This window comes from Vogesella sp. EB, from assembly GCF_001037925.1.
In the GTDB taxonomy this organism is placed as follows: domain Bacteria; phylum Pseudomonadota; class Gammaproteobacteria; order Burkholderiales; family Chromobacteriaceae; genus Vogesella; species Vogesella indigofera.
The window spans coordinates 1-44434 of record NZ_LFDT01000026.1; the positions used below are offsets into that span (position 1 = coordinate 1).

The 44434-nt window shown below is 64.4% G+C and carries 43 protein-coding genes and 2 tRNA genes; 30 read left to right on the plus strand and 15 right to left on the minus strand.

Going from position 1 to position 44434, the window contains the following annotated elements; all coding sequences use genetic code 11:
- Together ACG97_RS13305 and ACG97_RS13310 are read left to right on the plus strand one after the other, a co-directional pair.
- Positions 1-1584, plus strand: a 1584-nt coding sequence (locus ACG97_RS13305) for a VCBS domain-containing protein (RefSeq protein ID WP_047967860.1), incomplete at its 5' end; no start/stop codon positions are given.
- Between the two features lie 310 nt (positions 1585-1894).
- On the plus strand, positions 1895-3157 hold the full coding sequence (locus ACG97_RS13310; RefSeq protein ID WP_047967899.1) for an MFS transporter: 1263 nt from the start codon (positions 1895-1897) through the stop codon (positions 3155-3157).
- A gap of 12 nt (positions 3158-3169) precedes the next feature.
- Here the strand turns inward: ACG97_RS13310 and ACG97_RS13315 are convergent, their stop codons facing one another.
- The 3 genes from ACG97_RS13315 to ACG97_RS13325 form a co-directional block, all read right to left on the minus strand.
- A complete protein-coding gene (locus tag ACG97_RS13315) occupies positions 3170-3871 on the minus strand; it encodes an ABC transporter substrate-binding protein (protein WP_162199013.1) in 702 nt (233 codons plus the stop codon).
- Between the two features lie 185 nt (positions 3872-4056).
- Entirely contained in the window at positions 4057-4827 is a 771-nt protein-coding gene (locus ACG97_RS13320; RefSeq protein WP_047967862.1) for a sulfite exporter TauE/SafE family protein, read from the minus strand.
- A gap of 128 nt (positions 4828-4955) precedes the next feature.
- Positions 4956-5711 (minus strand): sulfite exporter TauE/SafE family protein, encoded by a 756-nt coding sequence (locus ACG97_RS13325; RefSeq protein WP_047967863.1) that lies wholly within the window; start codon positions 5709-5711, stop codon positions 4956-4958.
- 102 nt (positions 5712-5813) lie between these two features.
- Between ACG97_RS13325 and ACG97_RS13330 the strand changes: the two genes are divergently transcribed.
- Complete coding sequence (locus ACG97_RS13330; protein ID WP_238377337.1) at positions 5814-6725, plus strand: LysR family transcriptional regulator; 912 nt, start codon at positions 5814-5816, stop codon at positions 6723-6725.
- Between the two features lie 230 nt (positions 6726-6955).
- Here the strand turns inward: ACG97_RS13330 and ACG97_RS17790 are convergent, their stop codons facing one another.
- On the minus strand, positions 6956-7417 hold the full coding sequence (locus ACG97_RS17790) for a hypothetical protein (RefSeq protein WP_162199012.1): 462 nt from the start codon (positions 7415-7417) through the stop codon (positions 6956-6958).
- Positions 7418-7432: 15 nt separating this feature from the next.
- Here ACG97_RS17790 and ACG97_RS13335 point away from each other — a divergent pair, with 15 nt between their 5' ends.
- The 7 genes from ACG97_RS13335 to ACG97_RS13365 all read left to right on the plus strand — a co-directional run bounded on the left by ACG97_RS13335 (position 7433) and on the right by ACG97_RS13365 (position 15286).
- Positions 7433-8452, plus strand: coding sequence for a hypothetical protein (locus ACG97_RS13335; RefSeq protein WP_238377338.1), 1020 nt, complete (start codon positions 7433-7435; stop codon positions 8450-8452).
- 189 nt (positions 8453-8641) lie between these two features.
- The gene (gene glyA, locus ACG97_RS13340; RefSeq protein WP_047967866.1) at positions 8642-9889 is read left to right on the plus strand and encodes a serine hydroxymethyltransferase; all 1248 of its coding nucleotides are present in this window, start codon (positions 8642-8644) and stop codon (positions 9887-9889) included.
- A gap of 213 nt (positions 9890-10102) precedes the next feature.
- Positions 10103-10558 carry a transcriptional regulator NrdR gene (gene nrdR / locus ACG97_RS13345; protein WP_047967867.1) on the plus strand — a complete coding sequence of 152 codons (456 nt, stop codon included), beginning with the start codon at positions 10103-10105 and terminating at the stop codon, positions 10556-10558.
- A 36-nt stretch (positions 10559-10594) separates the two neighbouring features.
- Complete coding sequence (ribD, locus tag ACG97_RS13350; RefSeq protein ID WP_047967868.1) at positions 10595-11707, plus strand: bifunctional diaminohydroxyphosphoribosylaminopyrimidine deaminase/5-amino-6-(5-phosphoribosylamino)uracil reductase RibD; 1113 nt, start codon at positions 10595-10597, stop codon at positions 11705-11707.
- A gap of 181 nt (positions 11708-11888) precedes the next feature.
- The gene (locus ACG97_RS13355; protein ID WP_047967869.1) at positions 11889-12944 is read left to right on the plus strand and encodes a malate/lactate/ureidoglycolate dehydrogenase; all 1056 of its coding nucleotides are present in this window, start codon (positions 11889-11891) and stop codon (positions 12942-12944) included.
- Between the two features lie 109 nt (positions 12945-13053).
- Positions 13054-13704, plus strand: a complete 651-nt coding sequence (locus ACG97_RS13360) for a hypothetical protein (RefSeq protein ID WP_047967870.1) — start codon at positions 13054-13056, stop codon at positions 13702-13704.
- A 97-nt stretch (positions 13705-13801) separates the two neighbouring features.
- Positions 13802-15286: a carboxypeptidase M32 gene (locus tag ACG97_RS13365; protein ID WP_047967871.1), complete on the plus strand. Its 1485-nt coding sequence runs from the start codon at positions 13802-13804 to the stop codon at positions 15284-15286.
- Positions 15287-15374: 88 nt separating this feature from the next.
- Here ACG97_RS13365 and ACG97_RS16985 read toward each other — a convergent pair whose 3' ends face one another.
- Both ACG97_RS16985 and ACG97_RS13375 read right to left on the minus strand, forming a co-directional pair.
- Positions 15375-15944, minus strand: coding sequence for a cold shock domain-containing protein (locus ACG97_RS16985; RefSeq protein WP_053068179.1), 570 nt, complete (start codon positions 15942-15944; stop codon positions 15375-15377).
- Between the two features lie 72 nt (positions 15945-16016).
- Positions 16017-17447, minus strand: a complete 1431-nt coding sequence (locus ACG97_RS13375) for a PLP-dependent aminotransferase family protein (protein WP_047967872.1) — start codon at positions 17445-17447, stop codon at positions 16017-16019.
- 317 nt (positions 17448-17764) lie between these two features.
- On the opposite strand from ACG97_RS13375, the gene ACG97_RS13380 reads away from it, so the two are divergent.
- The 3 genes from ACG97_RS13380 to ACG97_RS13390 all read left to right on the plus strand — a co-directional run bounded on the left by ACG97_RS13380 (position 17765) and on the right by ACG97_RS13390 (position 19937).
- Positions 17765-18373 (plus strand): LysE family translocator, encoded by a 609-nt coding sequence (locus ACG97_RS13380; RefSeq protein WP_047967873.1) that lies wholly within the window; start codon positions 17765-17767, stop codon positions 18371-18373.
- A gap of 1 nt (position 18374) precedes the next feature.
- On the plus strand, positions 18375-19088 hold the full coding sequence (locus ACG97_RS13385) for an aspartate/glutamate racemase family protein (RefSeq protein WP_047967874.1): 714 nt from the start codon (positions 18375-18377) through the stop codon (positions 19086-19088).
- Between the two features lie 90 nt (positions 19089-19178).
- Positions 19179-19937, plus strand: a complete 759-nt coding sequence (locus tag ACG97_RS13390) for an ABC transporter substrate-binding protein (protein ID WP_047967875.1) — start codon at positions 19179-19181, stop codon at positions 19935-19937.
- A 134-nt stretch (positions 19938-20071) separates the two neighbouring features.
- Here the strand turns inward: ACG97_RS13390 and ACG97_RS13395 are convergent, their stop codons facing one another.
- The 7 genes from ACG97_RS13395 to tgt form a co-directional block, all read right to left on the minus strand.
- The gene (locus tag ACG97_RS13395) at positions 20072-21235 is read right to left on the minus strand and encodes a benzoate/H(+) symporter BenE family transporter (RefSeq protein WP_047967876.1); all 1164 of its coding nucleotides are present in this window, start codon (positions 21233-21235) and stop codon (positions 20072-20074) included.
- A gap of 22 nt (positions 21236-21257) precedes the next feature.
- Entirely contained in the window at positions 21258-23219 is a 1962-nt protein-coding gene (gene mutL, locus ACG97_RS13400; RefSeq protein WP_047967877.1) for a DNA mismatch repair endonuclease MutL, read from the minus strand.
- 108 nt (positions 23220-23327) lie between these two features.
- The gene (locus ACG97_RS13405; protein WP_202902783.1) at positions 23328-23966 is read right to left on the minus strand and encodes a DedA family protein; all 639 of its coding nucleotides are present in this window, start codon (positions 23964-23966) and stop codon (positions 23328-23330) included.
- Between the two features lie 88 nt (positions 23967-24054).
- Complete coding sequence (gene secF, locus ACG97_RS13410; protein ID WP_047967879.1) at positions 24055-24990, minus strand: protein translocase subunit SecF; 936 nt, start codon at positions 24988-24990, stop codon at positions 24055-24057.
- A 12-nt stretch (positions 24991-25002) separates the two neighbouring features.
- Positions 25003-26850 carry a protein translocase subunit SecD gene (gene secD, locus ACG97_RS13415; RefSeq protein WP_047967880.1) on the minus strand — a complete coding sequence of 616 codons (1848 nt, stop codon included), beginning with the start codon at positions 26848-26850 and terminating at the stop codon, positions 25003-25005.
- Positions 26851-26895: 45 nt separating this feature from the next.
- Positions 26896-27198 (minus strand): preprotein translocase subunit YajC, encoded by a 303-nt coding sequence (gene yajC / locus ACG97_RS13420; RefSeq protein WP_047967881.1) that lies wholly within the window; start codon positions 27196-27198, stop codon positions 26896-26898.
- A 163-nt stretch (positions 27199-27361) separates the two neighbouring features.
- Positions 27362-28477, minus strand: coding sequence for a tRNA guanosine(34) transglycosylase Tgt (gene tgt / locus ACG97_RS13425; RefSeq protein ID WP_047967882.1), 1116 nt, complete (start codon positions 28475-28477; stop codon positions 27362-27364).
- 135 nt (positions 28478-28612) lie between these two features.
- On the opposite strand from tgt, the gene ACG97_RS13430 reads away from it, so the two are divergent.
- From ACG97_RS13430 to ACG97_RS13490, 13 genes are all read left to right on the plus strand, one after another.
- Positions 28613-28689: transfer RNA gene (locus ACG97_RS13430), tRNA-Val, on the plus strand.
- 181 nt (positions 28690-28870) lie between these two features.
- On the plus strand, positions 28871-30772 hold the full coding sequence (gene thrS, locus ACG97_RS13435) for a threonine--tRNA ligase (RefSeq protein ID WP_047967883.1): 1902 nt from the start codon (positions 28871-28873) through the stop codon (positions 30770-30772).
- A gap of 35 nt (positions 30773-30807) precedes the next feature.
- A complete protein-coding gene (gene infC / locus ACG97_RS13440; RefSeq protein WP_082133798.1) occupies positions 30808-31332 on the plus strand; it encodes a translation initiation factor IF-3 in 525 nt (174 codons plus the stop codon).
- Positions 31333-31485: 153 nt separating this feature from the next.
- Positions 31486-31683 (plus strand): 50S ribosomal protein L35, encoded by a 198-nt coding sequence (gene rpmI, locus ACG97_RS13445; RefSeq protein WP_047967884.1) that lies wholly within the window; start codon positions 31486-31488, stop codon positions 31681-31683.
- A gap of 11 nt (positions 31684-31694) precedes the next feature.
- A complete protein-coding gene (gene rplT / locus ACG97_RS13450) occupies positions 31695-32051 on the plus strand; it encodes a 50S ribosomal protein L20 (protein WP_047967885.1) in 357 nt (118 codons plus the stop codon).
- A 116-nt stretch (positions 32052-32167) separates the two neighbouring features.
- On the plus strand, positions 32168-33154 hold the full coding sequence (gene pheS, locus ACG97_RS13455; protein WP_047967886.1) for a phenylalanine--tRNA ligase subunit alpha: 987 nt from the start codon (positions 32168-32170) through the stop codon (positions 33152-33154).
- Between the two features lie 18 nt (positions 33155-33172).
- A complete protein-coding gene (gene pheT / locus ACG97_RS13460; protein WP_047967887.1) occupies positions 33173-35533 on the plus strand; it encodes a phenylalanine--tRNA ligase subunit beta in 2361 nt (786 codons plus the stop codon).
- A gap of 65 nt (positions 35534-35598) precedes the next feature.
- Positions 35599-35901: an integration host factor subunit alpha gene (locus ACG97_RS13465; RefSeq protein ID WP_047967888.1), complete on the plus strand. Its 303-nt coding sequence runs from the start codon at positions 35599-35601 to the stop codon at positions 35899-35901.
- Positions 35882-36229: a MerR family transcriptional regulator gene (locus ACG97_RS13470; RefSeq protein ID WP_047967889.1), complete on the plus strand. Its 348-nt coding sequence runs from the start codon at positions 35882-35884 to the stop codon at positions 36227-36229. The genes ACG97_RS13465 and ACG97_RS13470 overlap by 20 nt, the downstream gene beginning before the upstream one ends.
- A gap of 28 nt (positions 36230-36257) precedes the next feature.
- Positions 36258-36334, plus strand: a tRNA-Pro gene (locus ACG97_RS13475).
- Between the two features lie 92 nt (positions 36335-36426).
- Entirely contained in the window at positions 36427-36831 is a 405-nt protein-coding gene (locus tag ACG97_RS13480; protein ID WP_047967890.1) for a DUF1289 domain-containing protein, read from the plus strand.
- Positions 36832-36917: 86 nt separating this feature from the next.
- The gene (locus ACG97_RS13485) at positions 36918-37511 is read left to right on the plus strand and encodes a methyltransferase domain-containing protein (protein WP_238377339.1); all 594 of its coding nucleotides are present in this window, start codon (positions 36918-36920) and stop codon (positions 37509-37511) included.
- Positions 37512-37608: 97 nt separating this feature from the next.
- A complete protein-coding gene (locus tag ACG97_RS13490; RefSeq protein WP_047967892.1) occupies positions 37609-39408 on the plus strand; it encodes a methyl-accepting chemotaxis protein in 1800 nt (599 codons plus the stop codon).
- A gap of 69 nt (positions 39409-39477) precedes the next feature.
- Here the strand turns inward: ACG97_RS13490 and ACG97_RS13495 are convergent, their stop codons facing one another.
- The gene (locus ACG97_RS13495) at positions 39478-39810 is read right to left on the minus strand and encodes a DUF2325 domain-containing protein (RefSeq protein ID WP_047967893.1); all 333 of its coding nucleotides are present in this window, start codon (positions 39808-39810) and stop codon (positions 39478-39480) included.
- Between the two features lie 108 nt (positions 39811-39918).
- Positions 39919-41577: an AarF/UbiB family protein gene (locus ACG97_RS13500; protein ID WP_342766780.1), complete on the minus strand. Its 1659-nt coding sequence runs from the start codon at positions 41575-41577 to the stop codon at positions 39919-39921.
- Between the two features lie 84 nt (positions 41578-41661).
- On the opposite strand from ACG97_RS13500, the gene ACG97_RS13505 reads away from it, so the two are divergent.
- The 4 genes from ACG97_RS13505 to ACG97_RS13520 form a co-directional block, all read left to right on the plus strand.
- Entirely contained in the window at positions 41662-42444 is a 783-nt protein-coding gene (locus ACG97_RS13505; protein WP_047967895.1) for a C40 family peptidase, read from the plus strand.
- A 95-nt stretch (positions 42445-42539) separates the two neighbouring features.
- On the plus strand, positions 42540-42752 hold the full coding sequence (locus ACG97_RS13510) for a hypothetical protein (RefSeq protein WP_047967896.1): 213 nt from the start codon (positions 42540-42542) through the stop codon (positions 42750-42752).
- A gap of 26 nt (positions 42753-42778) precedes the next feature.
- Positions 42779-44026 carry a lipoprotein-releasing ABC transporter permease subunit gene (locus ACG97_RS13515; protein ID WP_047967897.1) on the plus strand — a complete coding sequence of 416 codons (1248 nt, stop codon included), beginning with the start codon at positions 42779-42781 and terminating at the stop codon, positions 44024-44026.
- On the plus strand, positions 44019-44434 hold a 416-nt coding region (locus tag ACG97_RS13520; RefSeq protein WP_047967898.1), incomplete at its 3' end, for an ABC transporter ATP-binding protein. The genes ACG97_RS13515 and ACG97_RS13520, both read left to right, overlap by 8 nt.

Below are 44434 nucleotides of genomic sequence, written 5' to 3' on the forward strand. Positions count from 1 at the left end.
ATCACCGGCACCAATGACGGGCCGCTGGCGGTGGCCGACAGCGTCGCCGGCACCGAAAACCAGCTGCTCAACATCGATGTGCTGGCCAACGACACCGACGTCGACGACGGTCACGCGCTGAGTCTGGTCAGCGCCAGCGCACCGGCCGGCATGGGCACAGCCAGCGTGGTGGACGGCAAGGTGGTGTTCAACCCAGGTAGCGACTTCGACCATCTGGCCAAGGATGCGGTGGTGCACGTCACCCTCAGCTACACCATGACCGACCAGTTCGGTGCCGAGTCGAGCAGCACGGTGGACGTCACCGTCACCGGGACCAACGATCTGGCAAGCATCACGGGGACGGCCAGTGGTGGCGTGCAAGAGGCTACCGCTTCCTCTGCCGGCGTGCCGACGACCGGCGGTGTGCTGCTGCTCAGCGATGTCGATGACGGCGAAGCGGTGTTCCAGCAACCTGCCAGTCTGGACGGGGTGTATGGCAGCTTCTCGCTGGATACCGGCAGTGGGGTATGGAGCTATCAGCTGGACAACAACAGGGCGGTCACCCAGGCGCTGAATAGCGGCACCACGGTCTACGATACGTTGCTGGTGAAGTCGTACGATGGCACGGCACAGCAGACCATCACGGTCTCGATCCAGGGCGCCACCGATAACTCGGCACCGCAATTCCTCAGCAGCGGCGTGCTGGTCAGCATGTTTGAGCATTTGCTGAATGCGGCAACGAGTCCGACCGGTTTTGCTTCCGCCCTGCTGGGCAGTGTCCTGGCCAGTGATGCCGATGGCAACGCCCTGACCTACAGCCTGCTGTCGGATGCCTCCGGCGGGGCGTTCCAGATTTCGGCGGGCGGGGCGGTGTCGGTCAAGGATCTGTCGCTGCTCGATTTCGAGTCGGCGGCGCTGATTCCGGGGGGCGGTGGTGCCTGGGGCTATGCGCTGGAGGTGGCGGTCAGCGACGGGATTGCCGCACCGGTGACCACTACCCTGTATGTCGAGGTCAAGAATGTGACGACCGGGCTGACTGGCGGCAATCAGACTGACTATCTGGATGGTGGCAGTGGGGGCGAGACCCTGATCGGAGGCGGGCAGGCGGATGTGGTCTTCGGCGATGGCGGTGATGACTCGCTGACCGGCGATACAGGCACCGGTGCCGAGAAAGCCGACCAACTGTTTGGCGGTGCCGGCAACGACCAGCTGTTCGGCAATGGCGACAGCGACATGCTGCGCGGTGGCAGCGGCAACGATGGACTGACCGGCGGGACGGGCAGCGACACCTTCGTCTGGTTGCTGGCCGACATTTCCGGCGGACCTTACACCGACACCGTTAAGGATTGGGGGGCCGGCGGTACTGCGGACAAGCTGGACCTGCGCGACCTGCTGCAGGGCGAGCATGCCAATGCGCTGTCACTGGATGCGTATCTGGATTTCAGTTACGCCGGCGGCAATACCACCATCGCGGTGCACTCCGCCGGAGCCGGCACGGCGGTGACGCAGTCGATTGTGCTGGAGAGCATCCAGCTGGCCGGCATCGATGATCAGGCCATCATCAGCAATCTGCTGAGCAGCAACAAGCTGGTGGTCGATGTCTGAGTAAGGGGAGAGTTGTTGTCATGGTCCTCTGCGCGAGAGGGGGCTTTGCCGCCGGGCACTGACCGGCACGAGGGGAGAACAAGGTTGGCCGCAGTGTTGCGGCCAACCTTGTTCATTTTGTGTCCCGGCGAAACGCCGCGACCGGCGGGCTGGCCGGGTGGCGGCGGCGGTCAGCGCCACAAGCCGGCACGCGCGCCGCACGCAACAAAGCGGTTTGGATATGGCCGCGCTGGCGATATGCTATGCGTTTGGCCTGATGCCGGCGGTGAGCTGCCGCGGCGAGATGGCGCTTTCCTGGAAAAAAACAAGCATGGCTCTTCCCGTGACGCCCTCCGGCGTGGCGCATCCGCGCCTGATCTTGCTGGCCATCTGCCTGGTGGCGTTGATGAGTACCGCCGGGGTGGCGATGCCGTACCCGATTCTGGCGCCGATCTTCGTCGATGCCGCCGCCGACGGTTTCAACCACTTTGCCGGCCTGCCGCCCAAGCTGCTGCTGGGCATGGCGCTGGCCGCCAACCCGCTGGGCATCCTGATCGGCAGTACTTTCATCGGCGCGCTGTCCGATCGCCTCGGCCGGCGGCGCGTGCTGCTCAGCACGCTGTCGCTGACCCTGCTCGGCTACCTGCTGACGGCGTGGGCGCTGGATTTGCGCTGGTATCCGCTGTTCGTGTTCGCGCGTTTTCTGACCGGTCTGACCGAGGGCAATGTCGCGGTGGCGCGCGCCATCGTCGCCGACCTGCATCCGCAGCTGGATCGCACTCGCAGCTTCGCCATCCTCAACGCGGTGCTGTACATGGGCTGGCTGGTGGGGCCGATGATCGGCGGCTTCACCCTGCCGCTGGGCGAGCCGGTGCCGTTCCTGATCGGTGCGCTGACGCTGCTGCCGTGTCTGGCGATCCTGCTGTGGGTGCTGCCGGAAACCGGTCGCGCCGCCGGGCTGCAGGGGGTGTCGCTGTGGCAGACGGTGCGGCAGCAGCAGGCGTTCCGGCTGTTGCAGCAGGATGCGCTGCTGGCCGGGCTGTTCTGGATGCAGCTGCTGTTCGCGCTGGGGGTGAACGCCTTTTACGAGTTCTATCCGCTGTGGCTGGTGGAGTTTGCCGGCCTCGGCAGCAGCGGCATTGCCTGGGTCACCGCCGGGCTGTGCCTGATGATGTCGCTGGCCAGTACCGTGTCCGGCAAGCGTGGCCTGCACCATGATCCGCTGCGCCAGGCGCGCCAGTCGGCGGTGATCTTCGCGCTGGGGTTGTTGCTGCTGTCGCTGTTGCCGGACGGCCCCGGCGTGGTGCTGGTGGTGTTGCTGGGGCTGCCGCTGGCGATCTACAACGCGGTGCTGCCCAGCTGGTGCGCGGAGCGCTTCGAGCACCACGGCCAGGGCAGCGTGATGGGGCTGCTGTCGACCATCTTCTGCATCAGCAATGTGCTGATCGCGGTGATTGGCGGCCTGCTGACGCTGCTGGACACGCGGCTGACGCTGGCGCTGGGCTCGGTGATGTGCGTGCTGGCGGTGGTGCGCCTGAACCGGCTGATCCGCCAGGCGGCGCGCATGCCGCAGCTGGCCGGCGCCGGGGGGTGAGCGTGCGGATGTTTACGGCGCGCGCGCCTTGTCCGGCAAGTCGGCAATGTGGGGGTTGAGTTGCAGCAGCAGCGCCCGTGAACGCGGGCTGTCGGGCAGCGCGATATAGGTCAGGTTGCTGGCGAGGATGCCGGCCTCTTCCAGCTCGCCCTGATTGAGCGCGGCGATGCTTTCGCGGATGCCGATCAGGTAGTCCAGCCGTCCCAGCCGCAGCTTGTCGACATTCTGCGCGTCGCGCGCCGCCTCGTCGGCCAGCAGCCGCTTCTCGTCGAGGGCACGGCTGAAGGCGTCGCTGTAGAACCAGCCGGACAGCACGCCGACGCGCTTGCCGTACAGCGAGGCGATGCCGCTGTACGCTGCCATGGCGTGGCCCTTGCGCGCATACACCACCAGCTCCTCGCGGTAGATCGGTTTGGAGAACAGGTATTTGCGTTGCCGCTCCTCGTTGCGGTAGATGCCGGCCACGCCGTGGCTGCCCTGTTCCAGATAGGCCAGCGCCCGCTTCCACGGTATCGCCTCGATGCGCAGGGTCAGTCCGGCGCGCTCGCCCAGCTGGCGCAGCGTCTGCGCGTACAGCCCCTGCGCCACGCCTTGACCGTCGACATACATGAACGGCGGGTTGTGGGCGTCGATGGCAAAGCGCAGCACCTCGCGCGCCTGGCTCAGGCTGCACAGCAACAGCAATACGGCGGTGGCAAGACGGGAGGCGGACATCGCGGAATCCTTGGCTGATGGCGACGGGGGCGGCCGCGAAAGTGATCGCCGGCATCCTTTGATGATAAGAAGATAACGGCGATATCCCAAGCCGGCAATGCGCACCGCCCGCACCAACGGCATTGCGGCCAACCTTGAACCCAAGGTTGGCCGCAATGTCATGAAGCGGGAGCGGGGTGAAGCGCTTACAGCACCAGCTTGGCGCCGATCAGCGCCATCATCAGCGCCAGTGCCGGACGCAGCCAGCGCTCGGCGACGCGGCGGGTCAGGTGGCTGCCGAGCCAGATGCCGGGCAGCGAGCCGATCAGCAGCTGCGCCAGCAGGCCGTAGTCCATATTGCCCATGCTGGCGTGGCCCAGGCCGGCGACCAGGGTCAGCGGCACCGCGTGGGCGATCTCGGTGCCGACCAGGCGTGCGGTTGGCAGCAGCGGGTACAGCGCGAAAATCGCCAGCGTGCCCAGCGCGCCGGCACCGATGGAGCTGAGGGTGACGATCACGCCCAGCACCACGCCGGTAAACACGGTGGCCTTGGTCGGGATGTAGCCTTCCGGCCGTGCCGGCATGAAGCGGGCAATCTGGCGCAGGATCCACGGCTTGAACAGGATCGCCAGCGCGGTGAGGATCAGCGCAAAGCCGAGCATCACCTTGATCAGGCTGTTGGCGGCCTGGGTGTCCAGCTGCAGGTAGTGCAGCACGATCACGGTCAGCAGCGACGCCGGCACGCTGCCGATCGCCAGCAGCTTGGTGATGTGCCAGTCGATGTGCTTGTGCTTGTGGTGCACCCACACGCCGCCCATCTTGGTGATACAGGCGTACAGCAGGTCGGTGCCGACCGCGGTGGCCGGATTGATGCCGAACCACAGCAGGATCGGTGTCATCAGCGAGCCGCCGCCGACGCCGGTCAGGCCGACGATGAAGCCTACTGCCAAGCCTGCAATGATGTAACCCGGATCCATGCCGTCTGCTTTCTGCCAAATCGTGATCAGGCAGCCATGCTAACCGAAGGGTTTATAACCGCTTAGATGTTTTAAGAGATTAGTTATTCGGTAAATGAATAAGCTGTGCACGGCAGGCGGACGGCGGCTCACCGCCCGCTGCTGCACCACAGCAACAATGCGGTCAGCAGCAGCAGCGCGGCGAAACACTGCTTCAGCCGCGCCTCCGGCAAGCGGTGCGCCAGCGCCACGCCCCAGGAGATGGTCGACAGACCGCCAACGGCGAGGGCGATGCCGGTGGCCCACTGCACCTGGCCGGCGCCGGCATAGGTCAGCAGCGCCACCAGCGCGCTGGGCACCACCAGCGCCAGCGCCATGCCTTGCGCCACCGCCTGCGGCAGGCCGAAACCGCGCACCAGCAACGGCGCGGCGATGATGCCGGAGCCGACACTGAACAAGCCGCCGCAGGCACCGCCGAGCACGCCGACCGCCGGCAGGTAGCGTTGCGGCCAACCTTGCGCCGCCTGCGGCCGGGCGCGGCGGCCCTGGCGCCAGAAGTAGTACGCCAGCCACAGCAGGAAGGCGGCGAACACCTGCTGCAGCCGCTGCTGGTCAAGCGCCACCGCCAGCCGCGCCGCCGGATAGGTCGCCAGCATGGCACCGGCGCCCATCGCCAGCGCGGTGCGCAGCGGGAACGGATGGCGCTGGCGGTAACGCCAGAATGCCAGCAGTACATTGGGCACGATCATCACCAGCGCAGTGCCCTGCGCCAGCGCCTGTGGCTGGTGATAGGCCAGCACCAGCAGCGGGATGGCAATGATGCCGCCGCCGATGCCGAAAAGGCCGCCGACGGCGCCGAGCAGCGCGCCCAGCAGCAGGGTGGCAAACAGCAAAAGCAGGTCCATGGTTGGCTCCGTCACGCGATGACGCTAGTTTAGCGCTGCCATTCATGTTTATAATTCATATTGAATCAATACATTCTTTACCTGAAAGCAACAATGGACGCGATGGCCGATTTGACCCTGGTCGCCAGCATTGCCCGCTGCGGCAGCCTGACCGCGACCGCGCAGGAGCAGGGCGTCACCACCCCGGCGATCAGCCGCCGGCTGGCGGCGCTGGAGCAGCGGCTGGGCGTGGCGCTGTTTGCCCGCACCACGCGCACGCTGCTGCTGACGCCGGAGGGCGAGCGCTACCTGCAGGCGGCGCGGCGCATCCTGGACGACATCGGCGAGCTGGAGCGCTCGCTGCGCGGCAGCCACGCCGAGCCGCAGGGGCTGTTGCGCGTCAACGCCACCTTCGGCTTTGGCCGCCGCCACATCGCGCCGGCGATCGCGCTGTTCGCCGCCCGTCATCCGCAGCTGTCAGTGCAGCTGAGCCTGACCGAGCGCATGCCGGCGCCGGGGGAGGGCAGTTTCGATGTCAGTATCCGCTTCGGCCCGCCGCCGGATGCGCGGCTGTGCGCGCAGCGCATCGTGCACAACCGCCGCATCCTGTGTGCGGCGCCGGCCTATCTGCAGCAGGCCGCGCCGATCCGCCAGCCGCAGGACCTCAGCCGGCAGCAGTGCCTGTTCGTGCGCGAGAACGATGCCGTCTACGGTCAGTGGCAGCTGCAGTGCGACGGCCAGCAGCAACGGGTGCGGGTCAGCGGTCGGCTGAGCGCCAACGACGGCGAGAGCGTGGTCGGCTGGGGGCTGGCCGGCCACGGCGTGATGCTGCGCTCGGAGTGGGATGTCGGCGCGGCGCTGGGCGACGGCCGCCTGCAGCGGGTGCTGCCGCAGTGGCAGGGCACGCCGGCGGACATCTACGCGCTGTACCCGCCGGCGCTGACGCTGTCGGCGCGGGTGCGGCTGTTTGTCGATTTCCTGTGCCAGCATTTTGCGGAGGCGGCGACCGGCGCCGTTACGCGCGACAGCAAATAAATCGGCATTCGCCTGAACTTTTCAGCGCCGGGCGTGACCAAGCCGTAGCAAGCGTCGTCCTGACGTTTTCTCCTCTGATTGTTTCGCATTGACTTGACCGCGCCGCGCAAGCTGGCGCGGCTTTTTTTTGTTCAGTTTTCAGTGAAACCGAACTTTGGATGTTCGTTTTTGATTGCAGCAAGGTGACAAACCGAACGCTGATGGCGGCGCGGGGTCACGTCACGGTCATGTCATTGGCGTTGGCGGTGTGCGTGCGACAGTGATGGCGGCAGACGGGCTGCGAGCGGAACAAGTGTTTGATTTTGCTGGGGGAGGAAAACGGGCAAAAAAATTGCGCGGGGTTTTACGCCCGCGCCAAGTCTACAAAGGAGAAATAGAGGAGAAACTATCAAGAAGCAATTGCTGCATCCCAACGAGTACGGATTATCCGGATCGTGTTTACCGCTGTCAATGTATACAATCTGCAATAACGCAAAAAATATAACATTTTGTCGCGCTTTGAACACATCGCGTGTTGGAAAGTGAAAATCTAGCGCTTGCTTGCTGCGCTTGATGCGGCGCATCACGCCAAGCTGTGCCACAATATCGTCTTTGCCAGATTTGTCCGGTTGCCAGTGATGAGCGATATTTCCCTGCAGTTGCCTGATCCGCGTCAGTACCCCGAATCTTCCCCTTCCAATATGTTGATCCACTACACGCAATCGATCGTGAATGCGCGTAGCGAGGACGACCGTGCCATGTGGCGTGCCTCGCTGCGTGCCGCGCTGGTCGAGATGCTGGAACGCGAAGAACTGTTATCGCTGTCCGTTGCGCTGGCGATGGTGACCTCGCAGCAGATCTACCGCGAGCTGTGGGACGCGCTGCGCGATGCCGCCGAGCGTCCGGACAGCGGCCGCCACGCGGTGATCTTCGCCGTGCCGCTGGTGCTGGTGATCGGCAGCAAGGGCAAGGCCACGCTGCCGGAGCGCATTGCCGACGTCGATACCCTCAATGCCTTGTTCCGCCAGCACGGCCTGTTCGCCGACGGCGCCGAGGTGTTCCTGTCCGGCAAGCTGCTGCACCCGGACAATGTGGTCGGCATCCATTCCGCCCAGATCTACCGTTACACCCGCCAGCTGGTGGACGCCGCACGCGGCCTGCCGCTGGAGTTGCCGGCGGCGCCGATCGTGGCCAAGGACGAGGGCGTGTTCCTGCGCTACCTGCTCGGCGTGGCCATCCGTGAAGACGGTGCCGAGGCACCGGTGAAACTGGGCGGCAATGTCGGTGCCTGGGGCGTGCCAGTGATGAAGTTCATCGGCGAGCAACTGAAGACCGAGGGCGTGACGCTGTTCCCGATCCCGCGTCCGCCGATGCCGCTGATGCAGGCCATCGTTGCGGCCAACTTTGCGCGACTGGAGGTGGCGTTGCAGGTATTTGCCAGCACCCAGATCCGCCAGCTGCGCGACCTGGGCCAGGAACCGGTGGCCATCATGTCGGCGCACGACAACGGCGAGCTGCACATCACCGTGTCGGCCTCCGGCAACGAGAAGGACTGGGGCGGCTTCGTGTGGCCGCTGGCGGCGCAGGACGACGTGGCGCAGATCGAGACCAACTTCCGCCTGCTGATGGCGGAGTGCCAGGTCGGCGACGTGCGCGTGGTGGACGGGGTGCAGCCGGAAAGCCGCGACGGCATTCCGCTGTTCTTCACCGCCGACGACTGGCCGCCGCAGCCGGTGACGCTGCAGTAAGTCATTGAAATGGCAGGGGCAGCATGAAACGCTTTCATGCCGAACCTGCCATTTGTTCATCACGGTGCCGCGCCGGATGAGGTAAAATAGCCGCCTTGCAGTGTTGACGTTTGCCCTGCCGCCGCCGCGCGACAGGCTAAACGTCAAGACTGCCTTTTAGTTCAAACCCTCCAGATGGAAGAGTCAACGATGTTTGCTGATCTGAAAATTGCCCAGTTTGACCCGGAACTCGCTGCTGCGATCGGCGCGGAAGTCCAGCGCCAGGAAGACCATATCGAGCTGATCGCCTCCGAGAACTACACCAGTCCGGCAGTGATGGAAGCCCAGGGTTCCCAGCTGACCAACAAGTATGCCGAAGGCTACCCGGGCAAGCGCTTCTACGGCGGTTGCGAGCACGTTGACATCGTCGAGCAACTGGCGATCGACCGCGTCAAGCAGCTGTTCGGCGCCGAATACGCCAACGTGCAGCCGCACTCCGGCTCGCAGGCCAACCAGGCGGTGTACTTCTCCATCCTGAAGCCGGGCGACACCGTGATGGGCATGAACCTGGGCCACGGCGGTCACCTGACCCACGGCAGCCCGGCCAACCTGTCCGGCAAGCTGTTCAACATCGTGGCCTACGGCCTGAACGAGAACGAAGAAATCGACTACGACGACATGGAGCGCGTAGCGATGGAAACCAAGCCGAAGCTGATCATCGGCGGCGCTTCCGCCTTCGCACTGCGTTTCGACTTCGAGCGCATGGGCCAGATCGCCAAGAAATGCGGCGCCTACTTCATGGTCGACATGGCGCACTACGCCGGCCTGATCGCCGCCGGTGTGTACCCGAACCCGGTACCGCACGCCGACTTCGTGACCTCCACCACCCACAAGACCCTGCGCGGTCCGCGTGGCGGCCTGATCCTGGCCAAGGCCGAGTTCGAGAAGTCGCTGAACAGCAACGTGTTCCCGACCCTGCAGGGCGGCCCGCTGATGCACGTGATCGCCGGCAAGGCGGTGGCGTTCAAGGAAGCGCTGACCCCGGAATTCAAGGCCTATCAGGAACAGGTGCTGAAGAACGCCGACGCCATGGCCAAGACCCTGGCCGAGCGCGGCCTGCGCATCGTGTCCGGCCGCACCGAGAGCCACGTGTTCCTGGTTGACCTGCGTGCCAAGGGCCTGACCGGCAAGGCGGCCGATGCCGCGCTGACCAAGGCGCACATCACTGTCAACAAGAACGCGATCCCGAACGACCCGGAAAGCCCGTTCGTGACCTCCGGCATCCGTATCGGTTCGCCGGCGATCACCACCCGCGGCTTCAAGGAAGAAGAAGCCCGCATCGTCGCCAACCTGGTGGCCGACGTGCTGGACAACCCGACCGACGAAGCGGTACTGGCGCGCGTGGCCAAGGAAGCCACCGAGCTGTGCCACCGTTTCCCGGTGTACAGCAAGAAGTAAGTCACCGTCCCGACGGTAGACGACAAAGCGGCCTGCGGGCCGCTTTTTTCATGCGGCCAACGTTGGCCGCAGCGTGAGCCGGCAGTGCGTGTGCCGGGCCGGGGGCGTCCGGCAGCTTGCCGCCGCCGCTTACGCTGCGCTGCGGCACGGGCTGCGCGACAGCGCCGATTGCTGATAACATCAGGCTATTGAAACCAGCAGGATTGTAAAGCCATGAAATGCCCGTTCTGCGGCTGTGCCGATACCCAGGTGGTTGATTCGCGTGTCAGTGACGACGGCAACAGCATCCGCCGCCGCCGCCGCTGCATGGGCTGTGAAAAGCGCTTTACCACCTTTGAAAACGCCGACGTGCGCATGCCGCAGGTGGTGAAATCCGGTGGCCACCGCGCCGAATTCGACGTCGAGCGGGTGCGCACCAGCTTCCTGCGCGCGCTGCACAAGCGCCCGGTGCCGACGCCGCTGGTCGACGACGCCATCGACCGCCTCTGCCAGCGCCTGCTGCAACTGGGCGAGCGCGAGGTGTCCAGCCGCCAGATCGGCGAGATGGTGATGAACGAGCTGGCCCGGCTGGACAAGGTCGCCTACGTGCGCTTTGCCTCGGTGTACAAGAGCTTCCAGGACATCGCCGAGTTCAGCGACGCGATCAAGGAAATCCAGAAGCGCGACTGAGTGTCGCCGCCAGCCCCCATCGCGATGGAATTGCCGATGAACATATTTACTGCCGACGATCACCACTACATGCAGCAGGCGCTGCGCCTGGCTGAGGCCGCCACCCGCCGTGCAGCGCCCAATCCCGGTGTTGGCTGCGTGCTGGTGCGTGACGGGCAGATTATCGGCGAGGGCGCCACGCTGGCGGTGGGTTCGGACCACGCCGAGATCCAGGCGATCAAGGACTGCTACGCCCGCGGCCTGACGCCGGCCGGCGCCACCGCCTACGTCACGCTGGAGCCGTGCAGCCACCACGGCCGCACCCCGCCGTGCGCCGGGCGGCTGATCGTGGAAAAGCTGGGCCGCGTGGTGGCGGCGATGGTCGATCCCTATCACGAGGTCGCCGGCCGCGGCATCGCCATGCTGAACGCAGCCGGTATTGCCGCCGCCGCCGGCTGCCTGCAGGCCGAGGCCGAGCGCGTGCATCGCGGCTTCCTGTCGCGGGTGACGCGGCAGCGCCCGTTCGTCACGCTGAAGGGCGCAGCGACGCTGGACGGCAAGACCGCACTGCTCAATGGCGTCAGCCAGTGGATTACCGGCGCCGACGCGCGCCGCGACGTGCATCGGCTACGTGCGGCCAACTGTGCGATCCTCACCGGCAGCGGTACGGTGCTGGCCGACAATCCGCAGCTGACGGTGCGCGAGGTGCCGTGCGCGCGCCAGCCGCTGCGGGTGGTGGTGGACAGCACGCTGCAGACGCCGGCGAGTGCCGCAATCTACGACACCGCCGTGGCGCCGACCTGGCTGGCGACGGCGGTGAGCGATCCTGCCCGCCACGCGCCGTATCTCGCGCGCGGCGTCAGGCTGCTGCCGTGCGTGGCGGACGATGGCCGTGTCGATCTGGCGCAGCTGTTGCAAGCGCTGGCTGCCGACGGTGTCAACGAGCTGATGGTGGAGGCGGGCGCCGGCCTAGGCGGCGCGCTGGTTGCCGCCGGGTTGGTGGACGAGGCGGTGCTGTACCTGGCGCCCTACCTGGCCGGCGACGCCGCGCGCGGACTGTTTGCCTGGCCGGCGCTGACCTCGCTCGACGACAAGGTGCCGCTGACGGTCAGCGACCTGCGCCTGGTCGGGCGCGATATCAGGGTTACCCTCACTTTTCCGCCGCGCTGAGTAGCGGTTCAATGCCTGCGGCAGCGGAGATCAATGCGGCGATACGGCGTTCTGGTTTCTCCCCAGCTAAACGCCGCCTCCGCCGTCGTTGTTGCCTTGTCTCGCGTGAGCGGGCGAGACCTTGAACAGGTTCTAAACGCGTGATGCAGTTGTAATCCATTTTCTTCCGACAAGGTATGCCATGCTGATTCCGGCCGAGCGACTTCATCGCCTGGCGCACGCCACCCTGTGCGCACTGGGTTCCACCGCCGACGAGGCCAGCGTGGTCGCCGACCACCTGCTCGCGGCCAACCTCAAGGGTCACGACAGCCACGGCGTCGGCATGCTGCCGTTTTACGTCGACAGCGTCGCCGCCGGCACGCTGCAGCCGAACCAGCCGGCGTGGCTGCTCAACGATTGCGGCGCCATCCTGCAGTTCGACGGCGAGCGCGGCTACGGCCAGCGCGTGGTGCGCGAGGCGATGGACGCCGCCATCGAGCGCGTCGGCCACAGCGGCATCGTGCTGCTGACGGTGCGCAACAGCCACCACATGGGCCGCATCGGCAGCTACGGCGAACAGGCCGCCGCCGCCGGCAAGGTGGCGCTGTTCTTCGTCAACGTCACCGATTTTCCGCAGCCGCTGGTGGCGCCGTTTGGTGGCTCGGCGCCGCGCTTCGGCACCAATCCGCTGTGCATCGCGTTTCCGGCTGGCCATCGCGAGCCGGCGTTCATCCTCGATTTCGCCACCAGCATGGTCGCCTACGGCAAGACGCGGGTGGCCTATCTCGCCGGCCAGCACTTTGACGAGGCGGTGATGTTGGATGCCGCCGGCCAGCCGACGGCCGATCCGGCCGCGCTGCACGAAGCACCGAGCGGTGCGCTGCGCCCGATCGCCGCCCACAAGGGGGGCGGACTGGTCGCGGCCATCGAGTTCCTCGCCGGGCTGTTGTCCGGCGGCGGCACGCTGCAGCCGGATAACGCGCGGGAGGGCGGCATCGTCAACAACCTGACCGCGATCCTGATCGATCCGGAGGCGGTCAGCGATCTGGACTGGCTGCGCGCCGAGTACGACGCAATGGCCGCCTACATCCGCAGCTCGCCGCCGCCGCCCGGACAGCCGCCAGTGCTGCTGGCCGGCGAGCCGGAGCGGCAGCGCGAGGCGCAAAGGTTGGCCGCAGGGGTGGAAATTTCCGATAATGAGTGGGCGGCGATCGTGGCGGCGGCCCGGCGTGCCGGGGTCATTGATGCCGATCAGTAGTGGCGGCTGAAAACACGTTATGCTTGGCGCGCCTGGCCTTGTTGCCCGCATCGGTAACAAGGCCAGAGTTGTCTCTGGCGCAGTCGTTGTCATAAATGAGGTTGTCATCGTGGGTGATATTGCTGTCAGGGCGCTGGACGCGTACCTGAATCTGCTCGAACAAAAAGGTGCGGCGGTGGAGGTGGTGCTGTTCCGTCGCAACATCCTGCGCCGGCTGGTGCAGATCCTGCGCGGCCAGCCGCGCAACCGCGATGTCTATCGCAGCGCGATCAATGCGCTGCTGTCGATCTGTCCGCCCGGCGACCGCCCGGCGGCGATGACGGCGGCGCGCGAGTACTACTATTTCTGGCTCGGCGACCTGCAGCAGCTGGCGCAGATGAATGCCCGCGCCGGCTTCACCACCCACCACGTGCGGCTGCCGGTGCTGGCCTCGTTCGCCGACCTGCAGCAGCGCATGAGCGATGAAAACTTTGCCAGCTTCCCGCCGTCGCTGGACATCTATCTGGGCAAGCTGTACGAGCTGGGCGCCGACGACGAGGTGCTGGCCGAACGCGCCGGGCTGATCAAGCCGCTGCTGTATCTGCTGCACGGCCAGGCGCATCATCCGGACAGCTTCCGCACCGCGGTCGACGCCATGCTGATGCACCTCACCGACAGCTACGCGCGCGACAGCTTCCTCACCATCTCCCGCGAATTCTTCTACTACTGGATGACCTTTCCCGACGCCGGCGTGCGCCACAAGAAGGCCTCGCTCGCCTGAGCGGTCAGGCTTTTTATGTGTCGCCGCGTGGCTGGATGATTGATTGCTGCCGCTTGTGCTGGCATCATTGGGCATAATATTCCAAGAAGGCCACGCCATGACCACACCTGCCTACCAGCAAGCCGTTGCCGCCTTTACCCGTCTGTACCGCTACCAGCATCTGGCCGCCATCGCCGGCTGGGACCAGGCGGCGATGATGCCGCCCGGTGGCAACGAGGCGCGCGGCGCGGCGATGGCCGAGCTGCAATTGCTGATGCACGGCCTGCTGACCGCGCCGGCGCTGCAACAGGCCTTGCAGGCGGCGGAACAGGAAAGCCTGTCCGACGCCGAGCAGGCCTCGCTGCGCGAAATGCGCCGCGTGTGGCAAAGCGCCAACCTGCTGCCGGCGCGGCTGGTGGAGGCCAAGTCGCTGGCCGGCAGCCGCTGCGAACACGCGTGGCGCGAACAGCGCAAGGGCAATGACTGGCAGGGTTTCCTGTCCAATTTCCGCGAGGTGGTGCAACTGGCACGCGAAGAGGCGCAGCTGCTGGCCGACGCCAGCGGCAAGTCGCGCTACGACGCGCTGCTGGACAAGTACGAACCGGGCATGAGCAGCGCCGAGCTGGAGCGCATCTTCGGCGACGTGAAAAGCTGGCTGCCTGGGCTGATCCGCCAGGTGATGGACAAGCAGGCCGGCGAGACGCTGATCGCGGCGCAGGGGCCGTTCGCGGTGGAGCAGCAGCGCGCGCTGGGGGTCGAGATCATGGGGCTGCTCGGTTTCGACTTCAACGCCGGGCGGCTGGACGTGTCGGTGCACCCGTTCTGCGGCGGCGTGGCCGAGGACGTGCGCATCACCACCCGCTACCGCGACGACGACTTCATGCAGAGCATGATGGGCATCGTGCACGAAACCGGCCACGCCCGTTACGAGCAGCGCCTGCCGCGTGCGCTGGTGCAGCTGCCGGTGGGCCAGGCGCGCTCGATGGGCATCCACGAAAGCCAGAGCCTGGCATTCGAGATGCAGCTGGGGCGCAGCCCAGCCTTCCTGTCGCTGATCGCACCGCTGGTGAAAAAGCACCTGGGCGAGCAGGATGCCTTCGATGCGGCCAACCTGGCGCGCATGTACAGCCGCGTGCGTCCCGGCTATATCCGCGTCGACGCCGACGAGCTGACCTATCCGGCGCACGTGATCCTGCGCTTCGAGATCGAGCGCGCGTTGATCGAGGGCGACATCGAGGCGGAAGACATTCCGGCGCTGTGGGATGAAAAGATGCAGGCCTATCTTGGCGTCGATACCCGCGGCAACTACCGCGACGGCTGCCTGCAGGACATCCACTGGACCGACGGCAGCTTCGGCTACTTCCCCAGCTACACCCTCGGCGCGATGTACGCGGCGCAGTATTTCGCCACCCTCCGTCGCCAGGAGCCGGCGCTGGACGCGCGCATCGCCGCCGGCGAGCTGGCACCGGTGTTCGACTGGCTGGACGCCAACATCTGGTCGCAGGCCAGCCGCTGGGAAACCGGCGAACTGGTGCGCCGCGCCACCGGCGAGGCGCTCAATCCGGCGCACTTCCGCGCCCATCTGGAGGCGCGCTACCTGTAAGCGGCGAGACGCCTGAGCGGGACGTGACTGCGGCCAACCCTGGTGACAGGGTTGGCCGCAGTGTTTTTGGCGTGGTGTGGCTGCCGGCTCAGTTGGCGAATTGCGTTTCGCACGGTTGCCCGTCGCCGTCCATCCGAGTGTCCGGGCAGTGTTGCAGGAAGTAGGCGGCCTCCTGCAGCGTATTCATCTGCGAACAGTGCTGGCGGCCGTCGCAGCGGAAGCCGGCGGTGGCCGCTGCTGGCGTGGTGGCGGGCCGGGTGGTGTCGATTGCGCGACTGGCCGGTGCCGCGCTGCTGCGGCTGGCAAAGCTGGTGTAGCCGGCGACACCGGCGGTGAGCAGCAACAGCAGCACGATGCCGTGCACGCGGCTGTGGGGCTGACGCGGCGCGGCCGGCGTCAGCACGTAGTCGAGTGGCGGCAGCGGCGGGCTGGCGGCGGGCGGTGCGGTGAACACCTTGCCCTGCACCTGACGAGCCGACACCTTGCCGTTGGCCGCCTGCTGGCGCTGGAAGTAGACCACAAAACCGACCTGCGGCCGCACGCCGCCCGGCGGGCAATCGGAGAGGTCGAAGAACAGTTCTTCCTTGGTGTGATCCTGGGTGATGAAGCCGAAGCCTTTGTCGTCGTGCCAGCGGCTGATGGTGCCGTGATAAAGCATGGGAAAGTGCCTGGTCAGGTGGGTGGCCAATCCCGTATTTTAATGTCATTTATGCTTTATGTGTTTACTTTGTCATGTTTTGCCGCAGCTGGCGGCCAGCTCGCCGACCCGCGCCAGCGCGCTGACAAAGCGCTCGTCCAGCGGCTGGCAGCAGGACACCCGCAGCGCGTTGCGGTAACGGCCACTCGGCGAATACAGCGGTCCTGGCGAGATGCTGATGCGCTGCTGGATCGCCAGGTCGAACAGCTTCACCGTGTCGTAGCCGTCCGGCAGCTCCACCCAGATCAGGAAGCCGCCGCTGGGGTGGGTGGCGCGGGTGCCGGCCGGGAAGTGGTCGGCGATCAGCGCGCGCACCTTGTCGATGTGCAGCGTGTAGCGCCGCTTCAGCGCGCGCAGGTGGTGGTCGTAGCCGCCGGACTCCAGGAAGGCGCCCAGCGTCTCGCACAGCACCAGCGGCTCGGCGATGGAGGTGGCGAACTTCAGCTTGCGCAGTTCCTCGGTGAAGCGGCCGCCTTCCATCCAGCCGACGCGGAAGTCCGGCGCCAGCGTCTTGGTGTAGCTGGCGCAGACGATGACCCAGCCGTCGCTGTCGTAGGCCTTCACCGCCGGTTGCAGCGCGTCGCCGAACTGCAGCTCGGCGTACAGCGCGTCCTCGATCAGCGGCACCTGGTAGCGATTGACCAGTGCGGCCAACCTTTTCTTGTGTTCGGTGGGCATGCTGCAGCCCAGTGGATTGTGCACGTTCGGCATCGCGATGATGGCGTTGAGGCGCTTTTCCGCCAGCAGCATCTCCAGCGCCTCCAGCGACAGCCCGGATTGCGGATCGGTGGGGATTTCCAGCGCCTTCAGCCCGAGGCTGGCGAACAGCGGCAGCAGGTTGAAGTAGGTCGGCGACTCGATGCCGACGGTGTCGCCGGGGCGGCACACCGCGCGCAGCGCCAGGTTTAGCGCCTCCATCGCGCCGTGGGTGAGGATGATGTTGTCGGCCTGCAGTGCCATGCCCAGCTCCAGCCCGCGGCGCGCGATCTGGGTGCGCAGCCGTTCCGAGCCCGGCGGCAGCGCGTAGTTGCTGACCAGGCCGGGGTTCTTGCGCAGCACCTGGCCCATCAGCCGCGCCAGCTTGCCGGCGGGGTAGAAGTCGCCGCCGCGCGGGCAGGCCAGCGCCATGTCGATGTAGCCCGGCGTCTGCTGCGCCTTCAGCGCGGCGCCGATCAGGTCCAGCACCGCGCCGTCGGTGCCCTGCGCCGGGCCGGCGGCTTGACTGCTGCTGCGGGCCGGCGACGGCAGCCGCGAGCGCACGTAGTAGCCGGATTGCGGCCGCGCCTCGACCAGGCCGCGGTCTTCCAGTACACGATAGGCGGCGACCACGGTATTGAGCGATAGCTGGCGGCTGTGCGCGGTCTTGCGTACCGAGGGCAGGCGAGAGCCGGGCGGCAGGGTGCCAAGGTTGATGGCGCCGGACAGGTCGTCGGCGAGTTGCTGGTACAGGGTGCTGCTATCCATGGCGGCTTTCCTAAGAACCTGTTCAATGACTGCTGCGGCTGTGCTCAATTGGGGCGATACGGTATTAAAAACGCCTTCGGCATGCGGCGTGCTCCCGTTGAATTCCGCTTCCCCTGTCGTTTTTGCCTGGTCTCGCGTGAGCGCGCGAGACTTTGCACGGGTTCTAACGCGGGCATGACAGTGGGCGGGAAAACGGGGGGTGACAGTTGCCAGTATGCTGCAACTGTCACCATGACAATAATAAATTCTTGGCACTGTATCCGGCAACTGCTGTTGGCTACGATGGAACGGTCTACTACTTGTTGCGGGAGCGTGTGATGCTGGGTCTGCCTTTATTGAGTTATGTGTCGCTGATGTCGATCACGCCGGGGCCGAACAATCTGATGTTGGCCGCATCGGGGGTCAACTTCGGCTTTCGCCGCAGCGTGCCGCACCTGCTGGGCATCAGCATCGGCCATGGCGTGCAGGTGTTGCTGGTGTCGCTGCTGCTGGGCTGGGTGATGGCGTGGCTGGACGACTGGCGCCTGTTGCTGACGCTGGCCGGCTGTAGTTACCTGTTGTGGCTGTCGTGGCAGGTGTGGCTGGCGGGTGAACCGCAGGCGAAACAGCTGGTGCGGCCGATGGGCTTTGTCGCCGCCGCCGCCTTCCAGTGGGTGAACCCCAAGGCGTGGGTGATGGTGATCAACACCGCCTTGCTGTTTCTGCCGCTGCAGGCGCAGCTGTCGCACGCCATGCTGCTGGCGCTGGCCTGCGCGCTGATCAACTTCCCGTGCATCTGCATCTGGGCCGGGCTGGGCGAGGCCTTGCGCCGCCATCTGTCGCAAGCGGCGGCACGGCGCTGGTTCAATGGCATCATGGCCTTGTTGATGGCGCTGACCGCGCTGTACCTGCTGTACGACGAATTGCAACTGGCCGGGGTGCTGTGACATGAGTGGAAAACTGCTGGGCCTGCTGGGCGGCATGAGCTGGGAATCGACTGCGCACTACTACGCGCAGATCAATCGCCGGGTGCGCGACGCCCGTGGCGGGCTGCACTCGGCGCCGCTGCTGCTGCACAGCATCGATTTCGCGCCGCTGGCCGAGCTGCAGCACCAGGGCGAGTGGGCGCAGGCCGCCGTGCTGCTGGGCGAGGCCGGCAGCAAGCTCGCGCAGGCCGGTGCCGGGGCGCTGCTGATCTGCAGCAACACCATGCACCAGGTGGCGGCGCCGGTGGCGGAGCGGGCTGGCATTCCGCTGCTGCACATCGCCGACCCCACCATCGCCGCGCTGCTTGCGGCCAACGTTGGCCGCGTCGGCCTGCTCGGCACCCGTTTCACCATGGAGCAGGCGTTCTACCGCGAACGGCTGCAGGCGGCCGGGCTGCAGGTGCTGCTGCCAACGGCGGCCGAACGTGACGACATCCACCGCGTGATCTTCGACGAGCTGTGCCAGGGCCGCCTGCTGCCGGCGTCGCGGGCGCGCTATCTCGACATCATCGCCGCTCTGCAGGCGGCGGGGGCGGAGGCGGTGATACTCGGCTGCACCGAGATCGCCATGCTGCTCGACGGCTGCCAGGCCGCCTTGCCGCTACTGGACACCACCGCGCTGCATAGCGCGGCGGCGGCCGACTGGCTGTTGCAGCCAGACAACGCCGCGCGCTGAGCGCAGGCCAGCTTTGCCGTCAGCCGGTGCGACCAAGCGCGTGTCATGCTGTTAGGCTTGAGGCTTGTCGCCATTGCCGGGGAGTCGTGCATGTTCCGCAAACTGTTGGCGCTGGCCGCCATCACCCTGTCCGCCCCGGCCTCGGCCGCGGTGTTCACGCTGTGCGCCGAGGCGTGGCAGCCGTTCATCTACCAGAATGCGCAGGGCCAGCCGGTGGGGCTGGCGGTGGACGCGCTGGGCCGTGCCGCGCGCGCGGAAGGGCACCGCATCCGCTACCTGTTCCTAGCGCCGGCCTCCTGTCTGCGGCTGATGAAGGAGCAGCGCATCGACATCATGGCCTTTGCCACCGCCGAGGGCAGCCCGCCGGGCTGGCTGCAGACGCAGCAGCCGCTGGTGTACTGGGTGCTCAACGCCTGGGTGCGTGCCGACAATCCGCTGCACCACTATCCGGGGCTGGGCCATTTCAGCGCGCACAAGGTGGCCTTTGTCGACGTCTACGACTATCCGCCGGCGATCACGGCAAAACGCGACTGGCAGCGGGTGGCGGCCAACGACTCCACCACCGCGGTGCGGCAGCTGGCGGCCGGGCGGGTGGACGTGATCTTCGAGGACGCGGTGGCGCTGCAGGATGTCGACCCGTCGCTGCACGGCAAGATCCGGCGCCTGCAGCCGGTGGTGGCCAGTGTCGCGCAGCCGTTCAGCTTCCGCCCCGGCCTCGAGCTGTTGCGCGATGCGGTGGATGGCGAGGCGCAGCGGCTGAAGGGCAGCGGCGAGCTGGACCGTTTCTACCAGCGCCATTTCGGCAGCACGCTGGCGCAGGTCAGTGCCAGCGTCGCCGCCAGCCCGTAAGCACCACTTTGTTGTGATGGGTCGCAATGGCGCGATCCGGCGTTGCAAACGGCTTCGGCATGTGGGCGAGCCGCCGGGCCAACACCGTTTCCCCCACCGTGTTCGCCCTGTCCCGCACTTGAGGCGCTAGCGGCTCAGGCCTTGCGCCGCGCGTTGAGGATCAGCAGCGCCAGTACGCCGCCCGCCAGCCCCCAGAACGCGGAGCCGATGCCGGCCAGCGACACGCCGGAGGCGGTAATCAGGAAGGTGATCAGCGCCGGCTCGCGCATCGCGTCGTCCTTCATCGCGGTGGCGAGGCCGCCGGCGATGGTGCCGAACAGCGCCAGCCCGGCGATGGCCAGCACCAGTGCCTTGGGAAACGCCGCGAACAGCGCGCCGACGGTGGCGCCGAAAATCCCCAGCAGCAGATAGAACGCGCCCGCCGCCACGCTGGCCAGATAGCGTCGCGCCGGGTCTTCGTGCGCGTCCTTGCCCATGCACAGCGCGGCGGTGATCGCCGCCAGATTCACCGCGAAGCAGCCGAACGGCGCCAGCAGCAGGTTGACCACTCCGGTGCCGGTCATCAGCGCCGAGATCGGCGGCCGGTAGCCGTTGGCGTGCAGGGTGGCGACCCCGGGGATGTTCTGCGACGCCATGGTGACCATGAACAGCGGCAGGCCGACGCCCAGCAGCACGCCGGGGTTGAACTGCGGCGTGGTCCACAGCGGCGTGGCCAGCGTCAGCGTGACCTCGCCCAGCTGCAGCAGGCCCTGTGTCGCGGCGATGGCGCAGCCGAGCAGCAGCACCAGCACGATGGCGTAGCGCGGCAGCAGGCGCTTGGCCAGCAGGTAGGCGACGAACATCGCCAGCACCAGCGCGAGCTCGGTCTGCATCGCGCCGAACACGTTGATGCCGAACTTGACCAGAATGCCGGCCAGCATCGCCGCCGCCATCGGCAGCGGGATGCGGTTTAGCGCCTTCTCGAACCAGCCGGTGACGCCGGCGAGCACGATCAGCGCCGCCGAGAACACGAAGGCGCCGATGGCCTCCGGCATGCTGACGCCGGAGAGCGAGGTGATCAGGAGCGCCGCGCCCGGCGTCGACCACGCGGTCACCACCGGCACCTTGTAGCGCAGCGACAGCCCGATGCAGGTGATGCCCATCGCGATGCCCAGCGCCATCAGCCACGAGGCGATCATCGCCTGGCTGGCGCCGGCGCTGCGTGCCGCCTCGAAGATGATGGCCGCCGAGCTGGTGTAGCCGACGAGGACGGTGACAAAGCCGGCACTGAGGGCGGGCAGATCGCGACGTTGCAGCATGGGGACTCCGTGAGCGCGCGCCTTAGCGGCCGCGCATGAAAAGATTGTCCAGATCGCGCATCGACAAGCGCGACCACGTTGGCCGACCGTGATTGCACTGGCCGGAGCGTTCGGTGGCCTCCATGTCGCGCAGCAGCGCGTTCATCTCGGTCAGCGTCAGCTGGCGGTTGGCGCGCACCGCGCCGTGGCAGGCCATGGTCGCCAAGAGCTCGTTGCGGCGCTCGGTCAGCACCTGGCTGAGGCCGATCTCGCGCACGTCCTTCAGCACCGCGCGCGCCAGCTCCACCGGGTTGCCGTCTTGCAGCCATACCGGCACGCCGCGTACCGCGATCTGCGTCGGCGACAGCGGCGCCAGTTCGATGCCGAGGCGCTGCATCTCGGCGCCGTGCTCGTGCGCGGTGGCGACCTCGAAGCGGTCGGCGGCGAACGACACCGGCAGCAGCAGGGGCTGCATCGGGATCGTGTCTTCTTCCAGTGCATTTTTCAGCCGTTCGTAGACGATGCGCTCGTGCGCGGCGTGCATGTCGACCACGATCAGGCCGTCCTCGCACTGGCTGAGGATGTACACGCCGTGCAGCTGCGCCAGTGCGAAACCGAGCGGCGGGATGCCGTCGCTGGCGTCGGGCAGGGCGGCAAGCTTGGCCGCCGTCAGCGGCGCGGCCAGGGTGCTGCCGATCGGCGGGCTGACGGCCGTTGGGTTGCTGGCCGGCGTGTCGGTGACGGCCGGTGTCAGGCCGCGTTCCTCCTCGCGCAGGCCGGCAAACTGGCGCTGGTAGCCGCCGATCGCCTCACGTGCCATGTGCAGCGGCATCGCCTGCTGTTCGTAGCGCGGCTGCTGGAACGGCATCCGCTGCGGGCTGTCGCCGGCGCGCGCGGCGGCGGCCGCGGTGTCGAAGGCGGCGAGCGTGTCCTCGTTGCGGCCAACGTTGGCCGCAACGGCGTTGTCATTGCCTGCCGGCTGGCCATCGTCCAGCGTCACCGCCGGGCTGGCGCCGGCTGTGGTACTGGCCAGCGCCTTGTGGATGCTGTGGAACAGGAACTGGTGGATGCCCTGGCTTTCGCGGAAGCGCACCTCGATCTTGGTCGGGTGCACGTTGACGTCGACGTTGGCCGGGTCCAGCGTGAAGAACAGCGCGTAGGCCGGGTGGCGGTCGTGGTGCAGCACATCGCGGTAGGCCTGGCGCAGCGCGTGCTGCGCGATCTTGTCGCGCACGAAGCGGCCGTTGACGTAGAAGTACTGCGCGTCGCGGCTGGCCTTGGAGTAGGTCGGGCTGGCGACAAAGCCGCTCAGCGTCAGCCCGGCGGTGCCGGTGTCGATCGGCAGCGAGGCCTCGACGAAGTCCTTGCCCAGCAACGCGCCGACGCGTTCGGCCAGGCTCTGCTGCGGCAGGCGCCACACCACCTTGCCGTTGTGGCGCAGGATGAACTCGACCTGCGGGTGCGCCAGCGCGATGCGCTCGAAGGTGGCCTCGCAGTGCGCGTACTCGGTGTTCTCGCTCTTCAGGAATTTGCGCCGCGCCGGGGTGTTGAAATAGAGGTCGACGATTTCGACGCTGGTGCCGGGTGCGTGCGCGGCCGGCTCCACCGGGTGCAGCGTGCCGTCGATGGCGACGATCTGGTGCGCGTGCTCGGCGTCGTGCGGGCGGCTGGTCAGCGTCAGCCGCGACACCGAGGCGACGCTGGCCAGCCCCTCGCCGCGAAAGCCGAGGGTGGCGACGTTTTCCAGGTCGTCGAGGCTGCCGATCTTGCTGGTGGCGTGGCGGTCCAGCGCCAGCGCCAGGTCGGCGGCGGCGATGCCGCCCCCGTTGTCGGTGACGCGGATCAGCTTGATGCCGCCCTGCGCCAGGTCGACGCTGATGCGGTCGGCGCCGGCGTCGAGGCTGTTTTCCAGGATTTCCTTCAGCGCCGACGCCGGTCGCTCCACCACCTCGCCGGCGGCGATCTGGTTGACGAGGTGGTCGGGCAGTTTCTGGATGCGTTTCATGGTGTCAAAACCTTGTTTGCCACAGCAGCCACGGCAAGCAGCCGCAAGATCGGCTCAGCCGTGTGGGGCGGGCGGGCTTGTTGCCGTGTTGGCTGTGGCAGGAAAAAATCACGCCTTGCCGGCGGCGCGGCGGTGGCGGATCACTTCGATGATGCCCGGCAGCATCGACACGATGATGATGCCGAAGATCAGGTATTCCAGGTTCTTGCGCACGAAGGGCAGGTTGCCGAAGAAGTAGCCGGCGTAGCTGAAACCGGCCACCCACAGCACGGCACCGATCACGTTGTAGCTGAGGAAGTGGCGGTAATCCATGCGCCCGATGCCGGCGACGAAGGGGGCGAAGGTGCGCACGATCGGCACGAAGCGGGCGAAGATGATGGTCTTGCCGCCGTGGCGCTCGTAGAAGGCGTGGGTCTTGTCCAGGTATTGCGGTTTCAGCAGCCGCGGAAAGCGGGCAAACAACCGCATGCCGACATGTTTGCCGATGGCGTAGTTGACGCCGTCGCCGAGGATGGCGGCCACGATCAGCAGCACTACCAGCAGCTGCACGTTCATCTCGCCCATCGCGGCGAGGGCGCCGGCGACGAACAGCAGCGAATCGCCGGGCAGGAACGGCGTCACCACCAGCCCGGTTTCGCAGAACACGATCAGGAACAGGATCAGGTAGATCCACGGCCCGTAGCTGGCGACCAGCTGGGTCAGGTGCACGTCGATGTGCAGGATGAAATCGAGCAGAAAAGCGATCAGTTCCATGGCGACTCGGGGCAGGTAAAAGTCAAAAAAGGTTGGCCGCATTGCCTGCGGCCAACCTTGCTCAGGTGCGGTGCGCGACGCGTCAGACCACCGCTTCTTCTTTCGGCTTCACGATCTTGATCATGTGCTCGCGCTTGACGCCCAGCGCCAGCGCCAGCGGGCTGGCGACCAGCACCGAGGAGTAGATGCCGAACACGATGCCGATGGTCAGCGCCATGGCAAAGCCGTGCAGCGCCGGGCCACCGAACAGCAGCATCGCCAGCACCACCGTCTCGGTGGAGCCGTGGGTGATCATGGTGCGGCTGATGGTGGAGGTGATCGCGTTGTCGATCACTTCCGCGGTGCTGCGACCGCGCATGCCCGGCTTGCGGAAGTTCTCGCGGATCCGGTCGAACACCACCACCGATTCGTTGACCGAGTAGCCCAGCACCGCCAGCACGCCGGCCAGTACCGTCAGGCTGAATTCCCACTGGAACAGCGCGAAGCAGCCGATGATGATCACCACGTCGTGCATGTTGGCGATGATCGCCGACACCGCCAGCCGCCACTCGAAGCGCAGCGCGAGGTAGATCACGATGCCGAGGCAGACCAGCAGGATCGCGGTCAGGCCGTGGCTGACCAGTTCCTCGCCCACGCTGGGGCCGACGAACTCGACCTTGCGCAGCTGCACGCCGGCGTCCCCGGTCTTGAGCAGGCTCATCACCTGTTCCGACAGCTTGGCGGAACTGGTGCCTTCCTTGCTCGGCAGGCGGATCAGCACGTCGCGGCTGGTGCCCAGGCTCTGCACCTGCACTTCGCCCACTTTCAGCGTTTCCACGCGATGGCGGATGTCGGCGAGGTTGGCCGGCTGCTGGTACTGCACTTCCATCACCGTGCCGCCGGTGAATTCCACCGACAGGTTCAGCCCTTTGCTGAACAGGAAGAACACAGCCAGGATGAAGGTCACCAGCGAGATCGCGGTGGTGAGCTTGCCGTAGCTCATGAACGGGATGTCCCGTTTGATGCGGAAAAACTCCATGTTTCTTGATCCTTACTTGGTTTCCGGCTTCCACACCTGGCCGATGGACACGGCAGTCAGGCGGCGGCGACGGCCGTACCACAGGTTGACGATGCCGCGCGATACCAGCACCGCGGAGAACATCGAGGTCAGGATGCCGAGGCAGTGCACCACGGCAAAGCCGCGTACCGGGCCGGAGCCGAACACCAGCAGCGCGATACCGGCGATCAGCGTGGTCACGTTCGAATCGAGGATGGTGGCCCAGGCGTGGGCGTAACCGGCCTGGATCGCCGACTGCGGCGGCACGCCGTTGCGCAGTTCTTCGCGGATGCGTTCGTTGATCAGCACGTTGGCGTCGATGGCCATGCCCAGCGTCAGCGCGATCGCGGCGATGCCCGGCAGTGTCAGCGTCGCCTGCAGCATCGACAGCAGCGCGATCAGCATGAACAGGTTGACGCCGAGCGAGGCGACCGAGATCAGGCCGAACACGCGGTAGTACAGCACCATGAACACGGCGATGGCGGCAAAGCCCCACAGCGTGGCGCTGAAGCCCTTCTCGATGTTTTCCTTGCCCAGGCTCGGGCCGATGGTGCGTTCCTCGATGATGTTCATCGGGGCCGCCAGCGAGCCGGCGCGCAGTAGCAGGGCCACGTCGTTGGCTTCGGCCGGGTTCATGCTGCCGGAGATCTGCACGCGGCCACCGCCGATTTCACTGCGGATCACCGGCGCGGTCACCACTTCGCTCTTGTTCTTCTCGACCAGCACCATCGCCATGCGCTTGCCGATGTTTTCCGCGGTCAGGCTGCGGAAAATCTCGGCGCCGGTGCTGTCGAGGCCGATGTCCACCGAGGCGCCGCCATTCTGGTCAAAGCCGGGCTGGGCCGAGTTGATGTTGTCGCCGGTCAGCTCGACATCCTTCTTCAGCAGGATCTTCTGGATGCCCTGCGAGCTGGCTTCGTCCAGCAGCTCGTAGCCGGTCGGCACGTTGCCGGCCATCGCTTCGGCCACGCGCGACGGATCGTCTTCCACCATGCGCACCTGCAGCGTGGCGGTACGGCCGAGGATGTCCTTGGCCTTGGCGGTGTCCTGCACCCCTGGCAGCTGCACCACGATGCGGCTCGGGCCGGCTTGCTGGATCACCGGTTCGGCGACGCCCAGCTCGTTGACACGGTTGTGCAGGGTGGTGATGTTCTGCGACACGGCATCGCTCTGGATGCGGGTGATCTCTTCCGGCTTCAGCGCGAGGCTGAGGCGGAACAGCTGGTCGTCGCTACTGAAGGTCAGCGACGGCAGGCTGCGCGCCAGCTTGTCGGCGGCGGCGTTCAGCGTTTCCTGGTCACGCAGCTGTACTTCCAGCGCGGTGTTGCCGGTGCGCTTGATGGCGCCGTAGCGGATCTTGGCGGTTTTCAGCTCGCGGCGGATGTCGCCGGCGTAGCGTTCCATGGTCTTGTCCACCGCGGCCTGCATGTCGACTTCCAGCAGGAAGTGCACGCCGCCGCGCAGGTCGAGGCCAAGGAACATCGGGTTGGCGTGCAGCTTGCTCAGCCATTCCGGCGAGGCCGCCAGCAGGTTCAACGCGATGATGTAGGTGTCGCCCAGCGCTTGCTGGATGATGTCGCGCGCCTTGATCTGCGTATCGGGATCGTTGAAGCGCACTTTCAGGCTGTTGCCGTCAAGGAACAGGCCGGCAGGCTTGATGCCCTGTTGCTGCAGTACGGTCTCCACCCGCGCCATCAGTGCCGTATCGACGGTGGCCGATTGGCGGGTGCTGGAGATTTGCACGGCAGGGGTTTCGCCAAAGAAATTGGGCAGGGTGTAGATTGTCGAGACAATCAGCACTACCGCAATGACGAGGTATTTCCAGATCGGGAAGCGGTTCATGGAGGCGGTAACAGGAAAAAGGGCCGCCAGGGCGGCCCATTGGGATTACAGGGACTTGATGGTGCCTTTTTCCAGCTTGGCGGCAACGGCGCCACGCTGGATATTGATTTCCACGCCGTTGGCAATCTCGATCGCCAGGTACTGGTCACCGGCCTTGGTCACGCGGCCAACGATGCCACCTTGAGTTGCCACTTCGTCACCCTTGTTGATTTCGGACAGCATCTTCTGGTGTTCTTTCATTTTCTTCTGTTGCGGACGGATCAGCAGGAACCAGAACAAAACGAAAATCACGATCATGGGCAAAAAGCCCATCAGGTCGAGGCCGCCGGCCGCGGAAGTATTGAACATCGATTGAGTCTCCCTTGTTTTAGGATGAATGCGGGTATTACGTGTGCAAGTGGCCGATTGTAGCCACGCTGCGGCTGATTTCCAACCATTGTGCCGAGATGCCGCTTTTGCAAGCGGCATGACGGCGCGTGGCACGACATTACACTGACAGCAGTTGGCCGCGTCAGTTCACGCCGCGGGCGCGGCGCTCGTGGAAGCCGGCTTTCCAGTCTTCAAAGCGGTCGGCGTCGATGGCGTCGCGCATTTCCTGCATCAGTACCTGATAGTAGTGCAGGTTGTGGATGGTATTGAGGCGGGCGCCGAGAATCTCGCCGGTGCGATGCAGGTGGTGCAGGTAGGCGCGGCTGAAGTGGCGGCAGGCGTAGCACTCGCACTGTTCGTCCAGCGGCTTCTTGTCATCCTTGTAGCGCGCGTTCTTGATCTTCAGGTCGCCCCACTGCGTGAACAGCCAGCCGTTGCGCGCATTGCGCGTCGGCATCACGCAGTCGAACATGTCGATGCCGTTGGCGACGCCGTGCACCAGGTCTTCCGGGGTGCCGACGCCCATCAGGTAGTGCGGCTTTTCCGCCGGCAGCATGTCCTTGAGTTCGGTCAGCATGCGGTACATTTCCGGCTTCGGCTCACCCACCGACAGGCCGCCGATGGCGATGCCGTCAAAACCGATCTGTATCAGGCCATCCAGCGATTCCTGGCGCAGGTCCTTGTACAGGTTGCCCTGCACGATGCCGAACAGCGCGTTGGGGTTTTTCAGCTCGTCGAAGGCGCGGCGCGAACGCTCGGCCCAGCGCAGGCTCATGCGCATGGATTTGGCGGCGGTGGCGTGGTCGACCTGACCCGGGGTGCACTCGTCGAAGATCATCACGATGTCGGAGTTGAGCACCTTCTGGATTTCCATCGACTTTTCCGGCGACAGGAACAGCTTGTCGCCGTTGACCGGGCTCTGGAAGGTGACGCCTTCCTCGGTGATCTTGTTCAGCGCGCCGAGGCTGAATACCTGGAAGCCGCCGGAGTCGGTGAGGATAGGCTTGTCCCAGCCGATGAACTGGTGCAGGCCGCCGAACTTCTCGATGATGTCGAGGCCGGGGCGCAGCCACAGGTGGAAGGTATTGCCGAGAATGATCTGGGCCTTGATGTCGTGCAGCTCGTGCGGGCTCATCGCCTTCACCGAGCCGTATGTGCCCACCGGCTGGAACACCGGGGTCTCGACCTTGCCGTGGTTCAGTTCTAGGGTGCCGCGGCGGGCGCCACCCGATGTCTTGTGCAGGGTAAACTTCAGCATGTGCTTGATAATAATGGCTGGAATCGGAAATTTAGCCGCGCAGTATACACCCCGCGTGCGGCTGGCGTGTGAGCTTTGCGCGCAAATGGCTTGCATTTGCCGGCGCCGGTTGGTAATATCGGCAGCCTTGATTGCAGGCACGTAGCTCAGTTGGTTAGAGCACCACCTTGACATGGTGGGGGTCGTTGGTTCGAATCCGATCGTGCCTACCAAATTCAGTTTGGAGTATTAAATGTTCAGAACTACCACCACCCGTATCTCGCGATAAAACCGAGCCATACGGGGTGCCTTTAAAATTAAAGGAATACTCCAAGCAAACCAAAAAGTGCGGCTCAAGCCGCACTTTTTTTTTGGATTTTTGTCGTCCACCTTCACTTTAAAGCTGGAGTTGCTATGCCTGACATTCGCCTGCCCGACGGTTCCATCCGTTCCTTCGACAAGCCGGTAACGGTGCACGAAGTGGCTGCGTCCATCGGTACCGGTCTTGCGCGCGCGGCGCTGGCTGGTCGCGTGGACGGCCAACTGGTTGACACTTCCTATCTGATTGCGGCCAACGTTGATCTGGCCATCATTACCGAGAAAGACGCGGACGGTCTGTCCATCATCCGTCACTCCACCGCCCACCTGCTGGCGTATGCGGTGAAAGAGCTGTTCCCGGAGGCGCAGGTCACCATCGGGCCGGAGATCGAAAACGGCTTTTACTACGATTTCGCCTACAAGCGTCCGTTCACGCCGGAAGACCTGGTGGCGATCGAGAAGAAGATGACCGAGTTGGCGAAGAAGGACATCCCGGTCGAGCGCTACGAGCTGCCGCGTGACGAGGCGATTGCCTACTTCAAGAGCATCGGCGAGGCGTACAAGGCCGAGATCATTGAGTCCATTCCGCAGGGTGAGGTGCTGAGCCTGTACCGCGAAGGCGAGTTCACCGACCTGTGTCGTGGCCCGCACGTGCCATCCACCGGCAAGCTGAAAGTGTTCAAGCTGATGAAGGTGGCCGGTGCCTACTGGCGCGGCGACAGCAACAACGAGATGCTGCAGCGTATCTATGGCACCGCCTGGCAGAAGAAGGAAGACTTGGAGCAGTACCTTTTCATGCTGGAAGAGGCGGAAAAGCGCGACCATCGCAAGCTCGGTCGCCAGCTGGACCTGTTCCACCTGCAGGACGAGGCGCCGGGCATGGTGTTCTGGCACCCGAAAGGCTGGGCGCTGTGGCAGAGCATCGAACAGTACATGCGCAAGACACTGACCGAAGCCGGCTACCAGGAAATCCGCACCCCGATGGTGATGGATCGCGTGCTGTGGGAAAAGTCCGGCCACTGGGAAAACTACCGTGAAGGCATGTTCACCACCGAGTCGGAAAAGCGCGACTACGCGGTGAAGCCGATGAATTGCCCGGGCCACGTGCAGGTGTTCAACCAGGGGTTGCGTTCCTACCGCGACCTGCCGATGAGGCTGGCCGAATTCGGTGCCTGTCACCGCAACGAGCCGTCCGGCGCGCTGCACGGCATCATGCGTGTACGCGGCTTCGTGCAGGACGATGCCCACATTTTCTGTACCGAAGAGCAGATCATCGAAGAGGCGCGTGCCTTCAACGAGCTGACCATGGCGGTGTACAAGCGCTTCGGTTTCGACAAGGTGGCGATCAAGCTGTCGTTGCGTCCGGAAAAGTACGCTGGCACGCTGGAAACTTGGGATCGTGCCGAAGAGGGTCTGCGCGAGGCGCTGCGTGCCTGTGGCGTGGAGTGGGAAGAGCTGCCGGGCGAGGGCGCGTTCTACGGTCCGAAGATCGAGTATCACATCAAGGACGCGCTGGGCCGTTCCTGGCAGTGCGGTACCCTGCAGCTGGACTACGTGTTGCCGGAGCGTCTCGGTGCCGAGTATGTCACCGAGGATAACGGCCGTGCCCGTCCGGTGATGCTGCACCGCGCGATTCTGGGTTCGCTGGAGCGCTTCATCGGTATCCTGATCGAAAACCACGCCGGTGTTTTCCCGCTGTGGCTGGCACCGGTGCAGATGGTGGTGATGAATATCACCAGCGCACAGGCCGATTATGCTGCGGATGTGGCAACCAGTTTGCGTAAACTGGGTTACAAAGTCGATCTTGACTTGAGAAACGAAAAGATCGGCTATAAAATCCGCGAGCACAGCCTGCAGAAGCTCCCTTACCAGGTCGTCATCGGCGACAAGGAAAAAGAGGGCGGGCTGGTGGCCGTACGTGCTCGCGGCGAGGATCTGGGTCAGATGACTCTGCAAGCCTTTGCCGACCACCTGCAAGCCGCGATGGCGCAGGTCTGAGTGCCTACGGGTACGATCACTAAACTACAGGAGTATTGGCTATAGCTCAGGAACGCGAACCACGGATCAATGGCGAAATTACCGCCCGCGAGATCCGTCTGGTAGGAGAAGAAGGCGAGCAGCTCGGTATCGTCAGTCTGCGTGAAGGTCTGGCGCTGGCGGAGGAACGCGACGTTGATCTGGTGGAGATTTCGCCGACGGCCCAGCCGCCGGTGGTCAAGCTGATGGACTACGGCAAGTACAAGTACGAGCAGTCCAAGAAGCGCCACGAAGCGAAGCAGAAGCAGAAGCAGATCCAGATCAAGGAAATCAAGTTCCGTCCGGGTACTGACGATGGCGACTACAACGTCAAGCTGCGTAACCTGATCCGCTTCCTCACTGAAGGTGACAAAGCCAAGGTAACCCTGCGTTTCCGTGGTCGTGAGATGGCTCACCAGGATATCGGTCTCGCGCTGCTCAAGCGCGTGGAAGCCGATTTGGCGGAAGTGGGTACGGTCGAGCAGTTCCCGCGACTGGAAGGCCGCCAAATGGTCATGATGATTGCCCCGAAAAAGAAATAATCGGGTATAATCATCGACTTCTTCACGGCAGGCTCGCCTGCCGTGTTGATTTTGTAGGCCGGTAACGGCCTGCAGCAAAAGCGTGACGCAGTGGTTTTAAGTGCCTTTGGCCACCCTGGGTCTAATCTAACGAAAATTCAGCAGGAGCATTCCATGCCGAAAATGAAAACCAAGTCGAGCGCGAAGAAGCGTCTCAAAGTATTGGGCAACGGTGGTGTCAAGCGCTCTATGGCGTTCAAGCGTCATATCCTGACCAAGAAAACCACCAAAACCAAACGTCAATTGCGCGGTACTGCCATGGTAGATAGCACCAACATGGCTTCCGTTCGCAAAATGATGCCCTACGCTTAAGGAGATAATTCATGCCACGCGTAAAACGCGGTGTAACCGCACGTGCTCGTCACAAGAAAATCTTAGCTCTGGCGAAAGGCTATCGCGGCCGCCGGAAGAACGTCTATCGCATCGCCAAACAGGCGGTGATGAAAGCCGGTCAGTACGCCTATCGCGACCGTCGCCAGAAAAAGCGTCAGTTCCGTCAACTGTGGATTGCTCGTATCAACGCCGCTTCGCGTGAAAACGGCCTGCCATACAGCAAGTTCATGAACGGCCTGAAGAAAGCGCTGATCGAAATCGACCGTAAGGTCCTGGCCGATCTGGCCGTGTTCGATAAGCCGGCATTTGCTCAAATCGTTGAAAAAGCAAAAGCCGCCCTCGCTTAAGCGCTGGATACTAAAAAGGGAGGCTGATGCCTCCCTTTTTTTTCGATCTTCCCCAAGATGGCTGACTCGAGCGCGCCCCGTTCCGGTCAGTTTTCTTACGCATACTGGTGCGACCCATGAGCAATGTTGACGTGATTCTCAAGGAAGGTCTGGCGGCACTCGATGCTGCTGCCGATCTCGTTGAACTGGAACAGGTCAAGGCCCGCTATCTTGGTAAAAGCGGTGCCCTGACCGAGCTGCTGAAGCAGCTGGGCAAACTGTCGCCCGAAGAGCGCAAGAGTGCCGGCGCAACCATCAACGCCGCCAAGCTGGCGTTCGAGACCCGTCATAACGAAGTGCGCGATGGCTTCAATGCCGCCAAGCTGGCCGCACAGTTGGCCGCAGAGTCGCTGGATGTGACCCTGCCTGGCCGTGGCATCTCGCCGGCCGGGCTGCACCCGGTGACGCTGACACTGGAGCGCATCACCGGCCTGTTTGCCACCATGGGCTTTGAAGTGGCCGACGGCCCGGAAATCGAAAGCGATTTCCACAACTTCCAGGCGCTGAATATTCCGGAAAACCACCCGGCGCGTGCGATGCAGGACACCTTCTATGTCGAAGGCGGCGACGTGCTGCGTACCCATACCAGCCCGATCCAGGTGCGCTACATGCTGGATAACCAGCCGCCGATCAAGATCGTGGCCCCGGGCCGCGTGTACCGCGTGGATTCCGACGCCACCCACTCGCCGATGTTCCACCAGATGGAAGGCCTGTGGATCGACCAGAACGTGAGCTTCGCCGACCTGAAAGCCACCATCACCGAGTTCCTGCGCCGCTTCTTCGAACGTGACGACATGCAGGTGCGCTTCCGTCCATCCTTCTTCCCGTTCACCGAGACCTCGGCCGAGATCGACGTGCTGGACGAGCAGGGTCGCTGGCTGGAAGTCGGCGGTAGCGGCATGGTGCACCCGAACGTGCTGCGCAATGTCGGCATCGACCCGGAAAAATACACCGGCTTTGCCTTCGGCATCGGCCTCGACCGCTTTGCCATGCTGCGTTACGGCGTGAACGACCTGCGCTTGTTCTTCGAGAACGATCTGACGTTCCTGAATCAATTCAACTGATCGCGACGGAGACTCATCATGCAATTTTCCGAACAATGGCTGCGCAGCCGCGTTAACCCGTCGCTGAGCACCGACCAGCTGTCCTACCTGCTGACCATGGCTGGCCTGGAAGTGGAAGAAGTCAACGCCGCCGCCCCCGCTTTCAGCGGCGTGGTGATTGGCGAAGTGAAAGAATGTGAAAAGCACGAAAACGCCGACCGCCTGCGTGTGACCAAGGTCGACGTGGGTACCGGCGAGCTGGTTCAGATCGTGTGCGGTGCGCCGAACGTGGCCGTGGGCGTGAAAGTACCCTGCGCGCTGCCAGGCGCCATCCTGCCGGGCGATTTCCGGATCAAACCGACCAAGATGCGCGGCGTGGAATCCGGTGGCATGTTGTGCTCCGGCAAGGAGCTGGGTGTGCCGGACGAGGTCGACGGCCTGATGCTGCTGCCGGCCGACGCGCCGGTAGGCCACAACATCCGCGACTATCTGGGTCTGGATGACAGCCTGTTCACGCTGAAAATCACGCCGAACCGTGCCGACTGCCTGTCCATCCGTGGCATCGCCCGCGAAGTGGCGGCACTGACCGGCAGCCCGCTGACGGCCTGGGACATCGCCGCCGTGGCGCCGCAAACCGATAGCAAGCTGGCGGTCGGCATCGCTGATGGCACACCGTGCGGCCGCTACGTTGGCCGCGTGCTGAAGAACGTCAACGCCGCCGCGCCGACGCCGGACTGGATGAAGCGCCGCCTGGAGCGTTCCGGCCTGCGTTCCATCTCCGCCATCGTCGACATCACCAACTACATCCTGCTGGAGCAGGGCCAGCCGATGCACGCGTTTGATCTGGACAAGATCGATGGCGGCATCACCGTGCGCATGGCTGAGGCCGGAGAGAAGCTGGTGTGCCTGAACGAAAAAGAAATCGAGCTGACGCCGGAGCTGATGGTGATCGCCGATGCCGCCAAGCCGCTGGCCATCGCCGGCATCATGGGCGGTCTCGACAGTGGCGTGACCACCGCCAGCCGCGACATCTTCCTGGAAAGTGCCTTCTTCCAGCCGGAAGCCATCGCCGGCAAGGCGCGTGCACTGGGTTTCGGTTCCGACTCCAGCTACCGCTACGAGCGTGGCGTGGATTTCGCGCTGCAGACCGAAGCCATCGAGCGCGCCACCGCGCTGGTGCTGGAGATCTGCGGTGGTGAGCCCGGCCCGCTGACCGAAACTGTGTCGGCGCTGCCGGCACGCGCCAGTGTGGCGGTGCGTACCGCTCGCGTTGCCAAGGTACTGGGCATCACCTTGGGCGCAGACGAGATTGCCACCATCTTCACTCGCCTCGGCTTGTCGTTCGAGCAGAATGCCGATGGTTTTGTGGTCAGCGCGCCGAGCTTCCGCTTCGATATCGCGATCGAGGAAGACCTGATCGAGGAAATCGCCCGCGTCTACGGCTACGACAATATCCCGGCCAATGCCCCGGTCGCCGCGCAAACCATGCTGCCGCAGCCGGAAGGCCTGCGCGTGCGCAGCGAAGTACGCCGCCTGCTGGCCGGCCGTGATTTCCAGGAAATCGTCAGCTACGCCTTCGTGGAAGAGAAGTGGGAGCGCGATTTCGCCGGCAATACCAACCCGGTACGCCTGATCAACCCGATTGCCAGCCAGATGAGCGTGATGCGCTCCAGCCTGATCGGCGGTCTGGTGGATACCCTTGCGGCCAACCTTAACCGCAAGCACAGCCGCGTGCGCGTGTTCGAGATCGCCCGCGTGTTCCACAAACAAGCCGACGGTAGCGTGCAGCAGCCGGAAGTGGTCGCCGGTCTGGCGCACGGCAGCCGTGTCGACGAGCAGTGGGGCAGCAAGGCCGAGCGCGTCGATTTCTACGACATCAAGGCCGACGTCGAGGCGCTGCTGTATCCGCGCGTCGCCGAATACCGCAAGGCCGCCCATCCGGCTTTCCACCCCGGCCGCTGTGCCGAAGTGCTGCTGGACGGCGCCGTGGTCGGCGTGCTGGGCGAGCTGCACCCGCAGTGGGTACAGGCCTACGGCCTGAGCAACGCGCCGGTCCTGTTCGAGCTGGCGGTCGAAGCGGCCGAGCAGGTTGGCCGCGTCAAGCTGGCGCCGGTCAGCAAGTTCCAGCCGGTACGCCGTGACTTGGCGCTGGTGGTGGCGGAAGAGGTGAGCGCCGCCACGCTGCAGCAGGCGATGCTGGCGGTGGCGCCCGAATTCGTGCGCGAGCTGGCGCTGTTCGATCTCTACCGCGGCAAGGGCGTGGACGAGGGCAAGAAGAGCCTCGCATTCCGCATCGTGCTGCAGGCGGCCGACCGCACCTTGGTCGACGATGAAGTCGAGCAAGCGGTGGCCGCAATGCTGGCGGCCGCCGAAGCGGCCGGTGCCGTACTGCGCGCCTGATCCATCCCTGTTGGCCACCCGCATAGCGGGTGGCGTTTTATCTGATGTTGTAGTGAGGAATTGTCATGACTTTGACCAAAGCCGAGTTGGCCGATCTGTTGTTCGACAAGGTGGGCCTGAACAAGCGCGAAGCCAAGGACATGGTGGAGTCGTTCTTTGAAGAAATCCGCTCCACCCTGGAAACGGGCACCAGCGTCAAACTGTCCGGTTTCGGTAATTTCCAGTTGCGCGACAAGCCGCAGCGCCCGGGGCGTAACCCGAAAACCGGCGAAGAGATTCCCATCACCGCCCGACGCGTGGTAACTTTCCATGCAAGTCAGAAACTCAAGGGAATGGTTGAACAACATCATGCAAATACCCAAGGCTGAGCTTCCTGCCATTCCGGCCAAACGCTATTTCACCATCGGTGAAGTCAGCGAGCTGACCGGCGTCAAGCAGCATGTACTGCGCTATTGGGAGCAGGAGTTTTCCGAGCTGCGCAACGTCAAGCGCCGCGGCAACCGTCGCTACTACCAGCACCGCGAGGTCTTGCTGGTACGTCGCATCCGTTCCCTGCTCTACGACGACGGTTTTACGCTGCATGGCGCCCGTCAGCGCCTGGAAGGCGATCAGCCGGCACCGGCCACCGCCGGCGAAGTGCGCAAGGAGCTGCAGGCCATCCTGGACTGGCTGGATCTGAGCCTTGGCAAAGACTGAATAACTGTTTATAATTTTTGCCTTGAGTCGGAGTGTGGCGCAGCCCGGTAGCGCACTTGCATGGGGTGCAAGGGGTCGAAGGTTCGAATCCTTTCACTCCGACCAAAAAATCATTCGAAGGCCACTTGCTTGCAAGTGGCCTTTATCATTTGTTCTCAATATCGCTTTCTCCGTCTCAGTCACCGGGAGCCGCCATCATGATCGCCACGCCGTGTATCGGAGTCTGCTCCACCGCCGTTGGCGACGAGGTCTGCTTCGGCTGCGGCCGGAGTTTTGCCGAGGTCTCCAACTGGCTGGCGCTTGATGATGGCCAGCGTGCCGCCATCCAGGCGCAGCTGTCACGGCGCAAGGTCTGGCTGCAGATGGCGATGCAGAGCGGTGGCCGGCTGCAGGCGATCCAGCCGGCGCAGCAGCAGGCCACGCTGGCGCTGACGCCGTCGCTGCTGGTCACCCTGGGTTGGCCGCAGCAACGGCAGGGTCGCGGCTATGTGCCGCTGCTGACCCACGACGGCCGCAGCTATCTGCTGCCGGTATACCGCGATGACTGGCTGCGCCTGTTCTGGGACTGCCTGTTTGATGTCGACTGCGCGCCGTTGAACTGAGCGTTCCTTGTCTTCGCCTGCCGATCGGCGGCAAGATAGCGACTCGATCGGGAGCAGGGGGATGCCGCATGGCGCAGGACAGCAGCTTGAGTTCATTCTGGGACAGCCGTTACCAGCAGCAGGTGACACCGTGGGAGAGCGGTCAGCTGCCGGCCGGGTTCGCCGCGCTGGTGCAGACGCTGCTGCCGCTGGCGCATTCGGTGTTGCTGCCCGGTTGCGGCAGCGGCTACGAGGTCGCCTACCTGCAGCGCCAGGGCTTACAGGTGGCCGCGATCGACTTCAGCGCCGAGGCGGTGGCGCGGGCGCGGGAGCAGCTCGGACCGCTGGCGTCACTGGTGCGGCAGGCCGATTTTTTCAGTGACGAGGTCGACGGCAGCTGGGACTGGGTGTACGAGCGCGCCTTCCTGTGCGCGTTGCCGCCACCGCGCTGGCCGGCCTATGCCGAAAAAATGGCGCGGCTGGTGAAGCCGGGCGGTTATCTCGCCGGCTACTTCTTCTTGCGGCCAACCTTGAAAGGTCCGCCCTTCGGTGCTGCGCTGACCCAGCTGCAGGCACTGTTCCAGCCCTGGTTCACCCTGCACCAGCAAACCCCGGTGAGCGGCTCCTTGCCGGTGTTCGCGCCGGACGAGTATTGGCTGTGCTGGCAGCGATCCGATGCACACTTGACGACGGTCATTTGATTTAAGATGGCCGCTGTATTTTTCTACAGAAACAGTGTAAAAACGACCGACAATAAGTGCAGATAGGCACGCGTGCTAGCAACAGGAGACATGAAGGATGAATTGGTTCTGGCGGACTTATTACCTGATGGAAAAATCGTTCTGGAACTCGCTGACCAAGAAACTGTGCAGCTTTTTCTTCATCAGCCTGTTTCAATTGATCCTGATTGCCTACGTTTACCTGGCACTGGACGACATCCGCCAGCTGGTCGGCGGCCAGGAGCTGACCGAGCCGATCCGCCAGCAGATCTTCTCGCTGCTGGACAAGACCATGATCTGGTCGTTTGCCATCTGGTGCGTGTCGCTGGTGTTCATCGCCTTCATGGTCTGGTATCTGCGCTTCCTGATCGTGCGGCCATTGCAGATGATCATCGCCATCTTCCGCGAGATCGGTGCCGGCGAGGGCGACCTGTCACGCGAGATCCCGACCATCACCTACGACGAGATCCGCGACCTGTCGCTGTCCTATAACGAATTCCTGAAGAAGATGCGCGAGATCATCAGCAATGTGCGCATCATGACCATCCGCATCGCGATGGATTCCACCCGCACGCGCAAGAACATCGGCGAATCGCTGAGCAGCGCCAAGCAGCAGGCGGAGCTGGCCAGCCAGGTGCGTGACTCCAGCGACAAGACCACCGCCGGCATCAACCAGGTGTCGGCCGAAACGCAGTCGATTTCCACCACCACTGTCGGCAACCTGGCGATGGCGCGCGAGTCCTACGCCGAGTTGCAGGACGCCGCAACGCGGATAGGCGAGATCAGCGGCCGCGTCGGTGCCTTCAACACCACCGTGGTGGAGCTGAACAACCGCTCGGCCAGCATCAAGACCATCGTCGACCTGATCAAGGACATCTCGGAACAGACCAACCTGCTGGCGCTGAATGCGGCGATCGAGGCGGCACGCGCCGGCGAATCCGGTCGCGGTTTTGCGGTGGTGGCCGACGAGGTGCGCAAGCTGGCGGAGCGGGTGCGGGTAGCGACCGAGGAAATCTCCGGCAATATCGACGGCATGCTCAATCTGGTGTCGCACACTCAGGAGGCGACCGCGCGCATCAATACCGATACCGCGCAGGCGCTGGACGTGGTCAATCGTTCCTCGCAGCACTTCGGCCGCATGATGAGCGATTTTGAAAACATGGCCAGCGGCCTGACCGAAATCGCCGGCACCATGGAGCTGTTTGCCGGCACCAACCTGCAGGTCAACCGCAATGTCTCGGAAATCCACGGCCTGAGCACGGTGGTGTCCACGCACCTGGCGCAGTCGGAAGACGTGTCGGTGAAGCTGTCGGTGGCGGCGGAGCAGGTGCAGGAGCTGGTGTCGCGCTTCGTGATCGGTGAGGGCGAGCTGGATGCGGTGATCGGCGTTGCCCGGCACGCCCGCGATAACCTGGCGGAAATGCTGGAGCGGGCGCAGGGCGAGGGCCTCAACATCTTTGACCAGCGCTACCAGCCGATTCCCGGCTCCAATCCGGCGAAATTCCATACCGCCTACGACGACAAGTTGGCACCGGCATTGCAGAAGATCTACGACCAGGTGGTGCAAAAGACCAATGGCGGCCGTTTCTGCCTGCTGGTCGATACCAACGGCTATGCGCCGACGCACAACAGCTTCTATTCCAAGCCGTTGACCGGCGACCTGCAGCAGGATCTGGTCGGCAGCCGCGACAAGCGCATCTTCAACGATCCGACCGGCATCAAGTCGGCGAAGAACACCCAGCCCTTCCTGTTGCAGACCTATATGCGCGACACCGGCGAGATCCTGTCGGAGATTGCGTTGCCGATCCGGCTGGCTGGCCGGCACTGGGGCGCGATCCGCGTCGGTTTCGACCCGTCGGCGCTGCTGCAGGCGGACTGACACACTGCCCATGACAAAACGCCCGGATCGTGACGATCCGGGCGTTTTGTTTGGCTGCGTGTTCCGGGCCTAGTGCTTGCGGTGGCAGGCATTGGGACAGCTGGCGCAGCGCTCGGACAGGCCGACACACTCCAGCGACTGCTTCAGCGAGCACACCGAGCGACGGCAGGCGATGAAACGGATGTTCTCCTCGTTGGCCAGCTGGCGGAAATGCTTCATCACGTTGTGGCCGAGGAAATCGGTGAACAGGATCAGCAGGTCGGTGCCTGCCGGCAGGCGATCCACCTTGCGCTGGTGCGAGCTGTTGCGCCCGCTGAGGTGCTTGTTGATGGAAATACCGAAGTTGTCCAGTACGCCAGGAATATTGCCCAGTGTATCGGCGCCGACCAGCATTGCATTCATGATGAGACCTTTCACTGTATTTTTAACAATGATATTTATTCTCATTTGCAAATGCAACTCAAAGTTGCATGGTCGGCGCCAACGTTGCATTTATGCCAAAGCAGTAGCCTAGAACTCCTTGCCGGCCAGCCAGATCGACCAGATCAGCCACAGGCTGTTGAAGAACGCCACCATGAAGCCGAGAAAGCCGAACAGCGGCAGGCCGAACAGTGTCGGGCCGCCATCCACCGTCATCACGATCGAGGAGCCGATGATCAGGCAGCCGGTGACGATGCCCATCGTCAGCCGGTTGACGCTCTTGTCCAGCTGGTGACCGAACTGCTCCAGCCGCTTCAGGTCGAGATTGATGCGGAACTTGCCGTGCTTGATGTCGCGGCCGATGCGGATGATGTCGCGCGGCAGGCTGGCCAGCATGGCGAAGCCGTCGCTCAGCGTTTCGCGGCCGCGCTTGAGTAGTGCCTCCGGACGGTAGCGTTCGATGATCAGCTTGCGCACGAACGGGGTGAGGTGTTCCACCAGCTGGAATTGCGGCTCCAGCTGCCGGCCCAGCCCCTCCAGCGTGATCAGCGCCTTGAACAGCATCGCCATGTCCGCTGGCAGCAGGATGCCGTGGTTGCGGATCAGCGCCATCAGGTCGTTGATCAGCTGCGACATGTTGAGGTCTTTCAGCACCACGTGATCGTACTGGAAGAAAATCTCGCCGATGTCCTCGGCAAACTGTTCCTCGTCCACCGGCACGCTGCCGGTCCAGCCTATCAGTACCCCCATCATTGCGTGCTCGTCGCGCTGCGCCATCGCCGCCAGCAGGTCGACGATCTCGTCGCGGCGACGGTGCGACAGGCGGCCAACCATGCCGAAGTCGATGAAGGCGATGCGGTCTTCCGGCAGGAAGATGACGTTGCCGGGGTGCGGGTCGGCGTGGAAATAGCCGTTGAGCAGGATCATCTTCAGCACCGCGTCGGCGCCACGTCGCGCCAGCAGCGACGGATCCAGCCCTGCCGTCGGCAGCGCGCTGACCGGTGAGGCACTGAAACCGTCGATGAAGTCCTGCACGTTGACGTCGGCACGGGTGTACTCCCAGTACACCTTGGGAATGCGGATATAGGGATCCTCGGCAAAGTCGCGGGCAAAGCGCTCCATATTGCGGGCTTCGGCGGCCAGATCCAGCTCGCGCTTCAGTGAGCGGGCAAACTGCGCCACGATGTCGGACGGCATGAAACGGCGCGCGTCGGGGAACTCCAGCTCGATCAGATGGGCCAGATGCTCCAGGATGCGTAAGTCGGCGTCGACTTTCTGCACGATGCCGGGGCGGCGCAGCTTGACCACCACCTCGCTGCCGTCGTGCAGCGTGGCGCGGTGCACCTGTGCGATGGAGGCCGAACCGATCGGCACCATGTCGAAGCGGGCGAACAGTGTCTCCGGCGCCTCTCCCAGCACTTGTTGCAGGTAGGGCGCCAGCAGTGCCTCCGGTATCGGCGGCACGGTATTTTGCAGCTTTTCGAATTCATTGATCCATTCCGGCGCGAACAGGTCGACGCGGGTAGACAGGATCTGGCCCAGCTTGATGAAGGTAGGGCCCAGTTCCTCGAAGGCGAGACGGACGCGGATGGGGGCGGGGATGGCGTCGGCGCTGTCCGGCAGACGCAGGTTGAACCACTCGCCGGCCTTTTCCACCGCCGCCGGCAGCCGCAAGCGCTGCACGAATTCACCCAGTCCGTGCTTGAACAGCACCGCGCTGATTTCGCGCAGGCGGGGCAAGTCGCGCATGGCTATCAATGTTTCTCTGAGCATTTTTTCTGACCCGTTATGACGGCTTTACAGTGCCGGTTCGCTTCGTTACAGTGCAAGCCTATGAAATTGCATCTTCACCTGTTTGCCATCATTTTGGCCGGATTTATGTCGTTTGCCCATGCCGAACCGGAATCCGGGGTGGGCAATAAGCCGAATCTGGGTATTTTCGCCGATCCGATTGCCCAGTTTGCCGCGCCTGGCGAAGAAGCCGTGGGTGACCTGCTGCTGCAGGCGATGAGCCTGATGGGCGTGGCCTACCGTTTTGGCGGCAGCAGTCCGGAAACCGGCCTCGACTGTTCCGGTTTCATCCAGTACGTATTCCGCAAGTCCCTGCGCGTCAACCTGCCGCGCACTTCGGCCGAGATGGCGCGCGCCGGTCGCGTGATCGAGCGCGACGAGCTGGCGCCGGGTGACCTGGTGTTTTACAACACGCGCGGTTTCCAGTATTCCCACGTCGGCCTCTATCTGGGCGGCAACAAGTTCATCCATTCGCCCCGCACCGGCAAGTCGGTGGAGGTGGTCAACATGGCCAACAGCTACTGGTCGCAGCGCTTCAACGGCGCCCGGCGGGTGAACCGTGGCGGTAGCGAGTGGAAAGAGCCGGTGACGGCGCGCGTGGCGAACGACAGGCCGCCAGCGGAGAAAAAGCTGGCCGAGAAGAAAGTGGCCGAGAAAAAAACTACCGACAAGAAATCGGCCGACAAGCCGGTAGCGGAGAAGAAGGGCAGGAGCAGTACCCGCGCCGAACGGCGTAAGGCGGCGCGCGAGCAGGAAGCGGAGCGCAAGACCGCCAGCCGCAAGAAAAGCGAGCAGAACCCGCGCAAAAAGAAAAAACCGGACTGAACGGACGGAACATTTCGGGATGGCGACTATCCATCCCCTTTTAGCTTGCAGCCCGGATTGCGGGCTGCAGGCTTTTTCAGCAAGGTAAAACAGTCATGAGTTTGCAACTTCCCACCTGGTATGCCCCGGACGGCAGCGTGGTGTCCTGCACCGAGAAGATCAAGGTGATGACGGAAAATCTGCAGGAACTGGGCCAGATGGCGCAGGACGCGTTCGAGGACGCCATCCTGATGGGCTGCGATGAACAGCAGGTGCGCGCGTTCCTGGTGGACATGATGCAGCGCCTGGAAAACCCCTACCAATCCTGAGCCCCCCAATTCTGAGCAAGGTATCGATGTCTTTTCCTTTCGAGATGTTTGTCGGGCTGCGCTACCTGCGCGCGCGGCGTCGTAACGGTTTTATTTCCTTCATCTCGCTGATGTCGGTGCTGGGCATCGCGCTGGGGGTGGCCGCGCTGATCGTGGTGCTGTCGGTGATGAACGGCTTCCAGCAAGAGATTCGCGGCCGCATGCTGTCGGTGGTGTCGCACGTCGAGGTCGGCAGCTACGACGGCCGCGTCGCCGGCTGGCCAACGTTGGCCGCAAACCTGACGCAGCAGCCGCACGTGCTGGCCGCCGCGCCCTACGTCAATGCCCAGGGCCTGTTGTCCAGCGGTGGCTCGGTCCGCGGCGCCATGGTGCGCGGCATCGTGCCACAGCAGGAAGACAAGGTCATCGACCTCGGCCAGCAGATGCAGCGCGGCAAGCTGACCGACCTGCAGCCGGGCAAGTTCGGCATTCTGCTCGGTTACGAGCTGGCGCGGGCGCTGGGGGTAGAGGTGGGCGACAAGGTGACGCTGATCACGCCGCAGGGCAATGTCACCCCCGCCGGCATGATGCCGCGCCTGAAGCAGTTCACCGTCACTGGCGTGTTCAAGATCGGCATGTTCGAGTACGACTCGTCGCTGGCGATGATCCACCTGCGCGACGCGCAGGTGCTGTTCCGCATGGGGCAGGACGTATCCGGCGTGCGCCTGAAGCTGGACGACCCGCTGCAGGCGCCGCAGGTCAAGGCGGCGCTGAATGGCCAGCTGGCGGCCAACCAGGTGGCCAGCGACTGGACCGACATGAACAGCAACTACTTCCGCGCGGTGCAGATCGAGAAACGCATGATGTTCATCATCCTGACGCTGATCGTGGCGGTGGCGGCGTTCAACCTGGTGTCGACGCTGGTGATGGTGGTCACCGACAAGCAGGCCGACATCGCCATCCTGCGCACCCTGGGCGCCAGCCCGGCCAGCATCATGCAGATTTTCATGATCCAGGGCTCGGTGGCCGGCGTGCTCGGCACCCTCAGTGGCGTTGCCGGCGGCCTGCTGCTGGCCTTCAACCTGGACGTGATCCTGCCGGCGATCGAAAGCGTGCTCGGCATGCGCCTGCTGTCCAGCGAGGTATACCTGATCGACTACCTGCCGTCCGAGGTGCAGCTGTCGGACGTGGTCACCATTGCCGTCATTTCCCTGGTGTTGTCGCTGCTGGCAACGCTGTATCCAAGCTGGCGCGCGGCGCGTACCCGCCCGGCGGAGGCACTGCGTTATGAGTGAAGTCCTGTCCTGCCGCGATCTGGGGCGTATCTACCGCGAAGGCGAGCTCGACGTCAGCGTGCTCGCCGGTATCAACCTGTCGGTGCAGCAAGGCGAGCGCCTGGCCATCGTCGGCGCCTCCGGCTCCGGCAAGAGCACGCTGCTGCACCTGCTGGGCGGGCTGGACCGCCCGACCAGCGGCGAGGTGCTGCTGATGGGGCAGCCGATCGGCAGCCTGTCCGAGCAGAAGCTGGGCGAGCTGCGCAACCGTAGCCTCGGCTTTGTCTACCAGTTCCACCACCTGCTGCCGGAATTCAGCGCGCTGGAAAACGTGATGATGCCGCTCTTGATCCGGCGCACGCCGCGCCACGAAGCCGCGGCAGCGGCGCAGGCGATGCTGGCGCGCGTCGGCCTCGGCGCGCGGCTGCA

Coding starts and splice junctions, on each gene's coding strand:
- yajC (WP_047967881.1), bottom strand. CDS start 27,198: ATGTTCAATACTTCCGCGGCCGGCGGCCTCGACCTGATGGGCTTTTTG.
- ACG97_RS13385 (WP_047967874.1), top strand. CDS start 18,375: ATGAGTGGAAAACTGCTGGGCCTGCTGGGCGGCATGAGCTGGGAATCG.
- ACG97_RS13325 (WP_047967863.1), bottom strand. CDS start 5,711: ATGGACCTGCTTTTGCTGTTTGCCACCCTGCTGCTGGGCGCGCTGCTC.
- ACG97_RS13470 (WP_047967889.1), top strand. CDS start 35,882: ATGCAAATACCCAAGGCTGAGCTTCCTGCCATTCCGGCCAAACGCTAT.
- ACG97_RS13515 (WP_047967897.1), top strand. CDS start 42,779: ATGTCTTTTCCTTTCGAGATGTTTGTCGGGCTGCGCTACCTGCGCGCG.
- ACG97_RS13320 (WP_047967862.1), bottom strand. CDS start 4,827: ATGGATCCGGGTTACATCATTGCAGGCTTGGCAGTAGGCTTCATCGTC.
- rpmI (WP_047967884.1), top strand. CDS start 31,486: ATGCCGAAAATGAAAACCAAGTCGAGCGCGAAGAAGCGTCTCAAAGTA.
- ACG97_RS13495 (WP_047967893.1), bottom strand. CDS start 39,810: ATGAATGCAATGCTGGTCGGCGCCGATACACTGGGCAATATTCCTGGC.
- ACG97_RS13465 (WP_047967888.1), top strand. CDS start 35,599: ATGACTTTGACCAAAGCCGAGTTGGCCGATCTGTTGTTCGACAAGGTG.
- rplT (WP_047967885.1), top strand. CDS start 31,695: ATGCCACGCGTAAAACGCGGTGTAACCGCACGTGCTCGTCACAAGAAA.
- ACG97_RS13480 (WP_047967890.1), top strand. CDS start 36,427: ATGATCGCCACGCCGTGTATCGGAGTCTGCTCCACCGCCGTTGGCGAC.
- ACG97_RS13310 (WP_047967899.1), top strand. CDS start 1,895: ATGGCTCTTCCCGTGACGCCCTCCGGCGTGGCGCATCCGCGCCTGATC.
- thrS (WP_047967883.1), top strand. CDS start 28,871: ATGCCTGACATTCGCCTGCCCGACGGTTCCATCCGTTCCTTCGACAAG.
- mutL (WP_047967877.1), bottom strand. CDS start 23,219: ATGAAACGCATCCAGAAACTGCCCGACCACCTCGTCAACCAGATCGCC.
- ACG97_RS13330 (WP_238377337.1), top strand. CDS start 5,814: ATGGCCGATTTGACCCTGGTCGCCAGCATTGCCCGCTGCGGCAGCCTG.
- ACG97_RS13510 (WP_047967896.1), top strand. CDS start 42,540: ATGAGTTTGCAACTTCCCACCTGGTATGCCCCGGACGGCAGCGTGGTG.
- ACG97_RS13505 (WP_047967895.1), top strand. CDS start 41,662: ATGAAATTGCATCTTCACCTGTTTGCCATCATTTTGGCCGGATTTATG.
- ACG97_RS13365 (WP_047967871.1), top strand. CDS start 13,802: ATGACCACACCTGCCTACCAGCAAGCCGTTGCCGCCTTTACCCGTCTG.
- nrdR (WP_047967867.1), top strand. CDS start 10,103: ATGAAATGCCCGTTCTGCGGCTGTGCCGATACCCAGGTGGTTGATTCG.
- ACG97_RS13490 (WP_047967892.1), top strand. CDS start 37,609: ATGAATTGGTTCTGGCGGACTTATTACCTGATGGAAAAATCGTTCTGG.
- ACG97_RS13355 (WP_047967869.1), top strand. CDS start 11,889: ATGCTGATTCCGGCCGAGCGACTTCATCGCCTGGCGCACGCCACCCTG.
- pheS (WP_047967886.1), top strand. CDS start 32,168: ATGAGCAATGTTGACGTGATTCTCAAGGAAGGTCTGGCGGCACTCGAT.
- pheT (WP_047967887.1), top strand. CDS start 33,173: ATGCAATTTTCCGAACAATGGCTGCGCAGCCGCGTTAACCCGTCGCTG.
- ACG97_RS13375 (WP_047967872.1), bottom strand. CDS start 17,447: ATGGATAGCAGCACCCTGTACCAGCAACTCGCCGACGACCTGTCCGGC.
- ACG97_RS13390 (WP_047967875.1), top strand. CDS start 19,179: ATGTTCCGCAAACTGTTGGCGCTGGCCGCCATCACCCTGTCCGCCCCG.
- ACG97_RS13380 (WP_047967873.1), top strand. CDS start 17,765: ATGCTGGGTCTGCCTTTATTGAGTTATGTGTCGCTGATGTCGATCACG.
- ACG97_RS13395 (WP_047967876.1), bottom strand. CDS start 21,235: ATGCTGCAACGTCGCGATCTGCCCGCCCTCAGTGCCGGCTTTGTCACC.
- secD (WP_047967880.1), bottom strand. CDS start 26,850: ATGAACCGCTTCCCGATCTGGAAATACCTCGTCATTGCGGTAGTGCTG.
- ACG97_RS13315 (WP_162199013.1), bottom strand. CDS start 3,871: ATGTCCGCCTCCCGTCTTGCCACCGCCGTATTGCTGTTGCTGTGCAGC.
- glyA (WP_047967866.1), top strand. CDS start 8,642: ATGTTTGCTGATCTGAAAATTGCCCAGTTTGACCCGGAACTCGCTGCT.
- ribD (WP_047967868.1), top strand. CDS start 10,595: ATGAACATATTTACTGCCGACGATCACCACTACATGCAGCAGGCGCTG.
- ACG97_RS16985 (WP_053068179.1), bottom strand. CDS start 15,944: ATGCTTTATCACGGCACCATCAGCCGCTGGCACGACGACAAAGGCTTC.
- tgt (WP_047967882.1), bottom strand. CDS start 28,477: ATGCTGAAGTTTACCCTGCACAAGACATCGGGTGGCGCCCGCCGCGGC.
- secF (WP_047967879.1), bottom strand. CDS start 24,990: ATGGAGTTTTTCCGCATCAAACGGGACATCCCGTTCATGAGCTACGGC.
- ACG97_RS13500 (WP_342766780.1), bottom strand. CDS start 41,577: ATGCGCGACTTGCCCCGCCTGCGCGAAATCAGCGCGGTGCTGTTCAAG.